The following is a 57671-nucleotide window of genomic DNA, read 5'->3' on the forward strand; positions in this document are numbered from 1 at the left end:
TTTGCTCTTTCCTAGCTTTTTCTACTATATAACTGTTGATTATTATAGAGAAAGTCCCATCAGAATGCAAGTCTAACCTTTAAGATGATACATTAATATTGCTGCTGCTATGGCTACATTAAGTGATTCTGCATTTCCATAAATCGGAATGCTGATTTTATGACTCGCCATATCAAGTACTTCAGAACGGATGCCCTGACCTTCATTACCCACAATTAATGCGGACGTCTCAGCTGGATCATGCTGCTTATAAGGCAGTGAGTTTTCCAGAGCAGCGGCATAAACGGTAATGCCGTTGTCCTTTAAATGAGGTATAACTTTCTCCAGGTCCTCCTGGATGACAGGCAGATGAAAGATCGATCCCTGGGTAGCACGGAGAACCTTTTCATTGAAAATATCTACAGACCCTTTCCCAACAATTACCTGATTGAAGCCAGCCGCATCAGCGGTTCGAATTAATGTTCCTAGATTGCCCGGATCCTGGACCGAATCAATGAGCAGCGTATGAGTTAGAGGCTTATACGTAAATTCTTTAAATTTTACTACAGCCGCTATGCCTTGCGGGGTCTCTGTTTCAGCAATTTCTTTAAAAACCTTGGTACTGACGCTTGTAACCGGGATATCCCTATCAAGTGAAAAATCAACGTCTTCACGTATAATTAGTTCCTCGACGTTCCAATCACTCTTGAATGCTTCTTCTACCAAATGATTTCCTTCTACAATAAATAACCCATTTCTATCACGATACTTTCTTTTTTGCAGCTTTTTCCATTCTTTAACTTTGTTGTTGGTTAACGATGTTATCATAAGAGCCCTCGTTTTCATTTGAATTCAATCTTATCATACATAGACCGAGTTCTTTTGGTCAAACTATACGTAAACACAGATGGAGGTAAAATCGATGGACTTAAATCTAAGACAAGCTATTCTTTCTAACGTTACCGGCCACAATGCTGATCAATTGGAAGCCACTATTGACGATGCTATGCAAAAAGGAGAAGAGAAAATGCTTCCCGGATTAGGCGTATTTTTTGAAATGTTGTGGAAAGAGTCAGGCGAACAGGACCGCCAGGAAATGCTCCAAACGCTGGAGAAAAGTTTAGCTGAATAATAATCAAAAACATCCCTCTAATAAAGTGGATGCAGCTTGTAGAGAAGCCCCTTATTTCTCTACAAGCTTTTTTGTATCATCGTTCGAGCGAAATACCAACCGCTTTCCACCTCCGAACATCCGGACCTTCTCGGAAAACCCCAATTTTTTCGAAAGGAAAAAAGCCGCATTCCGCAAGATAGGACGGAAAGCGGCTTGATTCTTAACTGTGGATTACCTGCCACTATATCTCAAAAAGCAGGTAAAAACTCTAAACGTCTTCTTAATCAAAAGTGATTTCTTTTACTTTTTTATCATCTAATCCTTTTATCACTTCCACAATTAAGCGGACTGCATTTTCAAAGTCATCACGATGTAGCATCGCTGCATGGGAATGAATATAACGTGTAGCTATAGTAATAGAAAGAGCTGGAACCCCATTATGACTTAAGTGGATGGCGCCTGAGTCTGTTCCACCGCCGGCAAGAGAGTCAAATTGATAAGGAATCTCTTTAGCATCTGCTGTATCGGTAACAAAATCCCGAAGGCCCTTATGGGAAACCATAGAAGCATCATATAAAATAATCTGAGGTCCTTCTCCCATTTTACTCGAAGCATCCCGATCCGATACACCCGGTGTATCTCCAGCAATCCCCACATCTACGCCAAATGCAATATCAGGATTAATTAAATTTGCGGAAGTCCGCGCCCCGCGTAATCCTACTTCTTCTTGAACCGTACCTACTCCATAAACAATATTCGGATGTTTTTCTCCTTTGAGGTGTTTAAGAACTTCAATCGCAATAGCACACCCAATACGGTTATCCCAAGCTTTGGCTAACAGCATCTTTTCATTCTTCATCTGGGTAAACTCAAAATAAGGAACAATTGAGTCTCCTGGTTTGACACCGAATTCCTTCGCTTCTTCCCTGCTGGATGCACCAATATCAATAAACATATCTTTAATTTCTACAGGTTTCTTTCGTTGATCAGCTGGTAGAATATGCGGAGGTTTTGAGCCAATAATTCCTGTTAAATCCCCGTTTCGAGTCATGATCGTAACGCGCTGAGCTAACATGACCTGACTCCACCAGCCGCCAACAGGTTGAAAATATATGTACCCATTGTCATCGATTCGGGTAACCATGAACCCAACTTCATCAAGATGGCCAGCTACCATAACGCGTGGACCTTTTTTGTTACCTGTTTTTTTAGCTACAAGACTTCCCAGATTATCTGTGTACACTTCATCTGCAAAAGGGGATATAAAACGTGACATCACTTCTCTTGCTTCACGCTCATTACCTGGTATACCTTTTGCATCTGTAAGTTCTTTCAACATTTGCAGTGTTTCATCATTTTTTGCCATGTGGATCATTGCCTCCTTTTCTCTATACTTTATTATATATCTTAAAGAGAAAATAAACAAAAATTATCCAATTCTTTAATACCCTTGGTTCTGCCTTTGAAAGTTAACTTGATTTTTCTCTTTATAGGCATGCTGTAATTCTAATTCTGTTATACCGAGCGCCTGCCCCAGAGTGAGATAGGCTTCAAACATTTGCTGATAAGAATCCCTGTCCTGTGTATGTTTAAATTGTTCTATGGAAGTAAATACATTCAAAAAAGCATTTGTTTTACTTGAATGATCAGCCAGAGGAACAGACTGATAGCGTAAATCCAAATCAAGGCCTAAGGATAAAATAAAATGAAGACCATCCACATATTCCTCCAACACGATATCTTTATCACTGGATGGTTTGGTACTCCAGAATTTGAAGCAGCGGGTTTCATTAGCAAGCTCTCCTACTTCCACATATAACGCTAACAGCTTATCATCAATGACGTCTGCATGTTCCAGGTTCTGTGTTTTAATAATATGTTCGTCTAACTTTGCCTGATCTTCATAAAAAGAATTCCAATTCATTCGTAACACTCCTATTTTTCTTTCTATTAAATGTATCATTTTTTGAAACTAAAAAGCATCCAAAACGTAGAAGAAGTTATAACCATTAAATAGGGAGACGATCCTAATGATAATGATCATCTTATTCCGCATTCTCCTGCTGACCGCCTTTGTGATAATTTTATATACAGCTTATAAATTTTACACTAATCCCCGTCGGAAATTGGATCTGGCTCATGAAAACAAGGAATTTTATTTTTTGGATGACCAGGAAAACACTAAGCATAACTTTTTAATTACTTATAGAGGAATGATGTTTGAAGGCGAAAAATATTTAGGAGCTACGGAGCATGCTTTTGAGGTCCTGACAATATACGTCTCTACAAAAGAACCAGAAAAATTAAAAGGGTTGGAGAGAAATGACCTCTATTTTCTTGAAGAACAAATTCTGCGCAGCTATCCGTATGCAAAGATTGAGTGGAAATATCCAATAAACCGGTTAAATATTAAACCGGTAACTGAGGAAAAAGAAAAAGACCACTAGTTACCAGCGGTCTAACTCGCGTGGAAAAATTCTTTCCATACAAACACTTCAGACTTGCTTCTTATCATAAAACATAATAATAGCAGGAGACTTACAAAAGCAGCAAATACAGGCAGGGAAAATAAACTGATCCACTGGCCCATAGAGGTGTAAACGACTGCCAAAGGAATGTTGGCAAAAAAAGATGATTTTGCATAGTCTTTAAAGTCTGCGCTGATCTCGATCAAACAATAAGAAAGCAGGTGAAAATGAATAAAGGGAATAAGACGTAATACCGCTACCTGCCTGACGGTAAGCTTTGTTCTTCTTGAGTGCCCAAACATGCTTTGCAGCTTCCTAAACCCTGATGGTACCAGCCTGATCATACGGTAAAACAATAAACTTGAAAGCAGCGTACCAATGACTGAATATGCAGTTCCTGCCACTGGACCAAAAAGCACGCCTCCAGTAATACATACAAGCATCACCGGTAAAAATAAAAAGGGCCGCAGTAAGTGGATGATAATGAAGAGAAGGGGTGCCAAAATACCTTGATGCTCAATCCAGCTAAGCAGTGCAGATGATGCTTCACTCATGAAGTTTGCACCTCCTACCTACAGCCTATGACAGACACTGGCAATTAGAACAACACATACCATATAAGGACTCCCGCCTGAACGATCATAATGGCTGGCATGCCTGTCTTAAAGATTGAATGCTTAGTTTTATGCCTAAAAACCTCCATGCCCGCAAACCCTCCTGCAGCGCCCCCCGCCCAGGCCAGCAGCCAGATAGTTTTTTCACTCACTCTTCGAAGGCGCTTTACAGCCTGCCGCTTATCGACGCCCATAATAATAAATAAAGTTATATTTATGACTAGTAAGTACACTCCAATTAGTAAAAAACCGTTCATTTCCTTAACCCCATTCCATATAAAAAAGTCATTTCCTGACGAGCGGAAATGACTTTTGCTATCCGCCTAAATAACCCCTCTCATCTCAAAAGCCTTCTTTCAAATTGTTTGAAAGATCGCTTTTCAATGAGGTGTTACTAAAGGCGTATTCTTATTTAAGAGCTGATTTAGCTTGTTCTGCAAGACTAGCGAAACCTTTTTCATCATTGACTGCAAGGTCTGCAAGCATTTTGCGGTTGACTTCAATCCCAGCAAGCTTAAGTCCGTGCATAAGACGGCTATAAGAAATGTCGTTTACGCGCGCTGCAGCATTGATACGTGCAATCCAGAGCTTACGGAAGTCACGTTTTCTCTGACGACGGTCACGGTATGCGTACTGACCTGATTTCATTACTTGTTGTTTAGCTGTTTTAAATAGAGCGTGCTTTGAACCATAATATCCTTTTGCTAGTTTAAGGACACGATTACGACGTTTACGTGTCACTGTTCCACCTTTAACTCGTGGCATGGGAATTCCCTCCTATATAATTCTAGATTGTAATTTATTTTTTCGGAAGCATGTGCTTAATACGACGGAAATCTCCGGCAGATACGAAAGTAGCTTTACGCAGTTTACGCTTTTGCTTCGTAGATTTATTTGCAAACAAGTGGCTTGTGAACGCGTGTGAACGTTTCACCTTTCCGTTACCTGTTTTCTTAAAACGTTTTTGAGAACCTTTGTGGGTTTTCATTTTAGGCATTACAATTTCCTCCTTCAGCAGATTTTGCTTACTTCTCGTTAATCGGAGCAAGCATCATAAACATATTACGACCTTCCATTTTAGGTTTGGTCTCCATTGTAGCAACGTCTTTACATTCTTCAGCCAGGCGGTCAAGAACTTTTTGGCCCAGTTCTTTGTGCGTAATGGCACGGCCACGGAAACGGACAGAAGCTTTTACTTTATCGCCTTTAGATAGGAACTTACGAGCATTACGCAGCTTCGTATTGAAGTCATGCTCCTCGATTCCCGGGCTGAGACGAACTTCTTTAATCTTAATCGTTGTTTGATTTTTACGAGCTTCTTTTTCTTTCTTTTGCTGCTCGTAACGATATTTTCCGTAATCCATAATGCGGCAGACCGGAGGCTTCGCATTAGGAGCAACCATAACGAGGTCAAGATTTGCATTGGCTGCAATATCCAGTGCTTCATTTTTTGATTTAACACCTAGCTGTTCGCCGTTTACATCAATGAGGCGTACTTCACGTGCACGAATTTTCTCATTAACATTCATGTTATCTTTGCTAATAACTAGCCACCTCCAACATATTTTAGAAACCTTATATAAGATCCGTCATCGACAAGTTGTTTGATCCCATAAAAAAAGTGCAGGTACACATACTGCACCCACACGTCTCCTATCAAAGTCAAAGGATTAGTAACCTGCCAACTGCTCTAAAGCGTCGATCAGGTGAGAAGCGGGTGCTTCTTCTTGTCTCAGATCCGTTCATTCAGTTACCTAAATTATAATAGCATGCCCTCTGGCTCGTGTCAATCCTTACTACAATGTATGACTCGCTACCCTTATAGATAGTAAAACATCTTTATGAAAAAATCAATACAATATAAAGAAAAGGCCGTTATTCCGGCCTTTTCTTTTACTTATTTAACAGCTTTTGATCAATTTCATTCAGAATTTCTTTTATAAACGTATCAATAGATTTTGATTCAGAGTTCTGCTGACTATAGCGTCTGACGTTAACGCTATTCTCGTCCATTTCGCGGTCTCCTACAACCAGAGCAAAAGGAATCTTCTGCGTTTGCGTTTCTCGTATTTTATACCCGATTTTCTCATCGCGCTCATCAACCTCAACTCTTACCCCCGCCTCACGCAGCTGGTCTTCAAGTTTCTTGGCATAATCAAGATGAACATCTGCCGAAACAGGAATGATACGGGCCTGGACAGGAGCCAGCCATGTAGGAAAAGCGCCTTTATACTCTTCAATTAAGAAAGCAACAAATCTTTCCATAGTAGAAACTACTCCACGGTGAATCACTACAGGGCGGTGATCCTTTCCGTCTTCCCCTACGTATGTGAGGTCAAATTTCTCTGGCAAGTGGAAGTCTAGCTGAACAGTAGACAGTGTCTCGTCTTTACCAAGCGCTGTTTTCACTTGAACATCGAGTTTCGGGCCGTAAAAAGCCGCCTCGCCTTCTGCTTCTACATATTCCAGCTGCATATCTTCCATTGTTTCTTTTAACATGGCCTGGGCTTTATCCCACATTTCATCATTATCTACATATTTTTCTTTATCCTCTGGATCGCGATAAGAAAGACGGAAGTAATAATCTTCAATTCCGAAGTCCCGGTACACTTCCTGAACTAATCGTACGACTCGCATAAATTCATCTTTCAACTGGTCGGGACGGGCAAAGATGTGAGCATCATTAAGGGTCATCGCACGAACACGCTGCAGTCCTGCAAGAGCTCCTGACATTTCATGACGGTGCATTGTGCCCAACTCTGCAATTCGTACCGGCAAGTTCCGATAGCTGTAGAACTCATTTTTGTACACCATCATATGATGCGGACAGTTCATTGGACGAAGCACTAGATCCTCATTATCCATTTCCAGGGTAGGGAACATATCATCCTTATAGTGATCCCAATGGCCGCTTGTCTTATAAAGATCGACACTTCCTAGAACTGGTGTATAGACGTGGTCGTAGCCGAGACGCTCTTCAGTATCAACAATATAACGTTCGATATTCCGACGGATTGTAGCTCCTTTTGGCAGCCATAGCGGCAGTCCCTGACCAACCTGTTGGTTTACTGTAAACAACCCGAGTTCTTTTCCAAGCTTACGATGATCACGTTCTTTTGCTTCTTCCAGCATCTTTAAATATTCATCCAGGTGGGCTTGTTTTTCAAAAGCGGTGCCGTAAATTCGCTGTAGCATTTTGTTATTACTATCACCCCGCCAATAGGCTCCTGATATATTCAGCAGTTTAAAGATTTTAATTTTGCTCGTCTGAGGTACATGCACCCCCCGGCATAAGTCAAAAAATTCACCTTGCTTATAGATGGTCAAAGACTCTCCCTCAGGAATATCTTCAATGAGTTCAAGCTTTAATTCATCACCAAGCTCTTTATATTTTTCGATTGCTTCCTGTCTTGAAAGCTCAATTCTTTCGACTTCCAAATTTTCATCAACGATACGCTGCATTTCCTTCTCAATTTTCGGAAGGTCTTCAGGAGTCAACGAGACATCTAAATCGATGTCGTAGTAAAATCCATTCTCAATAACAGGACCTACCCCAAGATTTACTTCTCCATAAAGGCGTTTAATGGCCTGTGCCATCAAGTGGGCTGTCGAATGACGTAGCACCTCCAGACCTTCAGGATTTTTATAGGTGATTATTTCAATGGCTCCGTCTTGCTCAATTGGTCTTCTTAAATCAAAAGATTCCCCGTTTAATTTGATTGCCAGCGCTTGTTTGCGCAATCCCGGAGAAATAGAATGAGCGATTTCTTCCCCTGTTATTCCCTTATCAAATTCTTTTTCATTTCCATCAGGAAATTGTATGTTTATCATTTCTGACATTCTTTTTCACTCCTCGTCTCTTGTAATAAATTAAATAAAAAACGCCCGTCACTCAGTACGCCTTGTTGACATACTAAGGGACGAGCGTATAGTCTCGTGGTTCCACCCAAACATTTCCGCAATTTAAATTGCGGCTTCATTGATCTTTAACGCAGATTAGACGCTGTTTATTACTAGTCACCGTTCACAAACAGGGCTCCGAGGTGGTAAACAGTTAAAGTCGTCAGGAAGGAGCTTTCAGCCGGTGGCTCCTCTCTCTAACCCAGCGTCGCTTCATTGTTCGTGTCCTCATCTAAGCTATCTTACTATTGAATATGTACGTATTATAGCGGGATTCAATAAAGAAATCAAGCTTTGAGGAAAGGAAAATATGAAAGAGGTTTCCACACGGCTTTTTCTTCGAAAATATTCATTAATAATTCCAGCTTTGCTTCTCCCTGTTCATCTGCATAGATCATTAATTCTTCCGGCGAATAAATTAAAGCGGGGAGGATGCCCAAATCTTCCGGTAAATTCTGAATCATCGGATCAGGGTGAGATTCTAAATAATTAAGAAGCTCTCCTCTACCGACAGGGTTCCCCTCTGGAAAGTAATATTTAATCCCCTGATCGTACCTTACATGAAGAAGAGGCACTCCGCTAGCCTTACTCTTCACACGCCGCCTCCACGAATCTACCATCATTTGATGAGCTTCTTCTAGCTTATATTCATCCAGCAGCTTTCCAGTGAAATCGAGCAAATCAGAATAAATGTGCTGGAGGCATGAAGCAGACAATTGATCAAAATCAGAATAGGAACGTTCGAATACCTTTCTCTTAATAAATCGTTCCATTTCCTCTTCTATCGCTGGAAGACATACCCCTTCAGGAGGATCTTTTTTTAATTTAATCGACATACGAATGACCCTCTCAATCTCCTTAGGATCATCATAGTAGAAACGGTGCCGCAGCACGCCTTCCATCCAGGCATTTAATTTCCTCTTGCTGAGGATTTCATTGACAGCCTGGCTTATCTCAGACAGCAAGCTGCCTCCACTTTCATGGAGCTGAACATACCACTTGTTCTTCTCCTCTTGAATGTCGCCTTTTAAATCATGTCTTGCGTAACAGTCCAGGATGATTTGGTAAAAGATAAACGCGTCTTTGCGATTAGAAAAATACACACAAGCCAACATCACTTCCTCCTCACCACAACGTGTAAAGCTTTATCATCACACCATATTCATGGTCTTAAAGCAGTTTGTACTTTATACATATGTGACTCGTCAGAGAAACATGCTAAATGCTCGTGTTAACCTCTTCGATTTCTTCCATCTACTTTAACAAATTCACTAAGCTGACGAATTCGTTCAGTGATCCTCTGTGCCTTAACTTGTTCAACGTCTCCACGATTGGTGGTGGTAAATATTTGTTCCAGCTCCTTCAGGTTGTAATTCGAGGTAAAAAATACAGGGAGTCTTTCCATCATTCTGTATTGTAATATTGATCCTAACACCTCATCCCTGAACCAGGCAGACTGGGATTCTGCTCCTATATCGTCCAGCATGAGTACAGGCGTGGATTTAAAAGCTTCAATCTTACTATTCATAGAATCATCTTTGATCGATGCTTTCATTTCTCTTACGAATTCCGGCATGTAAATCATCATGGAGGAAATATTTTTTTCGCTCAGTTTGTTAGCAATAACCCCAAGGAAGTAGGTTTTTCCGACGCCAAATGGACCGTGAAAATACAACCCTTTGCTTGGAAGCTCATCCGTAATACTTTCTAAATAGTGAACCGTTTTTTCTACCGCTTCAGTGCGTTTTGGATCATGTAAATCAAGCCTCTCTGAACTTGCCTCCAAAATTTCCCGCGGCATATGAAGACTATTAATAAGCGACTCCTGTTTGCGCTTCTGTTCCCTCATTCGTTCTCGGTAACATTTATTGTAAATAAGCTTCAATTCTGACCCTGTAACGCTGGCTTCAGGTGTGTAGCCTTCTAAAATGTTGATACATTCGTCACGAGAAGGGCATTTTTCACAATTCTTGGATTGTGACTGATATTCATAAAACTTAATGAGCTGCCGGTCGACTGCCTCTTCTGTTAATGATGGATGAGAGGCAATAAGGTTCTTCACTTCTTCATCCCGCAATACATCTTGCTTCATTTGGTTAAATCGCTGCTGAAATTGTTTGTGGTCTTTCATCCACCTCTGAAGAGACCTTTGAATAGGCTCCATTTTTTAATTGCCTCCTCCTACATTCCATTTCCTTTCTTAGAAAGCTTGCGGATTCTTTCCTCTAAGTCAGTCGTATCGTAACTTGCAGAAGCCGTCTCCGTTTTTTCCTGTCTCTCCCTTTCTTCATCCTGCTTCTTGAACCATTCCGGAATAACTTCTTTGGTTTTATTCTGGTATTTTCTTTTAGGCTGACTCCCCCACTGTTGATATTGCTGATGCTCAGCCTTAGCCAGGTTCATAGCCTGTCGGACAGTAGTTACATTTTTCCTCGCCCAGTGACTTGCAATCTTCTCCAGATAAGGCTTGGAAAGCTTCATGTCCGTCTTCAGTAAAACGTAATGTACCAATACATTCATAACACCAGGAGTAAGCCCTTGTTCTGTCATCACGTCTCTGATCATTCTCATATCCTGACTGGATGCCTGATTTCCAGTTGATAAATCTTCAAGCAATTCACGAGGAGAAATCTGCTCCAGTAAATTCACAAACTGATCTTCTTTGCTGCCGTTATCCGGTGAGGAAGAACTCAACTTGTCCCGTTGATTTATCACTTTCTCTCCATCGTTTGTCTGATTCTTCATAAAATCATGACAAGCGGATTTAAATTCTTCTAAGTCCAGCTCGTTTTCCTCATTTATTGACCAAGTTAACGCTCGTTCAATTTCTGTTGAACTCAATGTGTATAAAGCAGCAAGCTGCGTAATCACCCGCCTGTTAATACCAGAAAGAATCTTGGAAGCTGGATACATACGCTGTTTCAGGGCTTCCTCCAGCCACTTGAAATCAATAGAAGACTCCTCAATAACAGGGCCTTTCTGAACAATATTTTCTTTCTTCTTTTGAGGATCTGCTGCAGAATTAACCTTCCCTTGTATATGCGGATTGAACATATGCTCAAAAGAAACAGTTACTTCTTCATATCCATCATAAACACCTTCAAAGTCCATAATTAGACGACTTTGAAGCTTATCAAATTTATCCTTGCCAATTTGATGCTGAAGCAATAATGATAAGAATGTGTCGTTTAGAAATTCTTCTGCAGCTAATGGTGGACGAAGCTCATATAAATACACGGTTTCCTCTTGGGTGTTGACGTATGTTTTGAGTAAACCAATGGATTCAAGTTTTTTTCTGGCTTCATAAATCTTATCTAAAGGACAGGACAAATACGTCATAATCGCATGATGGGTTAGTACTCCTTCTTCTCTCTTTGTTTCCCATTCACTAGTCAGAAACTGATAAAGAGATACCGGCAGCAATCCAATTACCGGCTGGTACAAATGGGTCAGGGACCACCGCTCATTTTGAGGGGTAACCCCTCTTTTAATCACTTTAAACCCGTCTATTGGAAGAAGCTTTCCGATTGATGAGTCCATCTTATCCGCCCCCCTTTCTAAAGAGATCCTTACCAAAAGAAAATGAGCCGATCGGGGCTCATCCTTTATCATCATGTTTAATTAAGTCTTTTAATTCATCAATAAATACATTTATGTCTTTAAACTGACGGTAAACAGATGCAAACCGGACGTATGCCACCTCGTCAATATCTGAAAGTCTTTCCATGATCATCTCACCGATATCTTTACTCTGCACCTCAGAAACGCCTCGGTTTCTCAGCTCTTTCTCAATATCCTGAGTTACACCCTCAAGCTCCTCGACAGCTACCGGACGTTTTTCACAAGCACGAATAAGACCGCGCATCAGCTTTTCACGACTGAACTCTTCACGCGTTCCTTCTTTCTTCACTACGATCAGCGGCACTTCTTCCACTCGTTCAAAGGTGGTATAACGAAAATCGCAGTTCTCACATTCTCTTCTCCGCCGAATCGCATGCCCGTCCTCAATAGGTCTTGAATCAAGAACTCTTGTGCTCTTGTAGTGGCAATTAGGACACTTCAAAAAAATCAACTCCACCTATCGTCATTGGTTACACTTTACTTTTTGGGATCATATATAGGAAATTGACGATCTAATTGTTCGTAGCATTCCACTATTAAATTACGACTGAATCCAAAATCAACGGGACCCCCGGAATCTGTTGTAACAGAGAAATCCACAGCCGTTTGAAATGGACGAACCATAATAATGGTAGCGACTACAAAAGCTTTACGCTTCCCATTATATTTTATAGTAATTTCTCCTCTTTCCTTAGAAACCGCTGCTTTCTCAGAAGGAGAAGGAAACATTTCCTCTACTGCGTTAAAAACTTCATCTCGCTTGGCTTTATAATACCTGGTTTGAAGTGAAGAATCACGGTGATTTTCACTTGTTTCTGAATGATTGCTAAAATACTTAGAAATAAATCCTTTCACGTACATAACCCCTTACAAAAATTCGACATCATCTCTTTATTATTTTAACACGTTTTAATAAAAAGAAAAGCAGCCCTGTAGAGAGCGAATAAAAAAATCACACAGAAACTGTGTGATTTTTATCATAATGCTTTAGATTGCTGTACTTCGACAGGTCCCATCCCTCTTGGCACTTCAACCGTTTCATTTCTTCCCGCCTCTAACGCCTCCACAATATACTGAGCTGCAACATTTGGATCTATACGATCGCCGCAAGTATAAACATCAATACTCGCATAGCCATGCTCAGGAAAGCTGTGAATCGTTAAGTGAGACTCGGAAATAATGACTACTCCGCTTACTCCATGTGGAGCAAATTTATGAAAGGCAACTTCCCGAACTTCTGCTCCAGCCCGCAAAGCAGCGTCTACAAATACTTGTTCAATATAACTCATATCATTTAATTTATCTTCATTACAATTCCATAGTTCGCTTATTACATGTCTTCCCATTGTATCCATTAATCAGGATCCCCCTTTTGTACATTAACTTTCATTACCTTCTAAATATACCTACATGTACTACCACGGGGGAAAGTTAGTCCTGAGAGGTCCTAACCCTTTAAGTAGACCATGAAATTGACAGTATTCAGAAGTTCAAAGAAAGTATATACGGTTTATCCCTTTTTTGCAAGAAACATTTTTACTTGTTTCTCCCGATTATAGGATACAATGAGCAAACTGTCATTAAGAAACTTTCACCGGGGTCTCCTGCTTCATCAAATTGCCGACATAAACCGCCAGGTCTACAACTCTGCAGGAATATCCCCATTCATTATCATACCAGGCTAATACTTTTACTTTTCGCTCTCCCATAACTTGAGTGGATAAACCATCCACAATCGCCGAGGCAGGGGAAGTAGTATAATCAATAGAAACCAGCGGCTCTTCATTGTATTCTAATATACCTTTCATCGAGTTCGTGCTTACATAATTAAATGCTGCGTTTACCTCTTCAGCCGTCACATCTCTCTTAACGTCTACGACGAGGTCAACTAAAGACACATTAGGTGTTGGAACGCGCAGTGCCATTCCATTCAATTTGCCATCCAATGACGGAATCACTTCACCTAGAGCCCTGGCAGCTCCTGTAGAGGTCGGGATAATGGACTGAGTGCAGCCTCTCGCTCTGCGAAGATCTTTGTGAGGATTATCCAGATTTTTCTGGTCGTTTGTAAACGAATGAACGGTTGTCATCAATCCATTCTCAATGCCAAAACGATCTTCCAATACTTTTACGACAGGGGCCAGGCAATTTGTCGTACAGGAAGCGTTAGAAATAACATCGTGCTCTTCATGGTTGTAAACCTCTTCATTAACCCCCATTACAATGGTAGCATCGACAGACTTTCCAGGGGCTGTAATGATTACCTTTTTAGCTCCTGACTGAATATGCAAGGAAGCTTCATCTTTCGTTTTAAATTTTCCTGTAGCTTCAATGACAATATCAATATCCAGTTCATTCCAGGGTAGTTTTAAAGGGTCCCGGTCTGAGCATAATTTAATTTCATTTCCATTTATTAACAAACCATTTTTAACAGGTTTAATTTCTCCATCAAATCGTCCGTGCACACTATCATATTTCAACATGTGTGCAATGGTTTCAGCTGGATAACTTGCATTAACGGCTACCAGTTCAATTGAATCATCTATGACCGCTTTTCTGAAGACCATTCTCCCTATTCTCCCCAGACCGTTAATTGCAATTCTAGTTTTCTTCATAAGGCAAGCCTCCAATATGTGATATACTTTTAAATTCTTTTTTCAAAAATAGTATAACACATTGGAAACGTTTTTGTGGTTTAATTTTTGAACATTTTTTAAAAAGGGCTTCACCCCGCTAACGCGTACAATTGGTATAATCTTCCTTCTTCAAATCAATCGGCGATCCGGGCTTAGTCCGGTGTTAAAAACATTCTCTTTAAGCGCTTGATCACAATAGAAAAAAGCCTGATTGAAATGCTTCAATCAGGCTTAATTACAACCTTCCACTCCGTTAATATCTTTTTCAACTGCTCAAAACTGCTCTCCACCGTTTGCGAATTATCGATTACCTTATCTGCTTTCTCTGCTTTCTCTTCAATAGACAACTGAGAACGAATTCGGTTTAAAGCTTCCTCCCGTGTTGATCCATCTCTTTTCATTAATCTTTTCAGCTGTGTCTCTTTATCTACATAAATCACAAGAGTCTTATCTACGAAATGGGTAAGTCGGCTCTCAAAAAGTAAAGGAATATCAAGGACCACTGCTTCTTCTCCCTTATTCAAAAACCCATCCCGCTGCTTCAGCATCTGTTTCCTTACTTCGGGATGAACAATCTCGTTTAACTTTGCCCGCATTTTTTTATCTTTAAAAACAAGGCTGCCTAATTGTTGTCTATTTAAAGTAAGGTCGTCATTTAAGACCTGTTCACCAAAATAATCTACAATTTGTTTATAAGCAGGTTTGTCTTTTTCTACAACTTCTCTTGAGATCACATCTGCATCGACTACAGGAATATGAAATTCTTTAAACATCCTAGATACTGTACTTTTGCCAGTTGCAATGCTGCCCGTCAGTCCAATAACCAGCCCCATTAAAGTTCCTCCTATATCAGTTTGATCAGTCCAATAATAATTAGTAAAATGCCTGGCAAATTAGACAGGTAATTGACTCTGCTGCTTAACTTCGATCCACTCTTTAGACCTCCATAAAGCATAATTCCTGTGGCAAGGACAATTAGTGCGGAAGTAGAAAAAGGCTGTAATCCAATAAATACTCCGCCAAACCCCGCTCCAATCGTATCAAGAGAAAGGGCGATTCCAAGAAGGATCACTTCCTTGCCCTGTATCCCGCCAGATTCGTCTATATCAGCATCTTCAGGGGATTTCAAGACACGTGCAGGCTGCATCCATATTGAATCTTCCTCCTCTCTCTTATCATCACTTGAGTAATTTGACCAGAGAAAGTAAACTCCTAACCCAATAAATAAAAGTGAGGCCAGCCATTCGAATAAGTGAGGGTCAATATAGGGAAGCAATAAATACCCCATTGAGGCTGAGCATAAATAACATAAGCCTGATAGCAAGGCAATTCCGAATATTCCTTTAAGTGATAACACGATTTTTTTTAATCCGATCATACATCCAATTCCGAAGCTGTCTATGCTTACAGCTACAACAAACAGTATTGTAAGTAACACGGTCCCCAACACTTTTCACCTCGACATAATCAATGTGAAATAGTATATGGGCGGATAACCTTAATGTGTTACTGGCTGACAATGAGGACAGACATGCGTCCCTCTGCCGCTAACCTTTAACTTTACTATGGGTGTACCGCAATCCGTGCAATCAGTATCTTCTTTACCATAGACCTTCAATTCCTGCTGAAACATTCCCATTTCACCCTGCCCGTTTAAATAAGAGCGAATGGTGGTCCCGCCTTGCTTCACTGCCTTATTAATAGTCTCTGCACTCGCTTCCTTAAGACGAGAAGCCTCTTCAAAAGTTATTTCTTTCGCTATTCTTTCGGGGTGCAGGCGGGCCCTGTACAATGCTTCATCAACATAAATATTACCTAAGCCTGCAACTACCGATTGATCAAGCAGTACCGATTTAATATGACGGTTTGTCTTTTGCAATTTCTCATAAAAATATTCGAGGGTGAATAAAGGATCAAAAGGATCAGGACCTAGTAAAACTAACGGTTTATGCTTTAATTCCTGCCCCTTCTCAAACAAATGCATTGTACCAAATTTCCGTACATCATCATATCTCAGCTCTGTCCCGTCAGTAAAATGGAAGATTACATGCGTATGTTTTGGTTTTGGAAGACCAGAGTCATACAAACCAAACTTTCCTTCCATTCTTAAGTGGGATACCAGTGAAATATCATCAAATTGGAAGATTAAAAACTTCCCTTTTCTGTCTATATCACGAAGCCGCTGCCCCTGCAGCCATCCCTTAAACTCAACCGGATCCTGAGGTCTTTTGATGATATTATCCCAAAAAACGGACACATCGCTTATTTGCTTATTTAATACAAGCTGTTTTAGAGTTTGTCTTACTGTTTCCACTTCAGGCAGTTCAGGCATTCTTCGTTCTCCTCACTTATTTCTTACTTCGCATCGTACCAGGATGGTCCAAAAGAATAATCTACTTCCAGTGGCACATCCAACGCTACTGTTTTCTCCATAACTTCGGGTACGATTTGTTTTAACTTGTCGAGTTCCTCTTCTGGAGCTTCCAGGATTAATTCATCATGGACCTGTAACAGCATTCTTGCCTGCAGATGCTCCTGTTTTAAACGATTATCTAAATCGATCATTGCTTTTTTAATAACATCAGCAGCGCTGCCCTGGATAGGTGTGTTCATTGCTGTTCTTTCAGCGAAACTGCGTTGGTTAAAGTTCCGACTGTTTATTTCCGGCAGATACCTTCTGCGGTTCATAAAGGTTGTTACATACCCCAGCCTTTTCGCTTCCTGGACGGACTCACTCATATACTCTTTTACTCCTGGGTAGCTGGATAAATATTTTTCAATAAAAGACTTTGCTTCCTTGCGAGTGATCCCAAGGCTCTGTGATAAACCATAATCACTAATTCCGTAAACAATACCGAAATTGACAGCTTTAGCTTGTCTCCGCATTTGGGAAGTTACTTCCTCCGGCGATTTATCAAACACTTCACTGGCCGTTTGAGTATGAATGTCTTTCCCTTCTTTAAAAGCGGTTATAAGCTTCTCATCCTGAGCGATATGAGCTAGAACACGTAGTTCAATCTGCGAATAATCGCTCGCAAACATGACCCAGTTTTCTTTGGAAGGGACAAAGGCCTGTCTTATCTTCCTGCCTTCTTCGAGGCGGATCGGAATGTTTTGTAGGTTAGGTTCTATCGAGCTTAGTCTTCCCGTTTGGGTTAAAGCTTGGTTAAATCTCGTATGAATTTTACTCGTATCCCTGTTGACTACTTTCAGTAAACCTTCAATATAAGTTGATTTTAACTTTCCTAGCTGGCGGAATAACAAGATTTTTTCAATGATTTCATGCTCATCTTGAAGCTGTTCCAATACGTCTGCTGACGTCGAATAACCTGTTTTCGTTTTTTTTATAACCGGGAGATTTAGTTTCTCAAATAGGATCGGACCTAGCTGCTTGGGTGAATTTAAATTAAATTCTTCACCTGCAAGATCATAAATTTCTTTCTTAATATCTGTTAGCCTGTGATCAAGCTCGTCCCCCATATCCTGCAAACGCTTCACATCAACCTGGACCCCGCCATGTTCCATGTCGCCTAATATGAGAGCAAGAGGCATTTCTAAATCCTTGTATAGGTTATACTGTTCGTTTTCCTTAAGCTGAGCTTCCATTGATTCTTTCAGCTTAAATAACACTTTTGCTTTTCGCGTAATATGCTCCTGCATGACAGCTTGATCATCAGGAACTTTCATTTTTGCCCCTTTTCCATACACTTCTTCATCATAACGAACTGCTCTCTCATTCATTCGATGGCTGATCGCAGGTATGTCATGGTTATTTTCGGCCGGGTTGATTAAATAGGAAGCCAGAAGCAAGTCAAAGGCTGCCCCCCTTAGAACCATACCATGTCTTCTTAATGCCACAAGCGTACGTTTGGCATCAAATACCCACTTTTCTTTTGAAGAGTCCTGAACCCAGTTCACAAACTCCTCACAGTTCTTTGCATCCTCGATTGAAATAAAATAATTTCCTTTAGAATTAACAATTGAAATTCCCACAATAGGGGAAGCATGATAATTCTCATGAAGCATTTCCACCACTACTGCTTCTTCACCTGTAATTATATCTGCCGGCAATTCTGAGAGAACTGTTACTTCAATCTCCTCCCAATCCTTAGGAGACTCTTGGCCGGGATCGCCGTCTTCGTTAACGGCAACTCTGCTTATCAAGGACTGGAAACCTAAATCTCTAAAAACAGAAGCTACTTTCTGAGGCTCATAATCATTATATTTCAAATCCTCTAAACCAACTTCTACCGGGGCTTTTTGCTCAATGGTTACAAGTTCCTTACTCATGAAAGCCTCTTTCTTATGGTTTTCCAGCTTTTCTTTCAATTTCTTCCCACTAACATCATCGAGTTGCTCATAAATTGTCTCTAGTTTATCAAATTGTTTTAAAAGTTTGACGGCTGTTTTTTCCCCGACACCAGGAACACCTGGAATATTGTCTGAACTGTCTCCCATTAAGGCTTTAAGGTCAATAACCTGATCTGGTCTTATCTCCATTTTTTCCATCAGAAAGTCGGGATCATATGTATCTACATTGGTAATCCCTTTCTTTGTTAGGCTCACTTTAACTTTTTCTGACACAAGCTGAAGTAAATCTTTATCTCCCGATATCACCTTTACATCATAGTTACTATCTTTAGCCTGGGTAGCAAGCGTTCCAATAATATCGTCAGCTTCAAATTGATCCAGTTGATAATGTTTGATTTCAAATGCATCTAGAAGCTCCTTTAGCACTGGAAATTGTTCTGACAGCTCGGGAGGCGTCTTTTGCCGCCCCCCTTTGTATTCTTCATAGGTTTTATGACGAAACGTAGTTTTTCCAGCATCGAAAGCAACCAACATGTGGTCTGGATTATCTTCTTCCAAGATTTTTAACAGCATGGTTGTAAATCCATAGACTGCATTCGTGTATACCCCTTTATCATTATTCAGTAAAGGCAGTGCAAAAAAAGCACGATACGCAATACTATTTCCATCTATAAGCACTAATTTTTCTGCCATGGTTTCAGCTCCTCTAAGATTACATCTTTGTCTTTATTCTATCACGTTCATGAACAAGAAGAAAAAACGCAAGCTATAGATCCGACTCAGTTAAATAAATTTATCCCAATATAAACCCTTACGGCCGGCATAAAACTGATTTTCACCGCAATAACTAAACTAAAAAAGAGCAGAAGCGAGGGAAGCTTCTGCTCATCAAAGAGAAAACACCTTGGATGAAAGGGTTTCAACTGTATCGTATCAAAGAAAAGTAAACATACTTTCAATACAATATTAATTATTTGTAAATTCTTTAAAAAGTTTGACATGAAATACAGTGCCCCTGCCAACTTCACTGTGCACTTGAATAGAGCCATGGTGAGCTTCAACGATATGTTTAACAATGGCAAGTCCCAGCCCTGTACCACCAGAGTTCCGGCTTCTTGCTTTATCAACGCGGTAAAAGCGTTCGAAGATTCTAGGTACTTCTTCTTCAGGAATACCTACACCATTATCTTTTACACTTACTATGACATGGTCTTCATACTCCTTAAAGTCAAGCTGCACGTTCCCCTTTTCACCCGTATAATTAATGGCATTCGACATTAAATTAATAAAAACCTGCTTCAACCTGCTCGAATCGCCTTCTACTACGGTATGGCCTTCAATGTTAGTCTCAAGGGTAATGTTTTTGTTTTCCGCATGGTGCTGGACGATAGGGACAAGGTCGCTTAGGAAGTTCTGCATATTAATTTGTTCTATGGTTAAATGGAAGTCCTCTCTTTCCACCTTTGAGAGTTCCAGTAAATCCTGAATGAGAGATTGCAGCCTTCCGCTTTCTTTTAAAATAATTTCAAGGAACTGTACCAGCATCTGTTCGTCCTTCATAGCTCCATCCAGCAACGTTTCCGAAAACCCTCTTATAGATGTAATTGGTGTTTTCAACTCGTGAGAAACATTGGCTACAAAATCTTTGCGCATTTGTTCAAGCTTCTTTAGATTCGTAATATCATGAAAAACAAGCACAATACCTTTCCATTTTTTCCTATCACTGAAAATAGGAGCCCCAGTAACCTCTAAATGCTTGCGATCAATGTCCAGTGGCAGAATAAAGGTCTCGCTGACTGTTTCTTCAAACATATAAATGTTTTGCACAGTTTCATGTATCGCTGTAAAAGGAATCGAATCATGATAAAGGAATCCAACATAATCCCGCCTTGATCCTCCAAAGCTATCAATGAATGCACGATTCACCAACTGAATATAGCCTTTTTCATCGATAAGTATTAAACCGCTGCCCATATTATTAATAACAGCTTCTAATTGATTTTCCTGCATTCCTTTAGAAGTTGTCATCTTCTGTAAATTTCTGGCCAGAATATTTATCGAGCGGCTCAACTGTCCCGCTTCTCCAAAGTGTCCTTCATAAGTTCTGGCTTTATAGTTCCCCTTTGCCAGCTCATCAGCTACCCCTGCAGCAGCACGTATAGGACGAATGTAATTGGCAAACACGTTAAAACCTATAAAAAAGATCGCTATTAAACCTATAAGCAGTGTCATGCCGATAATCAACCATATGTTTTTCGTAATATTCGATAAAGAATCTACTGGTGATATAAGTATAAGGGTCCCGGAAGTATCACCGATTGTTTGAGGGAGCGGATAATAGAAAACATCTTCCACCAGTTTTCCCTCTCTCATCTCCTCCTCGTTTTGATTCACTAGATTGATTATCCGGTCCTTAGTTTCTTCATTAACTTCTTCATTAACTTCTACCGTATCAATAAGTTTTTCTCCATCATCCGAGACAAAGACTAAACTTGTATTAATTTCCTCACTAAAGTTGTTTAGTGAATCTCTCGTAACAGCTTCTCCCTGTAAAAAGCCTTCTACGTAAGTCACAAAGTATTCACTCTCTACAGAGATTCTTTCTTCAAGAATAGTTATAAAATAACTCCGTGTCAGCTGAGCGAGTAATATACCAAGGCTTACCATTACAATAATGACTAGAATCGTATAAGTTAATAAAGGCCTGGCTTTCGACCTCATTTATTTAGGTACCTCCATCTTATACCCTAAGCCTCGTATAGTTTTAATATATACAGGTTTTTTTGTATCTGGTTCAATTTTCTCTCTTAAATGACTTACGTGTACATCTACAATCCGCGTATCCCCCGCGAAGTCATAATTCCACACTGCACTCAGCAGCTGATCTCTGGATAACACACGGCCTATGTTTTGAGCCAGATAATACAGCAGCTCGAATTCTTTTGGGGTAAAAACAAGGGGTTCTTCTTTAATTGTTGCTTCGTACTGTTCAGGATAAACCTTTAAGTCAGCAATTTGAATAGCCTGTCCTGTTTCTTCGGCGGGCTCTCTGGTCATCCGCCGAAGAATTGCTTTAATTCTTGCGACTACTTCTCTGGGACTGAATGGTTTAGTCAGATAATCGTCTGCCCCAAGTTCAAGACCTAACACTTTATCAAATTCATCATCTTTAGCCGTCAGCATTAGGATGGGTGTCTGAACTTGTTTCTGGCGAAGTTGTTTACACACTTCCATGCCGTCCATTTCAGGGAGCATCACATCGAGAACAATCATATCGTATATTGTTGAGGAAGCTTTCTCAAGGGCCTCGTTCCCGGTATAGGCAACATCCGTCTTGTAACCTGCTTGATCGATATTATATTTTAGTAAGGTAACAATAGATTCTTCGTCGTCTACAATTAAAATCTTTTCGCTCATTCCGAATACCCCCAGTAAACATTATGTGTCTTCACTTTAATGATACATATTAGTTTACAGTTTGGCACGTTTCTTTACAATTTTTACACAGAAATAACAGGAAAAACATTCCATAAACAATTAAGTGAAGCTGTAACAAAAAACGATTAAACATAAAAATAATCCGAATGATTCTATTGAAATCAATTCGGATTATTTTTGCGCCAAGCAAAGATATTTCCCCCACAGGAGTTTTAAACACTTTGACTACGATAATGACCTGCGTTTATCCTATTTATTTTTTTACCATCATTGCTTTACTTATGATCCAGTCTCTTCCCTGATTCTCTCTTAATAAAAATTCTCCAATGAGCTGGCATTCATTGATTTAGGCTCATAAGGGGGACGCACAGTAACAAGACCATTCACAATCTCATCCCCTTCATCGTCATATCCAACGATATTTACTTCAATAAAGTGATCTCTTTTATTAATTAAGCTTATCTCAGCTGTTATTTTTATTTCACTGTAATGAAAAAGAGGTTTTGGATAATTGAGATGCTGCTTAATAATATGACTGCCTGGACCTGGCAAATGCATGGATATGATGGACGAAATCTTGCCGAAAATCATTACCGTGGGTACGACTGGTCTTTTATAAGGAGTTTCTGATGCGTAATCATGTTGAATGTAAAGTGGATTGGCGTCATCAGTAAGTCCAAGATACATAAGCAGATCACGGTCTTCAATTGCAGATGAAGCGGTGTAACTTTCTCCATTCTTTAATTCATCGATTTTTCTTCCCAGCTTTCTTTTTTTCCCTATCATACGTTCACCCCTTTTTAGAAAGCGTTTCCAAAAAATGAAATTTGAAACTTCTTCGTTCAAATGATGTAAAAAAGGATTCGAGGATATCCTCGAATCCTTCTATCTTTAGTTTAATACATTTAAAACACTTTTAACAGATTCAGCTGATTGGTCAAGCTGATTTTTCTCTTCTTCCGTTAAGTCCAGTTCGATGATTTCCTCAATACCATTACCGCCCAGGATGGTCGGCACGCCTAAGTAAATACCTTCATACCCGTATTCACCTTCAAGATAAGCGATAGCCGGAAGAATACGGCGCTGGTCTTTAAGGATGGCTTCTGCCATTTGTGTCAGGGACGCAGCAGGTGCATAATAGGCACTTCCATTTCCAAGCAGTCCTACAATTTCTCCTCCGCCTGTCCGGGTGCGCTGAACGATTTCATCCAGGCGTTCTTTAGAAATGAGCTTCTCAAGCGGGATACCGCCTGCAAAGGAATAACGAACCAACGGGACCATATCATCACCGTGACCACCCAGAACGAAGCCAGTTACGTCTTTAACGGAAACATTAAGCTCTTCAGCAACAAACGTACGGAAACGCGCCGTATCAAGGACGCCGGACTGACCGATGACACGATTTTTAGGAAGCCCGGCTTCCTGGAACACAGAATAAGTCATGGCATCAACAGGATTCGTCAGAACCACAATGTAGCAATCAGGAGAGTATTTAACGATCTCTTTAGTAACACTCTTCATAATTTTTGAATTTGTATTTACTAAATCATCACGGCTCATTCCAGGTTTTCTAGCGATCCCAGCTGTAATGATTACAAGATCTGAGCCTTCTGTATCTTCGTACTTAGCTGTGCCTGACAACTTAGCATCAAAACCTTGTACCGGGCTGGCTTCAAGCATATCCAACGCCTTGCCTTTAGTGGGATCCTCCATATCAGGAATATCGACAAGTACTACATCTCCAAGTTCCTTTTGGGCCAACATCAAAGCAGTTGTAGCGCCGGTGAAGCCACTACCAATAACTGAAATTTTATTTCTTCTGATTGCCATAATGATCCCCTTTCTTAGTCCATGTTTTTGATTAGAGCGTCACCAAATTCTGAACATTTCACTTCTGTAGCACCATCCATCATGCGTGCAAAGTCATACGTTACTACTTTGCTGCCAATCGTTTTATCCATTGATTGAGAAATAAGCTGAGCTGCTTCTCTCCAGCCAAGGTGTTCAAGCATTAGGACTCCGGACAAGATTACAGAAGACGGGTTAACCTTATCTAAGCCTGCATATTTAGGTGCAGTACCGTGAGTAGCTTCGAAAATTGCATGTCCTGTTTCAAAGTTAATGTTCGCACCTGGAGCAATTCCAATTCCACCTACCTGTGCGGCTAGTGCGTCGGAGATATAATCTCCATTCAGGTTCATAGTCGCAACGACATCAAACTCTTTCGGACGAGTGAGGATTTGCTGTAGAAAAATATCAGCAATCGCATCCTTCACAATGATCTTGCCTTCCGCTTCTGCTTTATCCTGCGCAGCATTAGCAGCATCTTTTCCTTCTTTTTCTACGATGCGGTCATACTCAGCCCATGTGAATACTTTGTCAGCATATTCTTGTTCTGCCACTTCATATCCCCAGTTCTTAAAGGATCCTTCAGTGAATTTCATAATGTTTCCTTTGTGCACGAGCGTCACGTTTCTGCGGCCTTCATTTAACGCATAATCAATTGCCGCACGTACTAGACGTTTTGTACCCTCTTCAGAAACTGGCTTGATACCGATTCCAGAAGTTTCAGGGAAACGAATGTTATGTACACCCATCTCATTTTGAAGAAAATCAATTACTTTTTTCACTTCAGGTGTACCTTGCTGCCATTCAATACCCGCATAAATATCTTCAGTATTCTCACGGAAGATAGCCATGTCAGTATCTTCAGGACGTTTAACAGGTGAAGGAACACCTTCAAAGTAACGGACGGGACGCAGGCAGGTGAACAAGTCAAGTTCCTGGCGAAGAGCAACGTTTAGTGAACGGATACCTCCCCCAATTGGAGTTGTCAAAGGACCTTTAATCGCTATTTTATAGTCTCTAATTGTGTCCAGTGTCTCGCCTGGAAGCCATTCGCCTGTTTGGTCATATGCTTTCTGACCTGCGAGTACTTCCTTCCACTCGATGGATTTCTCGCCACTATAAGCTTTATCTACTGCCGCTTCGATAACACGGCTGGCTGCAGCCCAAATGTCCGGTCCAATACCGTCTCCCTCAATGTATGGAACGATCGGGCGGTCAGGTACATTTAAATTACCATTTTGTTCTACTGAGATTTTTTGAGATTGTGTCAAAGTAAACCCTCCTAAGAATAGTTGCAAGATTAAACTGGGATATTATCTCCCTCTTCATCATACGTTAAATTAATCACAATAAAAAGCGTAGTATTAAATCAGCGCTCTTCTATTGGCTTGTACGTCTGCCCTTTTGGCCCTACGTACTCTGCCCGCGGACGAATGAGACGATTATCCGCATACTGCTCTAAAATATGTGCTAACCAGCCGGAAACCCTGCTGACCGCAAAGATTGGTGTGAATAAATCGTGATCAATCCCCAAGCTGTGATAAACCGATGCAGAATAAAAGTCCACATTAGCCGGAAGACCTTTGTTTTCTTTAATATAATCCTCAATCTTAATAGACATTTCATAGTATTTAGAATGTCCGGTAAGCTCTGTTAATTCACGGGACATCCTTTTAAGGTGTTTCGCACGAGGGTCTCCGTTCCGATACACGCGGTGTCCCATGCCCATAATTTTTTCCTTGTTTTCCAGTTTCTTTTTAATCGCTGGAATCGCATTTTCTACAGAGTCAATCTCAGTCAGCATCTGCATCACTCGTTCATTCGCTCCCCCGTGTAATGGACCTTTTAAAGCTCCAATCGCAGCAGTTACTCCAGAATAAACATCAGATAGAGTAGCCACACATACGCGGGCCGTAAATGTTGAAGCATTTAACTCGTGATCTGCGTGCAGAACAAGAGCCTTATTCATTGCTTCCACTTCTACATCCTCAGGCTCTTTATTATTTAACATATATAAAAAGTTTGCAGCAAAGCTCAAATCTTTTTTAGGAGATACAGGCTCTTGACCTTTACGTATACGGGAAAAAGCAGTAACAATAGTCGATATTTTTGCCTGAAGACGTACAGCCTTTCTCTTGTTTGCGGCTTCGTCCGTTTCATCGGCCTCAGAATCAAATAATCCAAGCATAGAAATAGCTGTACGCAGAGCAGCCATTGGATGCACTGTAGATAAATCGTATGACTTAAGGTGTGCAATTACTTCATCTGGAATGTCCATATTTGAGACGAGCTCCTGATTAAACTCTTGAAGTTCATTTTGCGTAGGGAGCTTCTGATTCCATAATAAGTAAACCACTTCTTCAAAACTGGAGTGGTTGGCTAAATCATCAATGTCATAACCTACATAGGTTAACTTGTCATCAATGATCGAACTAATTGTCGATTCTGTAGCTGTAATACCTTCTAATCCTTTAGTTGATGCCATAAGATCTCTCCTTTTGAAATAATGCTACATTCCCTCCTGAAGTCCGAGAAAACGCTTTACTAATTCTCTTTAAATTATAATAGGATTTCTTCCCCACCGACAATTATAAAGTATTCTGACTTGATTGTGAATTGAAACCGGTTAATTTCCAACATTTAATAGCAAATTTTCCTATATTTTATCAAAGGAGATCATAAGATGGAGTCTTTAAATATCCAGCAGCTCGGTCGATTATCGATCGTCCTTTTGAGTTTTATATGTATTTATTTTATTGTATTCTTTATGTGGCATTTTTTATTTCCTTTTATAGTTGCTATAACTTTTTCCTGGCTCATTCAGCCGCTGATCCGCATTCTTCATACCACGTTTAAAGTTCCTAAATCAGTCGCCGTAATAACCATTCTTATCATTAGTGTAGGCTCACTGGTTACCTTCTTCGCTGCAGCGGTAACGAAGGTCATTACATTTATTCAGGATTTGTCAAATCAGGACTTCTCTGGTTATGTACATACAATTAATGTATTTCATAATCAATTTATCAGCTGGATTGATTTTGCTTTAACCTATGTGAAAGATTGGATCGGTACATTTAATCCTTCTTTTAACTCTTCTTTATATAGTTATTTAGAAGAGATTAAGCAACGGCTTGTCCAGTTCGGTATTGAGCAGTTACACGCTATTCTGCAAATGGTAAGCGGTTTACTTACTAACCTGCCAAGTATGCTGATTGCAGGAGGATTTATCCTTATTTCAACTTTTTTCATTAGTAAGGACTGGGACCAAATTCAGTCTATTTTTCATGACTATTTTTCCAGCAGACTGCGTTCACCTATTAAAACGATTGCCACTAATTTTAAAGCAACACTAAAACAGTTGCTAAAAGCCCAGCTTATTTTAATGACGATAACGATGGTTATTGTTTTCATTGGAATGCTTATTGTAAAACATCCTCACCCTTTCTTAATTACACTTCTTGCAGGAATCATTGACTTCATCCCATATATTGGGACAGGGGTGATTTTTCTCCCATGGATAACATACGCATTTTTTACGGACCAGTTTGGTATGACTATTCAACTTTCCTGTATCTATATGACGGTTGTAGTGTGCCGTCAATTGTTCGAACCAAAAGTATTAGCCTCTCACTTTGGTATTCATCCTTTATTACTATTGATGGGACTTTTTATAGGGTTTCAAATCTGGGGAGGAGTGGCCATTATTATTACCCCCATTATTATCGCCTTTTTCAAAGCGATGCATTCCTCCGGAGTACCCTCCCAGCTCTGGGAATATATTTTAGGAAAATAGCTGCGGCGGTTTTCACCTTTAAATTCTCACCAATACATAAAAAAAGGAGGACCGGTTATTGTAGAACCAGACTCCTTTTCCTGATCAGCGTCTATAAATTGTGATCGTATTGCGATCCATAAGTTTATTAATCAAGCGCCGCAGCGCTGCCTTCATTGGTGCCCTCGTAGTTGGAATAAGCAATAAGAACCCTGCGGCATCAGTGATAAATCCAGGAGTTAACAGAACTGCACCCCCAACTAACACGCAGGCACCATCTAGTAAAGCATCACCTGGCAATTCATGGTGAGCCATTGAATTCTGCACTTTGCGCAATGTCTCCAAACCTTGCTGCTTAGCTAACCAGGCCCCTAATACTCCAGTAAATATAATAAGCAGTATGACCCACCATGGACCCACTAAATTTCCGGCCCAGATTAATAACCCGATCTCTAAAGCTGGTACAATTAGAATAAACAACAATAACCAGCGAAACATATGATCTCCCTTTCTTAACCATTTCATCTATTATATCGAATATAACATGAACAAGCGAAAAAAAGACAGAGAGAACCTCTCTGCCTTTACTTCACGACTTATAGGACGCTTGCGTGCCCTTCGTATATATCACCACGTGTACTGTCCATAGTGAGATCAGATCCGTCTTTTATCTTGTCCAGTGCATCTTCTACTCCGACGATCACCGGGATCCCAAGACTTAAACCAACCACAGCTGCGTGGGAAGTTAAACCGCCTTCCTGAGTAATAATTCCTCCAGCTTTTTCAACGGCAGTCATCATATCACGGTCTGTACTATAGGTTACTAAAATATTTCCTTCTTCTACACGATCAATTGCATCCTGGGCATTTTTGGCTACGACCACACGCCCGTAAGCACTTTTACGTCCTACTCCCTGACCTTTTAGTAAGACATCGCCGATCACATGAACTTTCATAAGGTTCGTTGTACCGCTCTCACCAACCGGTACTCCTCCTGTAATTATAACTCGGTCTCCTCGAGTCACTATACCTGAAGCCAGTCCACGGTCAACGGCTACATCGAGCATATCATCAGTAGACTCGGATTGAGGTCCCATAACGGCATATACCCCCCATACAAGCGACAGCTTGCGATTTACCCGCTCACTGGAAGTAATCGCTACTATTGGAGCCTGAGGGCGATATTTCGAAATCATTCGAGCCGTATGTCCGCTTTCAGTAGGTGTAACCACTGCATTAACTTTTAAGTTAATCGCTGTATGGGTTACAGACTGGCTGATCGCATCCGTAATCGTCATATCACTATGTTTTGAACGTTCATCTAAGATAGCTTTATAGTTTAAGCCTGTTTCTGTTTTTGTAGCAATATTTGACATCGTTTGTACCGCTTCGCGAGGATAATCGCCAGCAGCAGTTTCTCCAGAAAGCATAATAGCATCAGTACCGTCAAAAATCGCATTTGCCACATCAGACGCTTCCGCACGTGTTGGACGAGGGTTACGCTGCATAGAGTCAAGCATTTGAGTAGCTGTAATTACAGGCTTTCCTACTCTGTTACATTTTTTAATTAATTTCTTCTGTACAAGCGGAACATCTTCCGGCGGAATTTCAACTCCAAGGTCCCCACGTGCCACCATCAGTCCATCACTTACTTCAAGAATGTCATCTATATTGTCGACACCCTCCTGATTTTCAATTTTAGGGATGATTTGAATATGGCTGGCGTTGTGTTGTTCAAGCAATTCTTTAATTTCCAGCACATCTGAAGCACGACGGACGAAAGAAGCTGCAATAAAGTCTACATCCTGTTCTATTCCAAATTCAATATCCCTAGCATCTTTTTCAGTAATGCCCGGCAGATTCACACTGACGTTTGGCACGTTGACACCTTTTTTGTTTTTTAAGAGTCCATTATTTAATATGGTGGTTTTTATCTCATTTTGATCTTTTAATACTTCTTCTACTTTCAATTCAACTAAACCATCGTCCAGAAGAATTTTCGAACCTGTATGCACATCGTTAATAAGACCCGGGTAAGTCACAGAGAAACGTTCAGCAGTTCCTTCAATCTCTTCCATCGTTACATAAGCAGTATTTCCTTTTTCTAAATATGCTTCACCATCTTTTAGGGAACCTGTACGGATTTCAGGCCCTTTGGTATCTAGTAAAATCGCTACGGTCTGCCCGGTTACCGAGGCAGCTTCACGAATATTTCTTATCCGGGCTCCGTGTTCGTCAAAATCTCCGTGGGAGAAATTAAGACGTGCGACATTCATACCTGAGTTAATGAGATCTGTTAAAATTTCAACAGACTCGGATGCAGGACCAATCGTACTTACAATTTTTGTTTTTCTAATCATAGATATTTCCTCCTCAAAAGCCTTGTTAACAAAAAAATTAAATAGAAAGTTCTTTAGAAAGCCGGTACATATCTAAATCAATAGAATGATCACGGTTCAGCACTTCAAGAATATCATGGTCGACCAGCACATTATTCTCAATACCCACCATACAGCCGGCCTTGCCGTGCATAAGTAGATCAACAGCATAAGCGCCTAACCGGCTTGCTAAAACACGATCACTGGCGGATGGAGAACCGCCGCGCTGAGTGTGGCCCAGAACCGTTACGCGTGTCTCAAGGTCTGTAGCTTCTTCCACTCTTTTACTAAAGTCGACACCGCTTGTGACGCCTTCAGCTACAATAATGATACTGTGTTTTTTACCACGTTCATGTCCTCTTTTTAAACGTTCTATAACTTCGTCAAACTCATCATCCATCTCAGGGATAATAATACTTTCAGCACCGTCAGCTAGTCCAGCCCATAATGCCAGGTCCCCGGCGTCTCTACCCATTACCTCAATAACATAGGTGCGTTCATGAGAAGTAGCCGTATCACGAATCTTATCGATTGCATCAATTACTGTATTTAAGGCTGTATCAAACCCTATTGTAAAGTCAGTACCCGGAATGTCATTATCAATTGTACCTGGAACTCCTATACAAGGATATCCCTTCTCAGTGAGCTTCTTCGCCCCTTTAAAACTTCCATCTCCACCAATAACGATAAGTCCTTCAATTCCATGCTTTTTCAGCTGTTGAATGCCTTTTTCCTGTCCTTCTTCAGTCTTAAATTCCTCGCAGCGGGCAGAATAAAGCATCGTACCTCCCCGCTGAATGATGTCACCGACAGAACCCAGTTCCATTTTTTTAATTGAGCCATCAATCAAACCTTGATAGCCGTGTTCAATCCCATATACTTCGACATTATGATATATCGCTTTTCGGACAACCGCACGGATAGCTGCGTTCATGCCCGGTGAATCCCCGCCGCTAGTTAATACACCAATTTTCTTCATGTTCCATCACCTCAAAAAATTAAAATGTTCCTTTTTAATCTGTGTGCCCAAATACTAACGAAATCAAACCAATACGATTTTTATGAAAGCGCGCCCATTCCCATAAGATGACAAAAGCCGCACATTCTGATAGTGCGACTTTCTTGCAAAAGGACGACCTATTCATTTTCCGAGTCTAATTATATATTAAGTTCGGTGTAATCGCCAATTTTTTTATATTTGTCGAACCGTTCTTCTAAAAGTATCTCTTTATCTTTATTTATCAATTCAGCTAACGCCTTTTGTATAACTTCTTCTATTCGTCGGGCCTGGCTTTCAATATTACGATGTGCCCCGCCTCTGATTTCAGGAACCACATCATCAATTACATTTAATTCTTTTAAATCCTGAGCGGTGATCTTCATCGTCTCTGCTGCTTTTTGAGCTAGATTAGAGTCTTTCCATAAGAGAGCAGCTGCCCCTTCAGGAGAAATAACCGAATAGGTGGAGTTCTCCAGCATAAAAATCCGGTCTCCTATCCCTAACCCTAAGGCTCCGCCGCTTCCCCCTTCACCAATAACGATACAGATAACAGGCACCGTCAGACCAGACATTTCTACCAGGTTTCTGGCTATCGCTTCACTTTGACCCCGTTCTTCGGCCGCACGTCCAGGATAAGCACCTTTCGTATCAATGAACGTAATAACAGGTCGATTAAATTTCTCAGCCTGTTTCATTAACCGTAATGCTTTCCGGTAACCTTCCGGGTGAGGCATTCCAAAATTTCGTTTAATATTTTCTTTTGTATCCTTACCTCGTTGATGACCGATAACCGTCACCGGCTGATCATTAAATTTAGCGATTCCCGACACGATTGCTTCATCATTTCCAAACAAGCGGTCTCCGTGGAGCTCAAGAAAATCACTAAACAAATGTTCAATATAATCTAAAGTAGTCGGACGTTCAGGGTGTCTTGCCATTTGGACCCGATCCCAGGGAGCCATTCGGTCGTAAACATCTTTTTCCAGGTTTTCCAACCTTTTTTCTAAGGTGGCAATCTCTTCACTCAAATCCATTTCGCTTTCCTCGGTCAGCCTCTTTAATTCCGTGATTTTATCCCGAAGCTCAATTACCGGTTTCTCAAAATCCAATACGTGCTTCATTGCTGCTCCTCCTTACGATGAATATCCAGAACAGTGGAAAGGGTCTCCTTCATCTCATGACGATGAACTACACGGTCTAATTGTCCATGTTCTAAAAGAAACTCTGCAGTTTGGAAATCCTCGGGAAGTTTTTCACGAATCGTCTGTTCAATAATCCGGCGTCCAGCAAAACCAATTAATGCTCCTGGTTCTGCAAAATTGTAGTCTCCGACGGAAGCAAAGCTTGCTGACACACCCCCAGTGGTCGGGTGGGTCATAACAGAGATAAATAAACCGCCATCTTCATGAAGACGCCGCAAAGCTACAGATGTCTTGCCCATCTGCATCAAGCTTAAGACACCTTCCTGCATCCTTGCTCCTCCTGAAGCCGTAAATATAATGAATGGAAGACCGGCTTTTCTGGCATTCTCTATGGCGTTCGTAATTTTTTCACCTACTACTGAACCCATACTCCCCATGCGGAAACGGGAATCCATAACAGCTATAGCTGTTTCATTTCCATTTAAATAAGCCTTTCCAGTAATTACAGCTTCATTTAAAGCTGATTTCACACGATCCTTTTCCAACTTTTCCTCATAGTCAGGAAATTCCAGTGGATTAGTTGAGGTCATATTCTTGTCCCATTCTTCGAAAGAGTGGTCATCAAATAAATGCTCAATCCGCTCAAAAGCATTTAAGCTGTGATGATGGTCACAATGAGGACAAACGTTCATGTTTCGAATAAGTTCTTTTCTATAGAAAATCTTTTGGCAGCTAGGGCATTTCTGCATAAGCCCTTCAGGCACATCCTGTTTTGCCTCTTGACTAGGTATGGATGCATATCGTTTTTTCTTGCTGAAAAAATCTCTTAGCAAGGCAATTCCTCCTTTAGGACAAGGGTCGTTTCTATGTTATAATACATAAATTCTCCTGCGGTTGATAACGAAAGCTGTCGATTTTTATGTTCTAACAGCTTGTTTCATCTATAGTGAACAAAGAGTAAACCTTCTCTTTGGATTGATCGGCCAGAGCTTCATATAACCATGTATACCATTTCGTTGAATACGTAATATCATGTACCGTATGAGTAAATCCGCAAATAAACTGCCACATCGATAATAGCAGGGGATGGCAGGATTGTTCAAATAAGTATGTGAATAAGTGCTGATGAGCTTCAGGATTACATTCGGTTGGAAGTAAGATTTTTATTTTGTCCATCTGTTCTTCCGATAAATGTCCGATGGATAATAGTACTATTTCTTTTTCTAACATTTTTTTAGCTGTCAGTAACTCTTCTCTTGTTCTTGTATTAGTTAAAAGAAACTTAGACAGCAGGCCCACCATATGATATGGGCGGTACGCTCTCATAAATGTTCCTTCACCACGTCGAGTTTCAATCAGACCTAATAGTTCCAGGGCGCGTAAAGCTTCACGAATTGAAGATCTTCCTACTTGCAGCAATTCACTGAACATTCGTTCAGAAGGCAGCTTATCTCCAGGCTCAAGTTTTTTATCTTCAATGTAAGCCTTTATCTGTTCCAACACTCCTTCATACACCTTTTCATCTAACGTATGGGTCATTGAACAGGCCCCTTTCATAATGACAAAATTCAAGGAGAAAAGCCAGCGGCCTTTCTCCAAGGGTTAACTACTCTTCATCTATTAACGTCAAATACCTTGTCTTCTCTGCTACTTCTTCAGGGTCGACATGGTGACGTGCGACTCCAGACTCCATTGCTGCTTTTGCCACACTTGCTGCAACCGCAGGCGCCACACGTGCATCAAACGGAGCAGGAATAACGTAATCCTCATTTAATTCCTCATCACTGACAAGCTCAGCAATTGCTTCTGCAGCAGCAATTTTCATCTTTTCATTAATTCTGGTCGCTCGTACATCCAGGGCTCCTCGAAAAATGCCGGGAAACGCCAACACATTGTTCACTTGATTAGGAAAGTCAGAACGCCCTGTTCCAATAACGCGAGCACCTGCCTCTTTTGCATCCTCCGGCATAATTTCCGGTTCCGGGTTAGCCATAGCAAAAATAATCGCATCATCGTTCATACGAGAAACCATTTCTTTTGAAAGCAGCCCTCCTACAGATACGCCGATGAACACATCAGCTCCGGCCATGACTTCTTCAAGGCTGCCCTCCTGTTTGTTCTTGTTGGTGATTTTAGCAATCTCATCTTTGACATCGTTCATACCTGAAGTTCGCCCTTCATAAATTGCTCCCTTTGAATCACACATAATGATATCTCTCACACCAAAGTGATAAAGAAGTTTGATAATAGCTATCCCGGCTGCACCGGCACCATTAGCGACAACTTTAATGTCAGAAAAGCTTTTCCCTGTGATTTTAAGAGCATTCATTAAACCAGCCACAGTAACAATAGCAGTGCCGTGCTGATCATCATGAAAAATTGGAATATTAGTTTCTTTCTTCAACCGATCTTCAATGATAAAGCAATTCGGAGCGGCGATGTCTTCTAGGTTAACACCACCGAATGTAGGCTCCATTAATTTGACAGTTTGTACAATTTGATCAATATCTCTTGTATTTAAGCAGATCGGAAAAGCATCTACTCCCGCAAAGCTTTTAAATAAAGCAGCCTTTCCTTCCATAACCGGAAGTGAAGCCTCAGGACCTATGTTGCCAAGCCCCAGTACAGCAGATCCGTCACTTACCACTGCTACCATGTTGCCCTTCATCGTGTAATCATAAACCGTTTCTTTATGATCATAGATTTCTTTACACGGCTCCGCTACTCCCGGAGAGTATGCTAAACTTAAATCTTTCGCATTTCTGACGGGTACTTTTGAATTAGTCTCCAATTTACCTTTGTTAGCACGGTGTATATGTAGTGCTTCGTCTCTTAAATTCGTCACAGGTACACGCTCCTTTTAGAACTGTAGAATAATACCGAATCAAGTGGTCAGACCACATTTAACCTCTTAATTATAACAGATCAATAGCTTGTGTAAAGAACTTCAAAATAGTGGACTTAGATTTTAAGTTTTCCCGATAATTCTTCTATTCTCTCTTTAAGACAACTGATTCCTCTCCAAAAAAATCATAAAGCTTTTTTAAACAAGATTCTGTTGGATTTACAAAATAAGAAGAGTCGAGCTGGTATGTTTTCCGATCATCTTCAACAAAAACGAGTACAGTCGTATTGCCCGGGAAATATGATGCAACTTTCCTTAACCTATCCAGTAATTGCTGCTCGTCCTTTTTAGTAGTTTTAATAAACAACCTTGTTTTTTCCTCAGAAGAAAAATCTAGTTTATTAAATTCGCTTATTTCGTTAATAATCCACTGTTTTTTCTCATTTCTTTTCTCGATTTTACCTTCAATTATAACGAGTTGGTTTTCTTTCAGCTGTTGTTTCACTTCGCGATAAACATCAGGAAATAATACAGCTTCCATCTCATCCGTTTCATCACTTATCGTTAAAAACGCCATTGGATCGCCACGTTTGGTACGGATTTGTTTGATTTCATCAATGACAGAAGCTGTCCGGGCCGCACGTTTATGACTAAGGTTCGAACTGGACCGAAGTGTAATATATCCATTTGAAGCTAAATGACGACGGTGGCTCTCCAATGGATGCTTAGACAAGTAAATTCCTAACACTTCTTTCTCTAATGAAAGTTCTTTTAGTACTGGAAACGGTTCAACTGAATCTAACTGACCTTCTATGTCTCCGTCAAAGGAAAATAAATCAGGCATGTCCTGAAATTCTCTAAAGAGTTCCCCCTGCTCTAATGCTTGATCAATATTTGCTAATAAACTCGCTCTATTTTGCTGCAGTTCATCAAATGATCCAGCCATTATGAGCGACTCCAGTATTTTTCTGTTTATCTCCTTGACTTGTAATCGCAAACAAAAATCGTGCAGGCTTTTATACTTCCCTTTTTTTCGTTCTTCCACAATAGCCTGAGCCGCAGGATAGCCGATTCCCTTAATAGAGAGGAACCCCAGCCGGATTGCCCCATGTTCATCTTTTGCATAAGAAAAACTTTTATTGATTGATGGAGGTTTCACTTTAAGAGAAAAATCTCTTGCCTCCCTGACGTATGACGCTAGTTTATCTTTGTCTCCTAAAGTAGAATTGATCAATTCCGCCATGAAAACAGATGGGTAATGGGCTTTAATATAGGCTAATTGATAGGATATAAAGCTGTATGCTACAGCGTGGCTTCTGTTGAATCCATAATTAGAGAACTTAACAATCCATTCAAAAAGCTGATTGGCAACGGCATGGTCAAAACCGTTCTTTACAGATTGCTGCACAAATTGCTGCTGTTGCTCTTCAAGAACCATCCGCTGCTTTTTGCTTACTGCCCTGCGAAGCAAATCAGCTTCTCCAAGGGAGTAACCTGCTATTTTTTGAGCTACCTGCATAATTTGTTCTTGATATACAAGTACCCCAAATGTTTTCTTTAGTATTGGCTGAAGTGCAGGGTGTGGATACTCTACACTGTCCCTGTTGTGCTTGCGCTTAATATATACTGGTATATATTCCATCGGACCAGGTCGGTACAACGCGTTAACAGCTACTACATCTTCAAAATTCGAAGGCTTTAGTCGTCTCAGCACACTCTTCATGCCTTGAGATTCAAGTTGAAATACGCCATTGGTACGTCCTTGCTGCAGCAGTTCAAGTGTCTTTTGATCGTTTAGTTCTATCTGGTTGTAACGAAAATCAGGCTGTTTGTAGCTTCTAATCTTACTTTCCATTTTTCTTAACAATGATAAATTCCGCAAACCAAGAAAATCCATTTTTAATAACCCGATGTTCTCTAAATCTCCCATAGCCAACTGAGTAAGCAGGACCTCTCCCTGGCCCTGCATTAAAGCCGTGTAATTCATAAGTGGTTTCTCACTTATAACTACCCCGGCCGCATGAGTGGAGACGTGCCTCGGCAACCCTTCAAGCTTTGACGCAACACGGAACAGTTTAATTAACTGGGGTGAGGAGCGAATATACTGTTTTAAGGGATCAGACTGCTGAACTGCTGCTTTCAGTGAATGGCTTGTTCCTCCAGGCAGCTGTTTTAATATAAATGATGCATCGTTCTCATCAATTTCCAGCACTTTAAAGAGTTCTCGCAAGACACTTCTTGTTGCGAACGTTCCAAACGTACAAATTTGAGCTACATGTTCTCGTCCGTATTTGTGGGCAACGTATTCAATAACTTCGTCTCTGCGATCATCCGGAAAATCTATATCGATATCGGGCATGGATATTCTCTCCGGGTTTAAGAACCTTTCAAATAATAAGTCGTATGCTAACGGATCAATTTTGGTTATACCAAGCAGGTAACTCACGATTGAACCTGCAGCTGAACCTCTGCCCGGTCCAGCTTCAATCCCATTCTTTCTAGCATAATCTATAAAATCCCATACTATTAAGAAGTAGTCACTGAATTTCATAGAAATTATAATCTCTAACTCTCGGTCTAAACGTTCTTGTGCTTCTTTATTTTCCTCTGAATAAATATTTTTCAATTTGTTATTACAAATTTTTCTTAAATAGTCATCTGCCGATTCACCTCCTGGAACAGGGTAGGAAGGGAGCAGAGTCTGATTTAGGTCAAGCGTTAGATTACACAAGTCAACAATTTCTTTATTGTTATCTAACACTTCCGGCCACCAATCCTTAAAGTAAGTCCGCATCTCTTCTGGGCTTTTTAAATATTGATGCCCCTCTGTCGCTTCATGTTCCTTTTGAACCGGAGTATTAAGCGCTATTGCTCGTAAACATTCATAAGCTTCAGCGTCTTCTTTATCTAAGTACTTTACTTGATTCATATTAGTAACAGGAATTTGAGTGTCATCAGTCCATTCTTTTAATATGGTATGAAGCTGTCTTTCCACGTGAAGTCCATAGTCTTTTACCCCTAAATAAAAGTTATGGAACACTCCCTGCCACTCTTCTACTTCTTCCTTCACTCGAGTAAATGACTGATTCATTAAGGCATCAGCCCAGGAAGTATCAGAAACAGTCACGACAGCTGCCAAGTCATTGGCAGAAGGCGTTAGATCAGTCAGTTGAAGTAATTCATCACTCAGCTGATTCTTTGTGCTAAGTTGAAGGAGGGCATGATAGCCGGTACTATTTTTAGCGAGTAAGGTAACTGGAACTTGTTCATTTTTAAAGGATATCACCAACCTCAAACCGATAATTGGTTTTATCCCTGCTTCTATACAGTGCTGATAGAAGGAAATAGAACCACTTAATACATTCTCATCTGTTAATGCCAATGACGTAAACCCAAGACTTTTGGCTTTCTCTACTAAAAGAGGGATTTGAATGGTACTATTCATCAAACTGTAACCGCTATGTACTTGTAAGTGAGTATAAGACATTCCGTTCACCTCTTCCCCTATATTATATGGAATTCAATTCAATGATAAAAGCGTCTTGCATATATTCGCTTCATAAAGAATAGCTTGGTTATTAATAGACCATTACTTCTTTAAGGAAGCTGATAAAATGGAGGAAAGATTAGTTATATCAATGATCCAATGCTTTTTCATCGCATTTGGAGTAATTATGGGCGGCACACTGATTGGAAGTATTGGTACCTTTCTAACAGGTGAGGCTCCGCTGACTTCTATGTTTAGAATTGCAAAAGGCCTTCGAATCTGGGCTATTGTTGCTGCCATTGGAGGAACATTCGATGCTATAAGCAATTTTGAAAGAGGAATATTTGAAGGGTCTACATTTGATCTATTCAAGCAAGTTATGATCATTATAGCAGCTATGGGAGGCGTACAAGCGGCTTTGTTTGTTTTTGAGCTGTTGTTAGGCGAGGAGGTTACTTAATGTACATTCCTCCACAGATTAGAAGCAGAGAATGGAGAAGGTTTTACGCAGGATGTATCTTTGGAGCGATAACAGGATACATTCTATTTGTCTTCATTAACGACCAGCTTCACGAGCACCTGGAAGAAGAAAATATTCAATTGTCCACAGAATTAAATGAAATTGAAGCAAAGTACGAAAGTCTTGTAAACGAAGAAAAAGAAGCTGATGAAGAGAAAAATCAAGCCCTGACTATCCAGGAAATAGTTCCGAGCTACAGTAACGCCAAGGAACTTCAAGTTGACAAATTAACTCAGCATCAGCTTTCTTCGATGGTCAAAGATCAACTGCAAAGTCTTACTGGGGAGAATATTGAAGACATTAGTGACCAAAGTGAACTCATCATCGCCACTATAGAAAACAAACAATTTATTGTAGAAGATTTCACTTATACTCTTACTATTGAAAGGTTGATTATAGCGAATCAGCTGCAGCTGCATTTATCGATTACTCTTGAAAATTAACGGAGCTGAACTTTTTATTCAATCATATTTTTAAAAGCTTCACATACTTCCTTTAATTCTTTCGCAATTGCTTCAGTCTCTTCCCATGAATAAGCAGTTGCTCCTGCGGCCATTGGATGACCGCCCCCGTTGTGCTTCTCTGCAATTTTGTTGACTACAGGTCCCTTCGAGCGAAGGCGTACCCTGATTTCGTCCTCTTCTTCCACAAAATACGCCCAAGCCAAAATACCTTCTATATCACCAAGCAGTCCAACAATTGCACTAGTTTCTGTCGGAGAAACTCCATATTTATCCAATACTTCTGCAGGGAGACGAACGGTACTGTATCCCTCGGGATGGAGCGTAAAGTTATCTAACACATAACCTTTAAGTTTAGCTACCTTAACCGGTGTACGATACATTTGATCATACATTTCGGGTCTATTGAAATTAAAGCTTACAAGTTCAGATGCAGCTTGAAAGGTTTTCTCGGTCGTACTAGGAAACAAAAACCTCCCGGTGTCCCCGACAATTCCACTGTAAAGAAGCGATGCCGCTTTTTCATTTAACGCATAACCGTCTTTCTCTATTTCCTTATATAAGTAAAAGATCATCTCGGAAGTTGAGCTTGCTTCTGTATCAACCCAGCTGATGTCTCCATATGAATCCACAACCGGGTGGTGATCAATCTTAATCAGTTTATCTCCATTTTTAAAGCGCTGATCATCAATCCTTGGCTGGTTTGCCGTGTCACAAACAATAACGAGGGCACCTTCATATTCTTCATCTTTCACCTCGTCCATCGTTGCAAGAAACTGCAATGATGGTTCATTCTCCCCTACAATTCTCACCTTCTTCTCTGGAAAATTAAGCCGAATGAATTCAGCTGCACCAGCTTGAGATCCAAAGGCATCAGGATCAGGTCTCACGTGTCGATGAATGATAATTGTGTTATATTTTTTTATCGCTTCTATAATTTGCGCAATTGCCATTTGTACCAAACCTCTTTCTCATTAAATCTTCTTCTTATTATCCCATAAGTTATGATATTGAGGTAGCATAACGTAGAAAAACAAGCTACAATGAACATCGTACATTATTTCTAAATCAGGAGTCGATTTATTTTGATACTTTTCCCAACGATTATACTTATCTCTTTCGTTCTTTATATTTATTACAAAGTAATGGTATTAAAAACGAAAGATCCTTTGGCTCAGGAATACTTAAATAGTAAAGCAAGAATGGCCTTAGGTGTTTTCATATTTTTCTTTGCTGTTAACCAGTACCTGTTTTATGAAACAAGACTTTCTTTATTTGTCGGCATCGTATTTCTAATATTGGGTGTTTTACAATTCAGGCTCGGCTTTAAAGCAAGCAGACATTATCAGAACGAATACCAAAAGTTACGTGAAAAAAGCCGCTGATATATGATATACAGCGGTTTAGCTTGTGGAGAAACCCCTGTTTCTCCACAAGCTTTTTTCTTGCCGCCAGGAGCGAAAGCCCTTGCTTTTTTAGCGGACGAGCGCTCGGCGATCTCGGCTCACTCGTTCTTCCGCAGGAGTGGAAGGGGTCCCGCTCCTTAAAATTTCTTTTCATACAGAAAAAGACTCTCCTTCACCTGGCTCATCTTGAATAATTTATGGACAATCTTCTTCATGTTCGGGCAGGCAGTTGTCATCAACACTTGTTTCGAAAACATTTTCCTATCGGGGCGAGCGACATAAATCAGCCTATCCCGTTCTTTAGTGTACTGAAAGATAAATTTTAAGTAAAAATGTCAAAAATTAAGGCTGTCGAGAACTTTCTTGACAGCCTGAGCCTATACAGCGCCTTTTTTGTATTTGTGGTTGAAAGGCCGATTACTCAGCGGTCGATAAGCTGAGCCATAAGCAGCGCTTTTCCTACGACTGAATGTTCGTGGTAAACCTCTATATCCACTTTGGCTACTTTACGTCCCATCTCTAATAGCTGGGGCTTGATCTCAATATCACTTTCTAGTTGGACAGGCTTAATGAACAGGAGAGAAATATTCTCTACGACTAAGTTGCCTTTCTTATGTTTGCTTAAAAGCCTGCTTGAAGCTTCTGTAATTAGCGTCGTAAACACACCGTAGGACAAAGTACCAAGTTGATTTGTCATTTGCGGGGTGACGACCGTTCTTAACTTAAATTCATCTTCCTCTTCTTCACTTACCTCTAATTGGTTACTTACTAGATCATCAATTGTTTCCCCGATTTGCGGTTGACGCTGAAGGTTTTGAAGAGCTTTTATTACATCCTGTCTTGAAATAATACCTTGCAATTTGTGAGCCTGATCTACCACCGGCATAAGCTCTATACCTTCCCAAACCATCATGTGGGCAGCATTTGTAAGTGAGGTTCTCGTCTGAACCGTCATCGGGTTCTTAGTCATAACCTTTTCGATCCTCATCGAAGGGTCTTTATTTATAACATCCTTGGAAGTAACCATCCCTACTACTCTATTTTTTCCATCAACGACGGGGTAGCGGCTGTGATGGGTACGATCATTCAATTCATGCCATCTCTGTACGGAATCCTTCGTCGTTATAAAACTGGCTTCCTCAAAAGAAGTATAAATATCATCGACCAGAACAATTTCCTTTTTTATGAGTTGGTCGTAAATCGCCCTGTTGATCATCGTGGCTACTGTAAATGTATCATAGCTGGTAGAGATTACAGGGAGTTTCTTTTCATCGGCAAGCTTCTTTACTTTTTCGGATGTATCGAATCCTCCGGTAATCAAGACAGATGCTCCTTCTTTTACTGCAAGCTCGTGAGCATTTGTTCGGTTACCGACTATTAACAAAGAACCTGCTTCTGTGTAGCGCATCATAGCTTCAAGTTTCATGGCACCTACAACAAACTTATTTAACGTTTTGTGTAAACCTTCCCGCCCTCCTAGTACTTGTCCATCTACTACTTTAGTGATCTCTGCAAATGTAAGTCGTTCAATATTTTCTTTTTTCTTTTTTTCTATTCTAATTGTCCCTACACGTTCTATCGTACTAACCATGTCCTGGTTTTCCGCTTCTTTAATGGCACGGTAAGCGGTCCCTTCGCTTACGTTTAGTGCTTTTGCTATTCCTCTGACCGATATTTTGCTTCCTACCGACAGAGAATCAATATGATCTAAGATCTGTTCGTGCTTAGTAGCCAATAAGATCACCAATCTTTCTAACTGTACTATTATTTTTTGCTGTTATTGTTATTATACAAGTGATACAGTTAGACCGCAATCGCCCTTCAGTATGAAGCTGTTATCTTTTTCACATACTTTGAAATCTTTTCTTATGCTGGAGGGCTGTGAGACGCTTTCGTATTTGATTTACTAAGCAAGCCTACTCATCACCGAGATCCTTTCATGGGGGCAAATGTCAGGGAGTCGAAGTCATTGGGAAAGGAATAATATATTACTCAAAAATAAGCATAAAAAAGTCCACGATTCCGTTCGTGAACTCAAGGATATTTTGTATTAATTTATTGTACGCGCTGCATTACATATTAAAGGGAAGGGGTGATTCTGCTTCCCCGGCTGTCTTGCAAAAACACCAGCACGAGTAAAAATGCTTGTGGAGAAAACTAGAGCTTTTCTCCACAAGCTAACGATAAAAAACCTCTTATAGTTCTATGGCTTCTCCGGGTTCTAATGCTTTCCCTTTCCCAGGAGTGACCTTATCCGCAAAACCAGGACCGTCCTGTTCGATCAACTCAAAGGTGTTATAGTGAATCGGAACCACCTGTTTCGCTTTGACCCATTTTGCTGCCAGCAAAGCATCATCAGGACCCATCGTGAAATTATCTCCAATTGGAACAAAAGCAAGATCAATTGAATTCTGTTCTCCAATCATTTTTAAGTCACTAAATAACCCGGTGTCACCCATGTGATAGATGGTTTTACCGTCAATTGTTAATAATATTCCTGTAGGCATGCCGGTATATATAATGGTACCGTCTTCCTCTGTAAAAGAAGATCCGTGAAAGGCCTGGGTAAATTTAACTGTGCCAAAATCAAAACTATGGCTGCCTCCAATATACATTGGATGTGCATTTAAGCCTTTGTTTCCAAGATACGAAGCAAGTTCGAATGGAGCTACAATTTGGGAATTACAGCGTTGTGCAATATCTACCGTATCTCCTACGTGATCGTTATGCCCATGAGTAAGAAGGATGACATCAGCGTGAACTTTCTCCGCATCTAAATCTGTATTTCCATTTTCTGAAATGTAAGGATCGATCAAGATTGTTTTCCCATTAGCTTCAACTTTTACTACAGAATGTCCATGAAAAGAGACTTTCACTCTACCACTCCTTAACGAATAAATTAATAGTCCTGCCAAGCCTGTTCATATTTTTGAATTAAATTTGGATGTATTAAAGTGTTCGGTTCTAATGAGACAGACTCGCCACCACGATTTACAATTTCCCTATCTTCATCTTTTCCAAACACCGTCATTGATTGAAGAAGCTCATTAGTTAAGAATTCTGTGTCCTGAGTAATATTAAGGTCCTCTACTGATATATCCCTTCTGCTCGCCATAATAAATCCCCAATTCCCAAAACTCGGAATGTCGACGTGAAAATTTTCGACGTTCAACCCAGTATCTCTAATGGTTTCATCAATCGTCCAATAGACTTCTCTTGCAAATAAAGGGCTGGTAGCCTGAATCATAGAAGCGCCTTCCGGGGCAAGGTGGTTCCTGACCAGAGAGTAGAACTCCCGGGTATAAAGCTTATTTAGGCTCTCGTTGTTCGGATCAGGGAGGTCTACAATAATCACATCAAATATGCTGTCAGCTTCTTCTAAAAACTTAAATGCATCTTCATTTCTCACTCGTACCCGCTCATCTTCGAGGGCATTTTCATTTAATTGTACCAAATGAGGGTTAGATGCGGCCAGTTCGGTAACTGCAGGATCCAGGTCCACGAGAGTCACCTGGTCTACCTCCGAATATTTTAATACTTCTTTGGCTGCAACTCCGTCTCCCCCTCCTAGTATTAAAACATTCTCTTTTGTTTCAGCAGCTTCCATGGGCGGGTGTACTAAAGTCTCGTGATACCTGTGTTCATCCCTGGAACTAAACTGTAGAGATCCGTCTAAAAACAGCCGGGTATCTTCATCTTCTCGAGTAAGAATGATTTTCTGATAAGCACTCTCTTCACTATGAATAATAGGATCTTTATACAACTTCTGCTCAAAAGAAAAAGCTACTTCTTCTCCAAAGAACAGTCCTGCTATAAGCAGAACTCCTATAAAGGCTGCTGCCGAGGTATGAAGCGAAACCCGTTTAATCTCTCTTCGAAATAAGTAGAGCACTGCCACTGCAACTGCTAAATTAATGCAGGCAACGAAAAAAGCACTTTTAACCATTCCCATTTGAGGACGCAGATAGAAAGCAAATAACAAACCGCCAATTAACCCGCCGGCATAATCTGAAAATAACACCCTGGCTGTACTCCGGCTTAGTTCTACTCCGATCTCATTCGCTTTACGAATCAGAATAGGAAGTTCCAATCCTGTAAGCGCTCCGATAATGAAAGTGACGAGGTATAAAAAAAGAGCATCCGTTCCGCCGGGAGCAAAAGCAGTCATCCCGAACATCGTAAAGCTTGAGAACCCTCCAATTAGTGCCACCATAAATTCAATCCAAATAAAGGTCACAATAAGACTCTTCATCACTTTTTCACTAACGCTTGCTCCAATCCCCATTCCTGTCAGGAAAAGACTGATGGTGATTGTATACTGCTTTACTCCGTCACCCAGGATATAAGATCCCAGCGCTCCAAATAACACTTCAAATATTATTCCACAAATGGAAACAATTCCTGAAGCCCAATAAATCAAGCGGCTTTTTTTTATTCCTTCTGTATCCATGCAGGCTCACTCCGATGCTGTAAATCCATTAAAAAGCCACTATGGACGTAATCATAGCGGCATAGTTCTAACGGTTTGTTATGTAATAGAAGCTCCAATAACAAAAGCCAGCCCAATCGACACTCCCATCGATATAATCCCGACAGCCGTATTGTTAGCTTTTAACTGTGATTCTACAGAGAACTTTCTTGTAAATAACTCAAACAATAAATACGCAGCCATTTGAAGAACTACTCCACAAGCCCCCCAAAGAAGAGTATCCCAAATGGTAAAGCTGTGGTAAATGGCAAACGATAAAATGATACAGATACCGATAATCTTTCCGGCAATAGACATCGCAATCGCCTGATTGCCTGCTTTCACTTCTTCCCAGTCATTGTACTGTCTCGTTAACTGTTCAAAAATCAACAGACCGATCACAACAACTATAACACCAATTGCAAAGTAACCTATTGTAGCTAATAAGGGTTCCACATTAATTCCTCCTTTTATTTTCCTGTTCCAGGACCGCCGCCTCGATTTGATGAACCTCTAAACGAGCCGGATGAATCCGAATTTGAGCCCCCATACATAGAGTAGCCGCCATAACAGTCCCCCCCGGACTGACACCTGGATTGTCTTCGCTCAGCCCAGTCATTTGAACCCAACATTCTGTTTAACAGTGAATAAGCGAGCAGCCCCTGAAAGAAGTTAGGCGAGTAATTGTTACGGACAAATTCATCACTTGATAATTCGATAAGTATTAATCCTGGCTCTTCTTCACTTTCTTGGAGAATCACAAATTCATCAGGATAAATAAGGACTTGCTTACCTTCTTCGCGATCACTCACTTCTTCAGGTTCGATTTTTCGTTCGAGTTCCTCCGCAACTTCCGGAAGGGTCAATTCTTGTGTCATAAATATTTCGGAATTGCCTTCATCTGTTTCTACTGTATCCAGCAGCGGGAAGCTGTCACTGAGCAGCTGGCGAACCGATCCAGCTTCTGATTGTTCAATTGAATCCAATATTTCACTTCGCGGCGGTTCACTAGGTAATTCTTCATATGTATCTTCTGCATTAGAACCTGACATTCCTCTTGTTCCATCTCCAAAAGAACCAAATGAATTATAGGCTATAACGATTGCTATGATAACAACAATAAATAGGCCTGCGTAATCCTTCAACCTCTTGTCCTCCCTTCTTTAAAAAATGAGATGTGCCTGAACGAATGTCAGGCACAATGTTTAAGCAGTTTATTTATTTAACTTTTTCTTAAGTGATGCTAATTCATCGTCCACGCTGTCGTTCTTATCTAATTCATCGAATTCATCGTCAAGTGAACGGTTAGATTTAGACAGATCCTCGCTTGTTTCTGCTTCAGCTTCGTACTGCATAACACGTTCTTCCATACGGTCAAAGCCTTGACGGGATTCATCGCTGCCGATATTTGACATCGTTCTGTTCATTTTCGTACGCGTTTGAGCCGATTCAGCTCTTGCTTTAAGAGAATCTTTCTTCAGCTTCATTTCCTGATATTCTTTTTTCATTTCATCCAATTTCTTACGAAGGTTTGCAGAATCTTGTTCTGCACGTTCGTAAGAAGCTTTTAACTGATCAGCCTGCTCCTGCTGGTTATTCTTATCTTCAAGAGCTCTGCGCGCTAAATCGTCATTCCCTGCTTCAATTGCCTTTTCTGCCTGCTTCATTCTTTTATCAGATAAGGCCTGAGCATCATCATATTTACGCTTAAGCATTTTTTCGTTAGCAATTTGTTTAGCTACTGCAGTTTCTGCCTCACGAATATCATTTTCCATGTCACGCATAAACTGCTCCAGCATTTTCACTGGATCTTCAGCCTTATCCAACATAGAATTCAACTCACTGCTCACGACAGTTTTCACACGATTAAAAAATTTAAACATTTATATTCCTCCTTAATTAGTTTGAACCTGCAATGATTTTTAGTTCATACTCTTCAATATCAAACCCGTAACTAACTTCCACTTCACTTCCCCACGACTCTAACGACAAGTAAGTTTCTTCATCACCTGAGATATACTCTGCATAGCGAATCGTTTGGCCGTTAACATTCTGGCTCCGGCCTTCTCCGACTACATTCGCTTCGCCCTCCTCGTCTTTGTGATAAGTCGTATGTTCGTACTCAATTTTATCAGGAAATGAATTCATCGGCAGCTTTATCGTCTCATAGATTCCCAGTTCCAACTCGTCATCCATTTCTGCTGCCAGCCACTTAACGTTTCTTCCTTCTAACAATTGATATGAAAACCACTCATAGCCTCCATCACGATAGGTGATTTTACCTACTACTTCATAATCCACAAGATCATACGTAATGATATCTCCAATTTGTAAATTTAATGCATTTCGTTCTTTTACTTCCTGCTGATCTTTTTGCTGTTTAGAGAACAGTCTGGAAAAAAAGCCCATGCCATCACCTCTCCCTCACCAGTAACCCTGTGTAATTGTATTTACGAACAAGAATTAAATTTGTTTCACTTTTTCTCTATTTTATCAAAAAAAACAGCAGAACGTTAGTCCTGCCGTTTGTGCTGGTTATTTCTCTAGTAATTCCTTTGCATCTGCATACTCAATTCCATGGGCTTCTGCAACAGCCTGATAAGTAACAAATCCATTTAATGTATTAATCCCTTTATATAATGCTTCGTTCTCAAGGCATGCTTTTTTGAATCCCTTATTTGCTAACTGTAATGCATACGGCACCGTCACGTTGGTAAGTCCAATGGTCGATGTTCTTGGAACTGCACCAGGCATATTAGCTACTGAATAATGAAGAACTCCATGCTTTTCGTAAGTTGGATTATCATGAGTCGTAATCCGGTCTGTGGTTTCAAATATACCTCCCTGATCGATCGCTACATCGACTATAACAGATCCTTCAGGCATATCCTTCACCATTTCTTCCGTAACGATCTTAGGAGCTTTAGCCCCTGGAATAAGCACCGCTCCAATTACAAGGTCTGTGCCTCTTAAGGCTTCATGTATGTTTAAGGGATTGGACATTAAGGTATTGATTTCTTTCCCGAATATATCATCCAACTGACGCAGTCTCTCTGGATTTAAATCAATAATGGTTACGTCCGCTCCAAGGCCGACAGCTATTTTAGCAGCATTAGTGCCTACTACTCCGCCTCCGAGAACCGTTACTTTCCCACGACTGACACCTGGGATCCCTGCTAGTAACACTCCACGGCCGCCGTGTGTTTTTTCCAGTACCTGAGCCCCAATTTGTGAAGCCATCCTGCCTGCCACTTCACTCATAGGTGTCAGCAGTGGAAGCGATCCATTAGCTGCTTGGACGGTTTCATAAGCCACTGCTACCACTTTCCGATCCACAAGAGCCTTTGTCAATTCAGGTTCAGGAGCTAAATGTAAATAAGTAAATAAAATGAGCCCTTCATAAAAGTAATCATATTCTTCAGGTAATGGTTCTTTTACTTTCATAACCATTTCCTGCCTCCAGGCTTCCTGAGCTGTTTCTACAATTTTTGCACCAGCTTCAATATACTGCTCATCTGTAAAGCCTGAGCCCAGTCCTGCACCTTTTTGAAGAAATACTTCATGTCCTGCTCCAACTAAGCTGACCACGCCTGCCGGAGTCATTGCTACTCTGTTTTCATTGTTCTTAACTTCCGTAGGTACACCAATCTTCACAGCAATACAACCTCCCAGTTCCTATGCAGTTTTGTCCAAAACTTTCCTGTCCGATTCCACTATAACACCTAATAAAAGACGTGAATAGTCGAATTCTTTGTAAGCCTTTTCATTGTATCAAACCTATAGATGAATCCCCACACATAAACTAATAATAAGAATATTCAATTATTAACGATATCTGTTTATAACATCCAAGCCCCCGGTTACTTCATAAATTGTGCCCGTTATCATATCCGAATCCTCCTGACAAAGAAACATAATCGTACGTGCAATGTCCTCACCTGTGCCTGGCCGACCAACCGGAGTGGTTTGATCATTTTTTTCGCGGCTTTCTCTTATGGATGCTTCTTTCATCTCACCTGTAATATTTCCAGGGCAGATCATATTTGAAGTAATGCCATATTCAGCTTCTTCAAAGGCTATACTCTTTGTTAAAGAGACGAGTCCTACCTTCGCTGCAGCAAATGCAGAGCGATAAATCCATCCTGACGCAGAACCCGCTCCTTGAAATCCATAATTAATTATACGGCCGAATCTCTGCTGCCTCATATAAGGTACAGCTAATTTAAGAAGATGGAAACATGCGTCTAGATTGCCACGAACCATCGCATCCCATTCATCAGTCGTATAATCCATCAGTTTTTTCCTCTCAAATATATAAGGTCCTGCATTATTTATTAAATAATCAATCCGACCAAATTTTTCTATCGTGTTATGAACAAGATTTTCCAGATGATTTGGATTTCTTACATCTACCTGTATTACTTGTATACGGTCTTTGCTATCCGCATACTGCTGAAGAAGATCGTCTACTTTCGATCGATCCGTTAAGTACGTCACAGTTACTGAATGTCCTGCATCAAGAAACTGTTCGGTTACTTTTCTGCCCAGCCCCTTCGTTCCGGCAGTAATGATTGCGTGTCTCACATTCCAGTCCTCCTTCTGCAAACCACTAGATACATTAACTTTACTATAAGTGATTATGTATTTTCACAAAAAACGCTTAACCCTCCTGCTTTCCATTCTTCATGAAAAAGTAAAATTCACCCACTGTGAAATGGTGCAGTCATGATATAATAAAGGTAACTAAAGGAAGGGAGCGTTCACAATGACATTTGAATACAAAAACATAGTTGTGGCTGTCGACGGATCTGAAACAGCGGAGGTCGCTTTTAAGAAAGCAATTGATATCGCAAACAGAAATGACGCTCAGCTGGTTTTGTCACATGTTGTTGATACAAGAGCTTTTTCAACTGTAGAAGCTTATGATCGTTCACTTGCTGTTCGAGCCGAGAAGTATGCCAAGGAACTTCTTGAAGACTATCAACGGAAAGCCGAAGCTGCAGGTGTAAAAAATGTAACCGTAGATATCGAATATGGTTCCCCTAAAGTTAAAATAGCGAAAGACGTGGCCCCCAAATTCAAAGCGGATTTAATTATATGCGGCGCTACCGGGCTGAATCTGATGGAACGCTTTTTTATCGGCAGTGTTTCCGAACACATCACAAGATATGCTAATTGCGATGTACTTGTAGTTAGAGAATCCATGTCTAATTAGGTTTAAATGAAAGTAGACATTTTTATCTCTTAAATCATGACCCCTTTTCACTTAACACCACTGTTCCATTTTAAAATTCCTATAAAAGCAAAACAACTCCCGCCCGGTAGTGGAGGGAGTTGTCTTGCTTACAAATCTTTTTTTATTTCTCGGACGACGTGGGGGATTTCAGGAATAATTAATTTACTCATAGCTAGCTTTACCGCTCCGCTTGATCCCGGTATTGAGAAAACCGCGGTGTTCTCAGCCACACCAGCAGCCGCCCTTGATAAAATGGCTGCAGAACCTATATCTTCTGTATAGCTTAACATTCTGAATAATTCTCCAAAACCCGGGATCTCTTTATCAAATAACGGTGTGACCGTTTCAATCGTGACGTCTCGTTTAGCAATTCCTGTTCCTCCATTCGTTAGGATCACATCGACGTCTTCTCTTTCCATCCCGTGACGAACAGCCGCTTTTATTTTTAGTGTATCATCCTTAACGATGAAATGATCTATTATGACATGATTCTCCTTCATCAGCATATCGGCTATATAATTTCCGCTTTTGTCTGTTTCTTTCGTACGCGTATCGCTTACAGTAATAATCACACACCTAATGGTGGATGGTGCTTCTTTTTTATGCTGTTTGACTGACATACTACATCCCCTCCTGCTCAATAAGATGCCGATACTGATAGAATTTCGTTGCAAATTGAGATATCTTTTTTGTTAAGTTGTAATTAGATTGTGCTCCTATCGCTACGCTCACTAACGGTATACCTTGAATAAGCTTTTTTCTAAACATCAGGATAAATAATGTCTTATACGCCTGTTTGAGCGGCTGTTCCATCCATTGTACTCCGGTTAGTTCATCGCCCCCTTCATAAATATAAGAGGATGTATGATTTCTCACATCATTTATAAGTTTCTCCCACGCAGCTCCCTGCAAGCGAGCCGGCAAGGTTGCAGCGTGAAAAACTTTTAACGATATCATCATTTCAGAAGGATGGTTCATCTCATGACCATAAGTAAGCCCGACTAATTGAATTGCACGCAAATTCATCCCTACCATTAAAGGAAAGTCCAGCCCTAAAAGAAACAGCCCTCCGGTACCTGTGAGTCCACCCTGAGCGAATGAATATAACCGGCTTCTCGCAGTTTGTTGATCAGCTATGTACGTTAATTGATCAACATTGAGCTTTTTCATATCTTTTATTTCTTCAATATCTTCATTAAATATTCGACCTGTACTCAAGATACGCTCTCTAGCTTCCATTTGAAAGTTAGTACCCTGCAGGAATGCATGTGTATGAAACAGCCAGTCATCAAGCCTGGAAAAAAAGCCTGCTTTAAAACCCGGGCTTACCTGCTGGAAAGCATCCTGAAGCCAATTTGCGTAAATCATTTCAAAATCATTCGCTTCATAGCTTAATTGTTTTTCTTCCCACTTTTTTATCTGCTCAAAAACTTGGTGTGAAGACAAGCATACCACCCCTTCGTCTGTGACTATTAAGTCTATTGTATCCATAATATGAAAGTTTGAAAAATAAGTGAGTAAGCCACCTATTAGATAAAAAAATGCTTGTAGAAGAAACAAGAGTTTCTCTACAAGCTGAGCAGATCAATTATTAATGATTAAAGTCCTTTTTCCACTGTATCACGTGCAATCATAACTTCTTCATTTGTAGGAATAATCATGACTTTAACAGGGGAGTGAGGATAGTTAACGAAAGCTTCTTTTCCACGTACCTGATTCAATGCTGGATCCCAGTAAACACCCATGAACTCAAGACCCTTAAGGACTCTTTCACGGATGGAGGTACTATTTTCACCTACACCAGCCGTGAATATGATTCCGTCAATCCCGTGCATGCGGGAAGCATAGGAACCGATATATTTGTGGATACGCGCTGCAAATACTTCAAGAGCGAGTTCAGCCCGTTCATCTCCTTCGTTAGCTTTTTCTTCAATATCACGCAAGTCGCTAGAAAAGCCGGATAATGCGAGCATTCCACTTTCTTTGTTTAATACATTCATAACTTCTTGAGCAGATTTACCTGTTTTTTCCATAATAAATGGAATTAAAGCAGGGTCAATATTACCGGAACGCGTCCCCATTGTCACTCCAGCAAGAGGCGTAAAGCCCATAGACGTATCGATTGATTTTCCACCTTCAATTGCAGCAATACTTGCCCCATTCCCTAAATGACAGGAAAGCAACCGCAATTGCTCTAGCGGGCGTCCAAGCATTTCTGATGCACGCTCAGATACATATTTATGAGACGTTCCATGGAAACCATATTTACGAATACCATACTCTTCGTAGTATTCATACGGAAGACTGTACAAATAAGATTGTTCAGGCATGGTCTGATGAAAAGCAGTATCAAAAATGGCCACGTGAGGAACATTTGGCAAAACTTCACGGAATGCACGAATACCTGTTAAGTTAGCTGGATTATGAAGCGGAGCTAAGTCAGACACATCTTCAATTTCCTCAATGACGTCATCTGTAATTAATACTGACTCACTAAACTTCTCTCCTCCATGAACGACACGGTGACCAACACCATCAATCTCTTCGAGAGATTCTATAACACCGTGAGCTGTTAGTTTTTCCAACAGCATTTTGACAGCTACCGCATGATCTTCTATATCAGTAACTGTTTTATCTTTTTCTTCATTGAATTCAATAGTAAAAACAGAATCCTGTATACCAATTCGTTCAATTAGTCCTTTAGTTACAACCGTTTCTTCAGGCATTTCAATCAATTGAAATTTAAGTGAAGAACTTCCGGCATTAATTGCAAGAATATTATTCAACGTTGTCATCCCCTTAAATATAGGTTCGCTTCTTTCTACCACTACCATTTAATCACCGGCAACTCTCGATTTCAAGGCGGAAAATAATTGATAACGTTTACTTGTTATATTTTTTATTTTCTCACAATTTACCCGTTTTATAGTCTTCAAACCATTGGTTCATTTGTGACAATATATTAGCCATAGCATCCGGACTCTTAAACGAAGGTAACTTTGCAAGTAATGCTTGTTTCGGAGGCTTCGAGCCCTTGCCTTTTTTCTGAAGAATTAAAATGCTCTTTCCATGCTTTTCATCTTTAAAGAGCGAGTCTGAAAGCTGAAGCATACCAACGATATGGGCATGCTCTCTTAGAAATTCATTTAGAGATTGAGACTGATCACTGTCAAATAAAAAGTTCGGTACTATAAACATTAGAAACCCTTCCTCATTTGTGTAATTTAAGCTTTGCTCAATTAACAAATGGTGAGCGTAGGAATGCCCCTCGTTCGACTTTAGCCGGTAAGCAGACGCCTGGGTATCATCAGGATAATAACCAACCGGCAGATCACCGATAACAAAATCGACAGGTTCCATAAGAAACGGCCGTAAACTATCCTGGTGAAAGAATTCTATTTCATTCTTCTGAAGGTTTGCATTGGCTACCGCAAGCTGGATCAATGTTTGATCAACTTCACTCCCATAGGCTTTCACATTAGTCTCCAGTTGATTCATTACAGAGGTAATTAAATTCCCTGTCCCTGCAACGGGATCGAATAGCTTAACTTCCTCTTTTCCTTCTACCAATTTTGAGGCAATATAACCCATGAACATGGCGACAGAATCAGGAGTAATTAAATGCTGTTGTTGTGTAGCTCCTTTCATCCCTTTTAAAATAGCCAGCTGCACAGCTTTCCTTTTTTCTTCTTTTTTGAAGCTCTCTTTATTAATTTTTACCAGCTGATTCGTAAGCTTCTTTTGCAGATCGTCTTCTAAATCATCAAACGGCTGACCGTGAAACAGAGTATCCAACGTTTCCGCTAAAGCTTCTAAATAAGTAACATTTAAATCCTTTTCTACTATCGTTGATGTATTATCAATCCATTCAAAGAGTGTTTCAACGTTTTCCTGGTTCATTGTGTTCCTCCATTCCATATAAAAAGACGCTATTGTTCATAACAACAAGCGTCTCTACTCAAACGTCCATTCTATCTTTAACAATACCGAATATATATAATTACTTCAACATTCAACTATATGAGACACAGTTTGATTTGTCCAACCAAACGGCCTACGGCTATCTATTCCATGAATGAAATGATAAAATACAACCATGATATCGATATACAGGAGGTTTTGAAATGTCAAATGATCGCAGAAACTTATTTTTTTACTATCAGCCTAATGATCAATTAAATGAAAAGTTAAAACCTTTATTCGAATTAGCGAAAGACAATAATTTTGAAATAGTTGAAGAAGCCAAAGATGCAAATATTATCATTTCTGTGGGCGGCGACGGTACATTTCTGCAAGCTGTCCGCAAGACGGGATTCCGCCAGGATTGTTTATATGTAGGAATTCGAAACGAAGATGAAGCGGGACTGTACTGTGATTTTAACTTAAACAACTTCAATGAAATGGTTGACTCCATGATGAATGCAGAATTAGAAGTAAGACGGTTCCCTGTGATTGAGGCAACTGTTAATGATGAATACAGCTTCTTATGTCTAAATGAGTGCAGCGTACGCTCTACCTTAATCAAATCAATTGTTATAGACGTAGTAATTGATGATATTCCTTTTGAGACGTTTCGAGGAGATGGGTTAATCGTTGCTACCCCTACGGGAAGTACAGGCTATAACAAATCAACCAAAGGTGCGGTAGTGGACCCTAAGATTCCTTGTTTTCAAGTAAGTGAACTGGCTTCTTTAAACAATAATCGTTATCGTACACTCGGCTCCTCATTTATTTTAGGTTCTGAACGAACTTTAAAACTCAAAGTGATACAAGACGGAAATGACTTTCCTATCATTGGTATGGACAATGAAGCTCACTCCATTAGAAATATTCGGGATGTTACCGTGCGACTGAGCGATAAGCAGGTAAAAACTGTCAAGCTTAAAAACAATTCATATTGGGAGCGTGTCCAACGTACTTTCTTATAATGAACTCCAGGATATTACACTTTCGTTTGTGAGAGAAGAAAAAATGAAAACAGCCAGCCGTAGACAGGCTGGCTGTTTATAGCTTGTGGAGAAATCCCTGTTTTTCCGCAAGCTTTTTTCTTGCCGCCAGGAACGAAGGCCCCTTTCCTTTTTAGCGGACGAGCGCCCGAGCTTTCGCAGGAGTGGAAGGGGCCTCGCTCCTTGGAATTTCATCAAGATAGAAAAAGACTCTTCTTCACCTAGCCCACCCTTGCTAGTTTTGTCCCAGTCGTTTAATTAAAACCTCTGATACATTATCTCCCCGTCCACTACGGTCATTGAGACCGTAGCTTCTGCAAGCTCGTGCGGCTTTAGCTGAAATAAATCGCGGTCGAGTATGGTAAAGTCTGCTTTATAACCTCTGGAAATCAACCCTTGTGAGCCTTCTTTTCCAATAGCATAAGCACTCCCTTTTGTATATAAAGAAATCGCTTCAAAAATAGAAAGCCTTTCTTCTGTCTGGTAGGATTCATTATTATAGCTTGCCCGGCGGTCAACAGCAGCACGTATGCCCAACAAAGGATTAATCTCTTCAATTGGTGCATCAGACCCTCCCGCACACACGATCCCCGCTTCTAACAGTGTTTTCCATGAATATGACGTTTTTAACCGTACATGTCCTAAACGCTCGATTACCCATGGAAAATCAGAAGCAACAAAAGTTGGCTGAATATCCAAAATAATATTTAGTTCTTGCAGCCTATCAATTAAAGAAGGGTTTAAGATCTGAGCATGGATAAGTCTGTCTCTTTCACCAGATTTCAAAGGATGAGCTTCAATGACATTAATTACTGCTTCTGCCGCTGCATCCCCTATCGCATGGACAGCAACAGGCATTTTATTTTTTCTGGCTTTCACAACGAGCTTCTCCAGCTCCTTTTCTGAATGAATAGCTACCCCTCTGTTTCCCCGGTCATCTGCATAATCATTCATAAGCCATGCCGTCCTCCCGCCAAGAGCACCATCGGCGAATATTTTCATGGCTCCAAGTTCTACAAATTCATTTCCCTTTTTAAACCCTAGTCCCTCGTTCACCATATCTTCAATCACTCCGTGGTGAACAAGTAAATGGGCTCTGAATTTAATGTGGTTTCCATCAATTACTTCATTAAAAGCATCTAACGTTTTTTTAAATCCTCCATAATAGTTTAAGTCCTCGCTGTGACCGCCTACCAACCCAAATGCGTGCATGTCCCTAACCGCTAATTCCGCTGCCTTATTCAAGTACTCTGGCGTAACTTCCGGCATTGCCTGTTTAATCAAATCCTGAGCTTGATCCAGAAAATAACCAGAGGGCGTTTGATCTTCATCCTTTACAACCACACCGCCTTGAGGATCATTTGTTTCGGCCGTCACTCCTGCAAGATCCATGGCTTTTGTATTAGCAAGCAGGGCATGCCGGCAAACCCTTGTAAGCATCATCGGATGGTCCTCGGATATGCGGTCTAATTCTTCTCTATGTATCACACGTTTGTCTTCCCATTGGTTCTCATTCCATCCGTCTCCAATAATCCATTCCCCGGGGTTGAGCTGTTCAGCATGTTGACGGAGCGCCTGAAGAACTTGTTCTGCTGACTTCATAAACGAGAGATCCAGTCTCATTAAACGTTCACCATGCCCGATAATATGAAGATGACTATCTGTAAAACCTGGATACATTACGGCTCCTTTAAGGTCGTGTTCCTCGTTAATCTCTTCTTTATACCGGGCATATAAATCCTGTGTATTTCCAACAGCCTCAATATTCCCCCGTGCTGTAATCACAGCTTCCACCCAGTCTCCTTCTTTCTCCATTGTATAAATTTTACCGCCATACCAGAGTTCCATTAGTCCTGCTCCTTTCTTTTATGCAAACTCCCGGCATTCATTCTGCCAGGAGTCCTACAGCTAAAATAAATCCTCAAATTCGTTTTCTACTTTTTCATCAGCTTTTATTTCAACAATCTGCGTACCATTTACTGCATGATTGATTTCTTCTGTAAAATCTACATTTGATTCATAATAATTAGCATTTGTTCTAGTGGGCTTAGTCTTTGGTGCCTTAGGTACAAAAATTGTAC

58 protein-coding genes and 2 other annotated features (2 of these 60 only partly in view) are annotated in these 57671 nt (G+C 40.5%); of the genes, 8 read left to right on the top strand and 50 right to left on the bottom strand.

From position 1 onward, the window contains the following. Positions 1-22: a binding site (T-box leader), on the bottom strand; it reaches 202 nt to the left of the window's first position. Positions 23-72: 50 nt separating this feature from the next. After that, complete coding sequence (locus tag C1A12_RS14025; protein WP_101844566.1) at positions 73-807, bottom strand: RNA methyltransferase; 735 nt, start codon at positions 805-807, stop codon at positions 73-75. A 94-nt stretch (positions 808-901) separates the two neighbouring features. Here C1A12_RS14025 and sspI point away from each other — a divergent pair, with 94 nt between their 5' ends. Next, on the top strand, positions 902-1111 hold the full coding sequence (gene sspI, locus C1A12_RS14030; RefSeq protein WP_101844567.1) for a small acid-soluble spore protein SspI: 210 nt from the start codon (positions 902-904) through the stop codon (positions 1109-1111). A 262-nt stretch (positions 1112-1373) separates the two neighbouring features. On the opposite strand, the gene C1A12_RS14035 is transcribed toward sspI, so the two are convergent. Both C1A12_RS14035 and C1A12_RS14040 read right to left on the bottom strand, forming a co-directional pair. Next, positions 1374-2459 carry a M42 family metallopeptidase gene (locus C1A12_RS14035; RefSeq protein WP_101844569.1) on the bottom strand — a complete coding sequence of 362 codons (1086 nt, stop codon included), beginning with the start codon at positions 2457-2459 and terminating at the stop codon, positions 1374-1376. 75 nt (positions 2460-2534) lie between these two features. Next, positions 2535-3017 (bottom strand): dUTP diphosphatase, encoded by a 483-nt coding sequence (locus tag C1A12_RS14040; RefSeq protein ID WP_101844570.1) that lies wholly within the window; start codon positions 3015-3017, stop codon positions 2535-2537. 109 nt (positions 3018-3126) lie between these two features. Here C1A12_RS14040 and C1A12_RS14045 point away from each other — a divergent pair, with 109 nt between their 5' ends. After that, on the top strand, positions 3127-3540 hold the full coding sequence (locus C1A12_RS14045; RefSeq protein WP_101844942.1) for a sigma-w pathway protein ysdB: 414 nt from the start codon (positions 3127-3129) through the stop codon (positions 3538-3540). Positions 3541-3551: 11 nt separating this feature from the next. On the opposite strand, the gene C1A12_RS14050 is transcribed toward C1A12_RS14045, so the two are convergent. The 23 genes from C1A12_RS14050 to citZ form a co-directional block, all read right to left on the bottom strand. Continuing rightward, entirely contained in the window at positions 3552-4115 is a 564-nt protein-coding gene (locus tag C1A12_RS14050; protein ID WP_101844572.1) for a TVP38/TMEM64 family protein, read from the bottom strand. Between the two features lie 44 nt (positions 4116-4159). Beyond that, a complete protein-coding gene (locus tag C1A12_RS14055) occupies positions 4160-4432 on the bottom strand; it encodes a DUF1294 domain-containing protein (RefSeq protein ID WP_101844573.1) in 273 nt (90 codons plus the stop codon). Positions 4433-4583: 151 nt separating this feature from the next. After that, positions 4584-4940, bottom strand: a complete 357-nt coding sequence (gene rplT, locus C1A12_RS14060) for a 50S ribosomal protein L20 (RefSeq protein WP_101844575.1) — start codon at positions 4938-4940, stop codon at positions 4584-4586. 34 nt (positions 4941-4974) lie between these two features. Continuing rightward, positions 4975-5172, bottom strand: a complete 198-nt coding sequence (rpmI, locus tag C1A12_RS14065) for a 50S ribosomal protein L35 (protein ID WP_101844577.1) — start codon at positions 5170-5172, stop codon at positions 4975-4977. Between the two features lie 28 nt (positions 5173-5200). Then, entirely contained in the window at positions 5201-5704 is a 504-nt protein-coding gene (infC, locus tag C1A12_RS14070; protein WP_145997051.1) for a translation initiation factor IF-3, read from the bottom strand. An 80-nt stretch (positions 5705-5784) separates the two neighbouring features. Then, positions 5785-5910 (bottom strand) — a sequence feature (ribosomal protein L20 leader region). A gap of 158 nt (positions 5911-6068) precedes the next feature. After that, entirely contained in the window at positions 6069-8015 is a 1947-nt protein-coding gene (thrS, locus tag C1A12_RS14075; protein WP_101844579.1) for a threonine--tRNA ligase, read from the bottom strand. A gap of 347 nt (positions 8016-8362) precedes the next feature. Further along, positions 8363-9178, bottom strand: coding sequence for a putative sporulation protein YtxC (locus C1A12_RS14080; protein ID WP_235001621.1), 816 nt, complete (start codon positions 9176-9178; stop codon positions 8363-8365). 128 nt (positions 9179-9306) lie between these two features. Then, positions 9307-10239 carry a primosomal protein DnaI gene (gene dnaI / locus C1A12_RS14085; protein WP_101844583.1) on the bottom strand — a complete coding sequence of 311 codons (933 nt, stop codon included), beginning with the start codon at positions 10237-10239 and terminating at the stop codon, positions 9307-9309. A gap of 17 nt (positions 10240-10256) precedes the next feature. Continuing rightward, positions 10257-11615 carry a replication initiation and membrane attachment family protein gene (locus C1A12_RS14090; protein ID WP_101844585.1) on the bottom strand — a complete coding sequence of 453 codons (1359 nt, stop codon included), beginning with the start codon at positions 11613-11615 and terminating at the stop codon, positions 10257-10259. Positions 11616-11673: 58 nt separating this feature from the next. Beyond that, entirely contained in the window at positions 11674-12138 is a 465-nt protein-coding gene (nrdR, locus tag C1A12_RS14095) for a transcriptional regulator NrdR (RefSeq protein WP_101844587.1), read from the bottom strand. 35 nt (positions 12139-12173) lie between these two features. Further along, the gene (locus C1A12_RS14100) at positions 12174-12551 is read right to left on the bottom strand and encodes a cytosolic protein (protein WP_101844589.1); all 378 of its coding nucleotides are present in this window, start codon (positions 12549-12551) and stop codon (positions 12174-12176) included. A 122-nt stretch (positions 12552-12673) separates the two neighbouring features. After that, complete coding sequence (gene speD / locus C1A12_RS14105; protein WP_101844590.1) at positions 12674-13051, bottom strand: adenosylmethionine decarboxylase; 378 nt, start codon at positions 13049-13051, stop codon at positions 12674-12676. A 225-nt stretch (positions 13052-13276) separates the two neighbouring features. Beyond that, a complete protein-coding gene (locus C1A12_RS14110) occupies positions 13277-14311 on the bottom strand; it encodes a glyceraldehyde-3-phosphate dehydrogenase (protein WP_101844592.1) in 1035 nt (344 codons plus the stop codon). 242 nt (positions 14312-14553) lie between these two features. Further along, the gene (gene coaE, locus C1A12_RS14115; protein ID WP_101844594.1) at positions 14554-15165 is read right to left on the bottom strand and encodes a dephospho-CoA kinase; all 612 of its coding nucleotides are present in this window, start codon (positions 15163-15165) and stop codon (positions 14554-14556) included. Between the two features lie 11 nt (positions 15166-15176). Further along, positions 15177-15770, bottom strand: coding sequence for a manganese efflux pump (locus tag C1A12_RS14120; RefSeq protein WP_235001622.1), 594 nt, complete (start codon positions 15768-15770; stop codon positions 15177-15179). 60 nt (positions 15771-15830) lie between these two features. After that, entirely contained in the window at positions 15831-16664 is an 834-nt protein-coding gene (gene mutM / locus C1A12_RS14125) for a DNA-formamidopyrimidine glycosylase (RefSeq protein ID WP_101844596.1), read from the bottom strand. A gap of 23 nt (positions 16665-16687) precedes the next feature. Then, complete coding sequence (gene polA, locus C1A12_RS14130) at positions 16688-19336, bottom strand: DNA polymerase I (protein ID WP_101844598.1); 2649 nt, start codon at positions 19334-19336, stop codon at positions 16688-16690. Between the two features lie 273 nt (positions 19337-19609). Continuing rightward, positions 19610-21364 carry a two-component system histidine kinase PnpS gene (pnpS, locus tag C1A12_RS14140; protein WP_101844602.1) on the bottom strand — a complete coding sequence of 585 codons (1755 nt, stop codon included), beginning with the start codon at positions 21362-21364 and terminating at the stop codon, positions 19610-19612. After that, positions 21365-22060, bottom strand: coding sequence for a response regulator transcription factor (locus C1A12_RS14145; protein ID WP_101844604.1), 696 nt, complete (start codon positions 22058-22060; stop codon positions 21365-21367). Positions 22061-22390: 330 nt separating this feature from the next. Further along, positions 22391-22867, bottom strand: a complete 477-nt coding sequence (locus C1A12_RS14150) for an enoyl-CoA hydratase (protein ID WP_101844606.1) — start codon at positions 22865-22867, stop codon at positions 22391-22393. Between the two features lie 105 nt (positions 22868-22972). Then, complete coding sequence (mdh, locus tag C1A12_RS14155) at positions 22973-23911, bottom strand: malate dehydrogenase (RefSeq protein WP_101844608.1); 939 nt, start codon at positions 23909-23911, stop codon at positions 22973-22975. A 14-nt stretch (positions 23912-23925) separates the two neighbouring features. Continuing rightward, on the bottom strand, positions 23926-25200 hold the full coding sequence (gene icd / locus C1A12_RS14160) for an NADP-dependent isocitrate dehydrogenase (RefSeq protein ID WP_101844610.1): 1275 nt from the start codon (positions 25198-25200) through the stop codon (positions 23926-23928). Between the two features lie 98 nt (positions 25201-25298). Then, a complete protein-coding gene (gene citZ, locus C1A12_RS14165; RefSeq protein ID WP_101844617.1) occupies positions 25299-26414 on the bottom strand; it encodes a citrate synthase in 1116 nt (371 codons plus the stop codon). A 198-nt stretch (positions 26415-26612) separates the two neighbouring features. Between citZ and ytvI the strand changes: the two genes are divergently transcribed. After that, the gene (gene ytvI, locus C1A12_RS14170; protein ID WP_101844619.1) at positions 26613-27722 is read left to right on the top strand and encodes a sporulation integral membrane protein YtvI; all 1110 of its coding nucleotides are present in this window, start codon (positions 26613-26615) and stop codon (positions 27720-27722) included. A gap of 84 nt (positions 27723-27806) precedes the next feature. On the opposite strand, the gene C1A12_RS14175 is transcribed toward ytvI, so the two are convergent. From C1A12_RS14175 to dnaE, 8 genes are all read right to left on the bottom strand, one after another. After that, positions 27807-28199 (bottom strand): FxsA family protein, encoded by a 393-nt coding sequence (locus C1A12_RS14175; RefSeq protein ID WP_101844621.1) that lies wholly within the window; start codon positions 28197-28199, stop codon positions 27807-27809. Between the two features lie 98 nt (positions 28200-28297). Further along, the gene (pyk, locus tag C1A12_RS14180) at positions 28298-30058 is read right to left on the bottom strand and encodes a pyruvate kinase (protein WP_200816604.1); all 1761 of its coding nucleotides are present in this window, start codon (positions 30056-30058) and stop codon (positions 28298-28300) included. Between the two features lie 40 nt (positions 30059-30098). After that, positions 30099-31058, bottom strand: a complete 960-nt coding sequence (pfkA, locus tag C1A12_RS14185; RefSeq protein ID WP_101844625.1) for a 6-phosphofructokinase — start codon at positions 31056-31058, stop codon at positions 30099-30101. 179 nt (positions 31059-31237) lie between these two features. After that, on the bottom strand, positions 31238-32200 hold the full coding sequence (accA, locus tag C1A12_RS14190) for an acetyl-CoA carboxylase carboxyl transferase subunit alpha (RefSeq protein ID WP_101844629.1): 963 nt from the start codon (positions 32198-32200) through the stop codon (positions 31238-31240). Then, positions 32197-33054, bottom strand: a complete 858-nt coding sequence (accD, locus tag C1A12_RS14195; RefSeq protein ID WP_101844630.1) for an acetyl-CoA carboxylase, carboxyltransferase subunit beta — start codon at positions 33052-33054, stop codon at positions 32197-32199. The genes accA and accD overlap by 4 nt, the downstream gene beginning before the upstream one ends. A 91-nt stretch (positions 33055-33145) precedes the next feature. After that, positions 33146-33760: a FadR/GntR family transcriptional regulator gene (locus C1A12_RS14200; RefSeq protein ID WP_101844945.1), complete on the bottom strand. Its 615-nt coding sequence runs from the start codon at positions 33758-33760 to the stop codon at positions 33146-33148. A gap of 67 nt (positions 33761-33827) precedes the next feature. Beyond that, on the bottom strand, positions 33828-35066 hold the full coding sequence (locus tag C1A12_RS14205; RefSeq protein WP_101844631.1) for an NADP-dependent malic enzyme: 1239 nt from the start codon (positions 35064-35066) through the stop codon (positions 33828-33830). Positions 35067-35211: 145 nt separating this feature from the next. After that, the gene (gene dnaE, locus C1A12_RS14210) at positions 35212-38553 is read right to left on the bottom strand and encodes a DNA polymerase III subunit alpha (RefSeq protein ID WP_101844633.1); all 3342 of its coding nucleotides are present in this window, start codon (positions 38551-38553) and stop codon (positions 35212-35214) included. A gap of 127 nt (positions 38554-38680) precedes the next feature. Here dnaE and C1A12_RS14215 point away from each other — a divergent pair, with 127 nt between their 5' ends. After that, on the top strand, positions 38681-39013 hold the full coding sequence (locus C1A12_RS14215) for a YtrH family sporulation protein (RefSeq protein WP_101844635.1): 333 nt from the start codon (positions 38681-38683) through the stop codon (positions 39011-39013). Continuing rightward, positions 39013-39516: a sporulation membrane protein YtrI gene (gene ytrI, locus C1A12_RS14220; protein WP_101844637.1), complete on the top strand. Its 504-nt coding sequence runs from the start codon at positions 39013-39015 to the stop codon at positions 39514-39516. Before C1A12_RS14215 ends, ytrI begins: the two co-directional genes overlap by 1 nt. A 14-nt stretch (positions 39517-39530) precedes the next feature. Here the strand turns inward: ytrI and C1A12_RS14225 are convergent, their stop codons facing one another. Then, entirely contained in the window at positions 39531-40487 is a 957-nt protein-coding gene (locus C1A12_RS14225; RefSeq protein ID WP_101844639.1) for a bifunctional oligoribonuclease/PAP phosphatase NrnA, read from the bottom strand. 132 nt (positions 40488-40619) lie between these two features. Here C1A12_RS14225 and C1A12_RS14230 point away from each other — a divergent pair, with 132 nt between their 5' ends. Further along, the gene (locus C1A12_RS14230; protein WP_101844641.1) at positions 40620-40919 is read left to right on the top strand and encodes a YtpI family protein; all 300 of its coding nucleotides are present in this window, start codon (positions 40620-40622) and stop codon (positions 40917-40919) included. A gap of 442 nt (positions 40920-41361) precedes the next feature. Here the strand turns inward: C1A12_RS14230 and C1A12_RS14235 are convergent, their stop codons facing one another. The 9 genes from C1A12_RS14235 to C1A12_RS14275 form a co-directional block, all read right to left on the bottom strand. After that, the gene (locus C1A12_RS14235) at positions 41362-42675 is read right to left on the bottom strand and encodes a DRTGG domain-containing protein (protein ID WP_101844643.1); all 1314 of its coding nucleotides are present in this window, start codon (positions 42673-42675) and stop codon (positions 41362-41364) included. 460 nt (positions 42676-43135) lie between these two features. Further along, positions 43136-43816, bottom strand: coding sequence for a metal-dependent hydrolase (locus C1A12_RS14240; RefSeq protein ID WP_101844644.1), 681 nt, complete (start codon positions 43814-43816; stop codon positions 43136-43138). Positions 43817-43839: 23 nt separating this feature from the next. Continuing rightward, positions 43840-45390, bottom strand: a complete 1551-nt coding sequence (locus C1A12_RS14245; protein ID WP_101844646.1) for a polyamine aminopropyltransferase — start codon at positions 45388-45390, stop codon at positions 43840-43842. A 78-nt stretch (positions 45391-45468) separates the two neighbouring features. Beyond that, the gene (locus C1A12_RS14250) at positions 45469-45864 is read right to left on the bottom strand and encodes a DUF350 domain-containing protein (protein ID WP_101844647.1); all 396 of its coding nucleotides are present in this window, start codon (positions 45862-45864) and stop codon (positions 45469-45471) included. 14 nt (positions 45865-45878) lie between these two features. Then, entirely contained in the window at positions 45879-46553 is a 675-nt protein-coding gene (locus C1A12_RS14255) for a DUF4247 domain-containing protein (protein WP_101844649.1), read from the bottom strand. Between the two features lie 69 nt (positions 46554-46622). After that, the gene (locus C1A12_RS14260; protein ID WP_101844651.1) at positions 46623-47291 is read right to left on the bottom strand and encodes a PspA/IM30 family protein; all 669 of its coding nucleotides are present in this window, start codon (positions 47289-47291) and stop codon (positions 46623-46625) included. Between the two features lie 16 nt (positions 47292-47307). Beyond that, positions 47308-47817: a DUF4178 domain-containing protein gene (locus tag C1A12_RS14265; RefSeq protein ID WP_101844653.1), complete on the bottom strand. Its 510-nt coding sequence runs from the start codon at positions 47815-47817 to the stop codon at positions 47308-47310. A 126-nt stretch (positions 47818-47943) separates the two neighbouring features. Continuing rightward, on the bottom strand, positions 47944-49062 hold the full coding sequence (ald, locus tag C1A12_RS14270) for an alanine dehydrogenase (RefSeq protein ID WP_101844655.1): 1119 nt from the start codon (positions 49060-49062) through the stop codon (positions 47944-47946). Positions 49063-49233: 171 nt separating this feature from the next. Continuing rightward, a complete protein-coding gene (locus C1A12_RS14275) occupies positions 49234-49992 on the bottom strand; it encodes an SDR family oxidoreductase (RefSeq protein WP_101844657.1) in 759 nt (252 codons plus the stop codon). A 181-nt stretch (positions 49993-50173) separates the two neighbouring features. On the opposite strand from C1A12_RS14275, the gene C1A12_RS14280 reads away from it, so the two are divergent. Continuing rightward, positions 50174-50623 carry a universal stress protein gene (locus C1A12_RS14280; protein ID WP_101844659.1) on the top strand — a complete coding sequence of 150 codons (450 nt, stop codon included), beginning with the start codon at positions 50174-50176 and terminating at the stop codon, positions 50621-50623. A gap of 128 nt (positions 50624-50751) precedes the next feature. On the opposite strand, the gene C1A12_RS14285 is transcribed toward C1A12_RS14280, so the two are convergent. From C1A12_RS14285 to C1A12_RS14300, 4 genes are all read right to left on the bottom strand, one after another. After that, positions 50752-51264 carry a molybdenum cofactor biosynthesis protein B gene (locus C1A12_RS14285; protein WP_101844661.1) on the bottom strand — a complete coding sequence of 171 codons (513 nt, stop codon included), beginning with the start codon at positions 51262-51264 and terminating at the stop codon, positions 50752-50754. Position 51265: 1 nt separating this feature from the next. Then, a complete protein-coding gene (locus C1A12_RS14290; protein ID WP_373420471.1) occupies positions 51266-52099 on the bottom strand; it encodes an EcsC family protein in 834 nt (277 codons plus the stop codon). A gap of 143 nt (positions 52100-52242) precedes the next feature. Continuing rightward, complete coding sequence (locus C1A12_RS14295) at positions 52243-53430, bottom strand: acetate kinase (protein WP_145997052.1); 1188 nt, start codon at positions 53428-53430, stop codon at positions 52243-52245. A 121-nt stretch (positions 53431-53551) separates the two neighbouring features. Further along, on the bottom strand, positions 53552-54544 hold the full coding sequence (locus C1A12_RS14300; RefSeq protein WP_101844667.1) for a class I SAM-dependent methyltransferase: 993 nt from the start codon (positions 54542-54544) through the stop codon (positions 53552-53554). Positions 54545-54768: 224 nt separating this feature from the next. On the opposite strand from C1A12_RS14300, the gene C1A12_RS14305 reads away from it, so the two are divergent. After that, the gene (locus C1A12_RS14305; RefSeq protein WP_101844669.1) at positions 54769-55572 is read left to right on the top strand and encodes an NAD kinase; all 804 of its coding nucleotides are present in this window, start codon (positions 54769-54771) and stop codon (positions 55570-55572) included. A gap of 276 nt (positions 55573-55848) precedes the next feature. On the opposite strand, the gene C1A12_RS14310 is transcribed toward C1A12_RS14305, so the two are convergent. Further along, positions 55849-57438, bottom strand: coding sequence for an amidohydrolase (locus C1A12_RS14310; protein ID WP_101844671.1), 1590 nt, complete (start codon positions 57436-57438; stop codon positions 55849-55851). A 60-nt stretch (positions 57439-57498) separates the two neighbouring features. Then, positions 57499-57671: the end of a tRNA uracil 4-sulfurtransferase ThiI gene (gene thiI / locus C1A12_RS14315; protein ID WP_101844673.1), read on the bottom strand. It continues 1033 nt past the right edge of the window; only the last 173 of its 1206 coding nucleotides appear in the window; its start codon lies beyond the right edge, outside the window; the stop codon is at positions 57499-57501.

Origin of the sequence: Halobacillus sp. Marseille-P3879, from assembly GCF_900240285.1 — a bacterium.
Lineage (GTDB): Bacteria > Bacillota > Bacilli > Bacillales > Halobacillaceae > Halobacillus_A.

What these genes read in the sequence shown, in the direction of transcription:
- ytrI (WP_101844637.1), top strand. Translation starts at nt 39,013, where the DNA reads ATGTACATTCCTCCACAGATTAGAAGCAGAGAATGGAGAAGGTTTTAC.
- C1A12_RS14150 (WP_101844606.1), bottom strand. Translation starts at nt 22,867, where the DNA reads ATGATAGGGAAAAAAAGAAAGCTGGGAAGAAAAATCGATGAATTAAAG.
- C1A12_RS14300 (WP_101844667.1), bottom strand. Translation starts at nt 54,544, where the DNA reads ATGAACCAGGAAAACGTTGAAACACTCTTTGAATGGATTGATAATACA.
- C1A12_RS14265 (WP_101844653.1), bottom strand. Translation starts at nt 47,817, where the DNA reads ATGGGCTTTTTTTCCAGACTGTTCTCTAAACAGCAAAAAGATCAGCAG.
- C1A12_RS14305 (WP_101844669.1), top strand. Translation starts at nt 54,769, where the DNA reads ATGTCAAATGATCGCAGAAACTTATTTTTTTACTATCAGCCTAATGAT.
- C1A12_RS14225 (WP_101844639.1), bottom strand. Translation starts at nt 40,487, where the DNA reads ATGGCAATTGCGCAAATTATAGAAGCGATAAAAAAATATAACACAATT.
- C1A12_RS14285 (WP_101844661.1), bottom strand. Translation starts at nt 51,264, where the DNA reads ATGTCAGTCAAACAGCATAAAAAAGAAGCACCATCCACCATTAGGTGT.
- mdh (WP_101844608.1), bottom strand. Translation starts at nt 23,911, where the DNA reads ATGGCAATCAGAAGAAATAAAATTTCAGTTATTGGTAGTGGCTTCACC.
- C1A12_RS14145 (WP_101844604.1), bottom strand. Translation starts at nt 22,060, where the DNA reads ATGAGCGAAAAGATTTTAATTGTAGACGACGAAGAATCTATTGTTACC.
- thrS (WP_101844579.1), bottom strand. Translation starts at nt 8,015, where the DNA reads ATGTCAGAAATGATAAACATACAATTTCCTGATGGAAATGAAAAAGAA.
- C1A12_RS14025 (WP_101844566.1), bottom strand. Translation starts at nt 807, where the DNA reads ATGATAACATCGTTAACCAACAACAAAGTTAAAGAATGGAAAAAGCTG.
- dnaE (WP_101844633.1), bottom strand. Translation starts at nt 38,553, where the DNA reads ATGTCTTATACTCACTTACAAGTACATAGCGGTTACAGTTTGATGAAT.
- C1A12_RS14090 (WP_101844585.1), bottom strand. Translation starts at nt 11,615, where the DNA reads ATGGACTCATCAATCGGAAAGCTTCTTCCAATAGACGGGTTTAAAGTG.
- C1A12_RS14055 (WP_101844573.1), bottom strand. Translation starts at nt 4,432, where the DNA reads ATGAACGGTTTTTTACTAATTGGAGTGTACTTACTAGTCATAAATATA.
- C1A12_RS14260 (WP_101844651.1), bottom strand. Translation starts at nt 47,291, where the DNA reads ATGTTTAAATTTTTTAATCGTGTGAAAACTGTCGTGAGCAGTGAGTTG.
- citZ (WP_101844617.1), bottom strand. Translation starts at nt 26,414, where the DNA reads ATGGCATCAACTAAAGGATTAGAAGGTATTACAGCTACAGAATCGACA.
- accA (WP_101844629.1), bottom strand. Translation starts at nt 32,200, where the DNA reads ATGAAGCACGTATTGGATTTTGAGAAACCGGTAATTGAGCTTCGGGAT.
- polA (WP_101844598.1), bottom strand. Translation starts at nt 19,336, where the DNA reads ATGGCAGAAAAATTAGTGCTTATAGATGGAAATAGTATTGCGTATCGT.
- rplT (WP_101844575.1), bottom strand. Translation starts at nt 4,940, where the DNA reads ATGCCACGAGTTAAAGGTGGAACAGTGACACGTAAACGTCGTAATCGT.
- C1A12_RS14050 (WP_101844572.1), bottom strand. Translation starts at nt 4,115, where the DNA reads ATGAGTGAAGCATCATCTGCACTGCTTAGCTGGATTGAGCATCAAGGT.
- coaE (WP_101844594.1), bottom strand. Translation starts at nt 15,165, where the DNA reads ATGGGGCTGGTTATTGGACTGACGGGCAGCATTGCAACTGGCAAAAGT.
- C1A12_RS14200 (WP_101844945.1), bottom strand. Translation starts at nt 33,760, where the DNA reads ATGACCCATACGTTAGATGAAAAGGTGTATGAAGGAGTGTTGGAACAG.
- pnpS (WP_101844602.1), bottom strand. Translation starts at nt 21,364, where the DNA reads ATGAGGTCGAAAGCCAGGCCTTTATTAACTTATACGATTCTAGTCATT.
- infC (WP_145997051.1), bottom strand. Translation starts at nt 5,704, where the DNA reads ATGAATGTTAATGAGAAAATTCGTGCACGTGAAGTACGCCTCATTGAT.
- C1A12_RS14040 (WP_101844570.1), bottom strand. Translation starts at nt 3,017, where the DNA reads ATGAATTGGAATTCTTTTTATGAAGATCAGGCAAAGTTAGACGAACAT.
- mutM (WP_101844596.1), bottom strand. Translation starts at nt 16,664, where the DNA reads ATGCCTGAACTGCCTGAAGTGGAAACAGTAAGACAAACTCTAAAACAG.
- C1A12_RS14215 (WP_101844635.1), top strand. Translation starts at nt 38,681, where the DNA reads ATGGAGGAAAGATTAGTTATATCAATGATCCAATGCTTTTTCATCGCA.
- C1A12_RS14310 (WP_101844671.1), bottom strand. Translation starts at nt 57,438, where the DNA reads ATGGAACTCTGGTATGGCGGTAAAATTTATACAATGGAGAAAGAAGGA.
- C1A12_RS14175 (WP_101844621.1), bottom strand. Translation starts at nt 28,199, where the DNA reads ATGTTTCGCTGGTTATTGTTGTTTATTCTAATTGTACCAGCTTTAGAG.
- sspI (WP_101844567.1), top strand. Translation starts at nt 902, where the DNA reads ATGGACTTAAATCTAAGACAAGCTATTCTTTCTAACGTTACCGGCCAC.
- speD (WP_101844590.1), bottom strand. Translation starts at nt 13,051, where the DNA reads ATGGATACAATGGGAAGACATGTAATAAGCGAACTATGGAATTGTAAT.
- rpmI (WP_101844577.1), bottom strand. Translation starts at nt 5,172, where the DNA reads ATGCCTAAAATGAAAACCCACAAAGGTTCTCAAAAACGTTTTAAGAAA.
- ytvI (WP_101844619.1), top strand. Translation starts at nt 26,613, where the DNA reads ATGGAGTCTTTAAATATCCAGCAGCTCGGTCGATTATCGATCGTCCTT.
- C1A12_RS14280 (WP_101844659.1), top strand. Translation starts at nt 50,174, where the DNA reads ATGACATTTGAATACAAAAACATAGTTGTGGCTGTCGACGGATCTGAA.
- C1A12_RS14245 (WP_101844646.1), bottom strand. Translation starts at nt 45,390, where the DNA reads ATGGATACAGAAGGAATAAAAAAAAGCCGCTTGATTTATTGGGCTTCA.
- C1A12_RS14110 (WP_101844592.1), bottom strand. Translation starts at nt 14,311, where the DNA reads ATGAAGAAAACTAGAATTGCAATTAACGGTCTGGGGAGAATAGGGAGA.
- pfkA (WP_101844625.1), bottom strand. Translation starts at nt 31,058, where the DNA reads ATGAAGAAAATTGGTGTATTAACTAGCGGCGGGGATTCACCGGGCATG.
- C1A12_RS14035 (WP_101844569.1), bottom strand. Translation starts at nt 2,459, where the DNA reads ATGGCAAAAAATGATGAAACACTGCAAATGTTGAAAGAACTTACAGAT.
- dnaI (WP_101844583.1), bottom strand. Translation starts at nt 10,239, where the DNA reads ATGGAGCCTATTCAAAGGTCTCTTCAGAGGTGGATGAAAGACCACAAA.